Source organism: Novosphingobium sp. UBA6272, assembly GCF_002440635.1.
Classification (GTDB): domain Bacteria; phylum Pseudomonadota; class Alphaproteobacteria; order Sphingomonadales; family Sphingomonadaceae; genus Novosphingobium.
On the sequence record NZ_DJUW01000012.1, the window covers coordinates 1 to 55878 of the forward strand.

The following is a 55878-nucleotide window of genomic DNA, read 5'->3' on the forward strand; positions in this document are numbered from 1 at the left end:
CCGCAATGAGTCCTGAGCCTAGTTGTGTGCGTCAGAGCAGTTTTTGACCCACATTCGGCACCGCGAAATTTCCGCGATATGGACTTTGCTGAGCGCACGATTTTGTTGGCTGGATGGGGAAGCTTGGTTGCTCTGTCTGCCTATCATTTCGCGGTTGACCGCAACCTAGACCTTTGGCCAACCACTGTTGCTATCTTGGCGGCTACACAGCTCGTCAGTTTTTGGGGAACCAAAGCCCCGCTCCGCCCAACTAAAAGCAACTAGGTCAACCTCAATGCTGCAAATCCACCAGTTCCCCTGCCTGTCCGACAACTACGGCTACCTGATCCACGATCCGGTCAGCGAGGAGACCGCCTGCATCGATACCCCCGATGCCGACGCCTACCTGCGGGAGGCGGCGCGGCGGCACTGGCAGATCACCCAGATCTGGAACACCCACTGGCACCCCGACCACGCCGGCGGCAATGCCGCGATCAAGGCGGCGACCGGCTGCACGGTGATCGGCCCGGCCGAAGTGGAGAAACTCGGCAGCGCGCCTGACCGGGTGGTGAAGCATGGCGATGTGGTGATGCTGGGCGAATGGGACGCGGCGGTGATCGACGTCGGCGGGCACACCAACGGCCATATCGCCTATCACCTGCCCGATGCCGATGTGGCGTTCTGCGGCGACGCGCTGTTTGCGCTGGGCTGCGGGCGGATGTTCGAAGGCACGCCGGACCAGTTCTGGGCCAGCCTGTGCCGGCTCAAGGCCCTGCCCTCAGCGACCACGATGTACTGCGCGCACGAATATACCCAGTCCAACGCCCGCTTCGCGCTCCACGCCGATCCAGACAATCCCGAGCTGACCAAATACGCCGAGGCAATTGCCCGCGCCCGCGAAGCCGGTAAGCCGACCGTCCCCTTCGCCCTCGCCCGCGAACTCGCCACCAATCCGTTCCTGCGAGCCGACGACGCCGCGATGCAGGCACGCTGGGGCGGCGGGGACGCAGTGGCGACCTTTGCAGCGCTCAGGGCCGCGAAGGACACGTTCTGAGCCAATGAAGGCCCTCGTCGTTCAAACGCTTTCCCCCGATCTTTCGGGCGTGGAACTTGCCGACCTTCCCGTCCCCTCGCGCGGCCCCGGCGAGGTTCTGGTGCGGATCCGCGCCGCCTCGCTCAATTTTCCCGACCTGCTGATGACCCGCGGCGAGTATCAGCTGAAACCGGACCTGCCATTTACCGCCGGGCTCGAATTCGCTGGCGAAGTGGTGGAGGCCGATGCGGACAGCGGCTTTGCCCCCGGCGACGCGGTCTATGGCGGCAACAAGACCGGAGCCTTTGCCGAATATGCCGTGGTTCCGGCCCGCGCGGTGACGCGCATGCCGCACGGGGTCGGCTTTCCGGCAGCGGCCGCGCTCGGTGCCGCCTATGGCACGGCCTATACCGGCCTGGTCGAGATAGGGGGGCTCAAGGCCGGCCAATGGGTGCTGATCCATGGCGCCAGCGGCGGGGTCGGCCTTGCCGCGGTGGAACTGGCCAAGCGGCTGGGCGCCCACGTGATCGCCACCACCGGCACGCCGGACAAGGTCGACCGCCTGATGGCTGCGAGCCAGGCCGATGCAGTGATCCTGGCCGATGGACGCTTTCGCGAGCAGGTGGCGGAACTGACCGGCGGGGCGCTGTGCGATCTGGTCTACGATCCGGTCGGCGGCGACGTGTTCGATGAAAGCACCCGCTGCGTCGCCTTTGGCGGCAAGCTGCTCGTGATCGGCTTTGCCGGCGGCCGGATTGCCGAGATTTCGACCAACATCCCGCTGATCAAGGGCTTCTCGGTGGTCGGCGTGCGCGCCGGGGAATATGCCCGCCGCTTTCCCGATCGTGGCCGCGCGATCCGCGAAGCCGTCGCCACTCTCGCCGCCGAAGGCCGGCTCAACCCGCACATCGACCGGATCCTGCCGCTGGAGCGGTGGCGCGAAGCCTTTGATGCGATGGCGGGACGCGGGATTGTGGGGAAAGTGGTGCTGGAGCCTTAGGCACTCCCGGTTGGGAAGCCTCCCGAACGAAGAAGGGCGGCCCTTTTGGACCGCCCCTTCCCCCTCTCCAAGCTCTGTAATTCGTTCAGAGGCCGGCGATCGCCTCGTCAACCAGGCCCTTGTCGGCCTTGGCGTCGTGGTTCGCGGCGATCAGCGTGCCGGCGGCACCGGCAGCAGCAGCAGCAGCCTTGGCGCGCAGTTCGTCGATCGCGCCGCGCTCGGCAGCGGCGATCTTGTCTTCGGCCATCTTCTCGCGGCGCTTGATCAGCGCCTTGGTATCTTCGGCGCCCTTGGCGACGATCGCTTCCGCCTCATGCCGGGCATGCTCGATCATCTCGGCCGCTTCCTTTTCGGCTCCGGCGATCTTGTCGGCATATTCCTTGCGCAGCGCCTCGGCCTCGGCACGGAGCGCCTTGGCTTCGTCGAGCTGCTTGCGGATTTCGGCGATAGAGGCATCGAGGCCCGAGGTGATCATCCCCGGAACCTTCTTCCAGACCATCACCAGGATCAACGTGGTCATCGCCAGGGCGACCCACATGCCAGGGGTGATGAAACCGAAAGCGGCGGGTTCGGCGTGGGCCGCACCATGCGCGGCAGCTTCGGCGCCGTGTTCGGCGGCGACGGCCAGCAGGCTCAGATCAAGCATTGAGCGCCTCCTTGACGGCAGCCGAGGCCGCCTTGGCGTCAACCGAAGCACCGGTCAGCCGGGCGACGATATCGCCGGCGGCTTCTGATGCGACGGCTTCGATTTCCTTGAGCGCATCGCTGCGCGCCACTGCAATGCGGGCATCTGCCTCGCTCAGCCGGGCATCGATCTTGGCATTGGCCTTGGCCAGGCTGTTCTCGCTGGCGGCGGCCGCATCAGCCTTGGCCTTGGCGATCAACGCCTGCGCTTCGGAGCGCTGAGCATTGGACTGGACGCGCCAGGCCTCTTCCTGTTCGTCGGCGGCCTTGCGGGCGGCTTCTGCCGCGGCAAGGTCATCGGCGATCTGCTTGTCGCGGGCGTCAACCGTCGCCATCACCTTGGGCACCATGCCCCGGCCGATCACGAAGAAGATGAAGCCGAAGAACACCAGCATCCAGAAGATCTGGCTGGCGTAGGTCGCGGCGAGCTGGGAAATCTGAGGCATTGGTACGTCCGCATCTGCCCGGCCGGCGCCGCCCCGGGTGGGGCGGGCGCGCAGCCGGTCGGTCAGTCAATCGCAGGTCTTAGGCGACGAAGATCAGGATCATCGCGACGACGAACGAGAGCAGGCCCAGAAGTTCGGCGGCGGCGAAGCCGATGAACAGGCGGCCCTGCTGGCCGTCAGCCGCGCCCGGGTTGCGCAGCGCGCTTTCCAGGAACGAACCGAACACGTTACCCACGCCGATGGCGGCCATGCCAGCGCCGATGGCAGCGAGACCAGCACCAATCAGCTTTGCGCTTGCAGGTTCCATTTCAAAAACTCCTTTTTCTCGATAATTCGAATGGTTGGATAGGAAACTTAGTGAAGATTCTCGGCGTCGTTGAGATACAGCGACGTCAGGAGGGCAAAGACGTAGGCCTGGATGCCGGCAACCAGCAGTTCCAGCGCGCAGATCGCGATCATCAGGATGAAGCTGGGCAGGCCAACGACCGTACCCCACAACAGGCCCGAATTGGCGCTGGAGATCACGAACGAGGACAGCACTTCCAGCAGCACGTGCCCGGCCATCATCGCCACGAATAGTCGCAGCGCGAGGCTGAACGGGCGGACCAGGAACGAGATCAGTTCGATGAACGGGATCAGCCACAACAGCCACCACGGCGTACCGTGCGGCACGAACAGCGAGAAGAAGTGCAGGCCATGGCGCCAGAACCCGACGATCAGCACGATCGAAAACGACATGATCGCCAGCACACCGGTGACGGTGAAGTGACTGGTCGGGGTAAAGGGATGGACGCCGACCAGCATCAGGGGCAGCAACCCCAGGAGGTTGGCGAACAGGATGAACATGAAGACCGAGAAGATGTAGGGCACATACTTCTTGCCGGCCGGGCCAATGTTGGCGGCGAGCAGGTTGTCGATGAAGCCGGTAAAGCCTTCGACTGCCATCTGCCAGCGGCCGGGCACCAGCTGGCGCTTCATGCCGCCCATGACGAACAGCGCCAGTGCCACCGTGGTGATTGCCATCCACAGCGCGGAATTGGTGAAGGGGATTGAGTAGCCCGCGATCGACCAGTGATCGGTGCCGAACAACGGCTCGATCGAAAACTGGTGCATGGGATCGACTTTGCCCTGTTCGGCTGCCACGAAACCTGCCTCTTTCAAAATTCGGTCTGATGCCCCCTCGGCGGCGCCCCTAGTCGGGCCGCTGCGAAGCCATCCGGATGATGCTCCTGAAAGCGACGATGATCCCGAGGGCCATCACCACCAACAGACCCCAGGGCGAGGTTCCGGCAAATCGGTCAATGACCCAGCCGATGAACGCACCGCCGCCGATTCCCCCGATCAGTTCGGCCAGAACGCGGTTGCCCATGCGGTAATTCGCATCGGCCTCTGCGCCCGCAGCCGGCTTGTTGCGTTGTTCTTCACGCTCACGCGCGGCTGCCAGCCGCGCTTCGAGCGCATCGATCCGCGCATCATCGCCGATGGGTTCTCGGGCAGGTTTCTCGTCGCTCATGCCTGGCTCCTTTTCAGGGGAAACGGATAGCATGCGCACCGGTCGCCCGCCGAGGGCGCCGCCCCCTTAGCAGGCCCTTCCCCCAAGTCAACCGGGACGAAAAAGCCTCCCCGCAACATGTTGCGGGGAGGCCCGTGATTCGTTGCTTTTGCGCCTGCCTTACGGGCAGCGACTGTCGCGCAGCGGCGGAGCCGCGGTGCGGGTCTGCCACGAGCCGTCGGGTGCCTGGTACTTCTCGCCCACCGCCGTCTTCGAGATCAGCAGACAGCCCGTGGTGAAGGCGTACTGTTCGACCGTGGCATGCTGCTCGGCCGCCTTTTCGGCATAGATCGCACGGCGCTTGATATTGATATCGTCAGCAAGGCGGCGAACTTCCGGGCTGGGCGTCGACGGGTAACCCAGATAGCCGTCGACCTTTTCACCAACCTGGCCGGCCGAGCGGGCGGCAGCATAGGCCGGATCGCGCTGCTGCTGCGCCGAAGCCGCGCCCGAAAGCGTCAGCGCGCCGAGCGTCAGGGCACCAGCCATCGCCGTTAACGGCGAACGTCCGGAAGCAGTAAGGCCAAAAATCTTCAACATGACACGTCCTCAAAAAGCGCCGGAGTTTTCGTCAATCGTCTTGGCGGCATCTGCCGCCAGCCGGTAAACGACCTCCTGCTTGATGTTGATGTTGAGCTCGATCACGATCGGCTTGTCCGGCGCCTTGACCGAGACACAGCCGCCGAGCGCAATAGCGCCGCTCATCAACATTGCCAGCGCGGTTGCCCTGCGCCGGCTCGACCGCCGTTTCCCGGAATGGTTCCCCTGCATGACTGGCAGCATCGCAAGCCGGGCGCGGTTGGTCAATTCGTGACTGCTCATGGACTATTCCTGCTGTCTGAATCCTGAATATCTTCGGATTTTGGGGTCGGCGAAGGCGCCGGGGGCAGCCCATTGGGCTTCATCGGGGGCAAGTCCTTGGGGTCCGGGCTGATCGGCGTACCAGGCTTCCCCACTGGGCGCCCCTGCGCGTCGATCAGCCCAAGACTGCGTGGATCGCGGACATAGGCCGGATCGTAGAGCGACTTGAACGAGGCCACCAGCTGATAGAACGGGGCATTGATGTTGATGTTGAACTGGATCGGCAGCTGACCCAGCTGGCGGGTGATGAAATTCTTCTTCGCGCCTTCGCCCTGACGCACGCCCTCGATCCGCAGGTTGGTGACGATATCCCCGTCGATCTGCCCATCGATCCCAATCTCCATCCGCCGGTAATCAAGGCTGCGCAGCGTCTGGAAGGCGAAATTGCCCATCGCCGACAAGTCCTTGTAGGTCAGCTCTCCAACATAGGAGAGGTTGCCGCCGGGCGGGCGCGAGACCAGCAGGCCATTCTCGATCCGCCCGCCGTTCTCGTCGAATACCAGCGGCAGGGTGCCGTCGAAGAGGCCCGTCGCGCTGATATTGGCCAGTTCGAGCTGCGCCACGAACTTGGCGGCGTTGGCCCCTTCAAGCTTGAGCGTGAAACGCCGGGTTTCGCCCTTGTCGAGCCGGATCCGGGTTGGCAAGAGCTTGAGCTTGCCATCGATGAACGGCCATTCGGCGCCGTTGACCACCATCAGGTAGTCGCGCTCGATCTGGAACGAGAGCGTACCGTCGAATACCTCGATCCCCGGGTTGATCGAGGCCATCGTCACCCGTTGATCCGGTTTGGTGACCAGACCGAGCAAATCGGCGAATTCGACCGTGCCTTTCATCCCCTTGACCGGACCGAAGGCGGCCGCGAAATCGAGCCCGTCGGTGGTAAAGCGCCCGGTGCTGGTCACTCCATCCGGATTCCAGTCGATCCGGCCGTCACCCCAGACCTTGCCCTTGACCAGCGCAACCACCCCGCTGGCGAAGTAGGTCAGTTTGTCGGGCTGCAACTGCCCGTCGAAGACAATTCCCGGCAGTTTGAGATCGGCAAAGCCGCGCGCGGTGGTCAGGTTGTGCTCAAGCGTAGCCAGCACGATCTCGCGGTCGCTGGCCGGCTCGCGCATCATCGCTTCAGCGGTAATTCGGTTGTCGGCCAGATGCAGCCGGGCTTCGCGCGCTACCAGCGGTTCGAACTTGGCGGGTTGGCCCCGATCCGTAACCTTCATGGTCGACTGGCTGAGGTCCAGCACCGATTCCGCAAAACGCAGATCGCCCGCACCTTCGGAAATATCGAGCGGGACGGCGAACAGCTTGACCTCGGCCCCGCTGAACTTGCCGGTGACGACCCTGGCCATGGTGCCGTTGAATGCGGCGACTTTGATCGTGCTTGGCTTGTCGGCCGGACCCATCACGATATCGAGATTGCGTGCCGCCAGTGCACCGGGCCAAGCCGCGCCAATCGCGCCGCTGCGCAGACGGATCGGAGTGGTGCCAAGCGTGCCAGCGAGATCGAGCCCCGAGGTGCCGGCCGCGATCCGCAGCCCGCCCGGCCCGGTTCGGGCGATGGCGCCGCCGGCACCCGGGCACAGGGTCAGCCCTTGTCCACCGACCTTGAGGCTGCCCACGGTCAGCGTGTCGAACGCTACCGGCGTGCAGCGGCGCCAGACGGCCAAGCCGCTCCGCTCCGACCAGTTGCCTTCGATCGGCACACGCAGTCTGCGCACCTCGCCGCCGGGAAGCGGCCCTGAAACCAGCGCGCGACCGGCAAAACCGATCTGCCCGCCGGGAAGCTGGACCACGCGCAGTTCCGGGAGGGCGATCGAGCTGGTCCCGGCGCGATATTCGGCCAGGGCAAAGCGTGCCTCCATCCCGCCGCGACCAGCCCGCTGCGCCACGCCTTCCATCCTCGGCAGGCCCGCGCCGCCGGTCACGAACCAGCCCGAAAAGCGCGGTCCGCCCTTGATCCCCAGCGACAAGCCAAAGCGGCTGACGCCGACCAGCCGGGTCCCGCTGCCGCCAATCAGTTCCGCACTGGGCAAGGTCAATTGGGTGATCCCGCCAGTCTGGCGCAAACTGTAATCGGCCCGGAAGGTGGATCCGCGCTCCTCGCGAGCGATAGCCATACGGAACTGCCGGGCGAGCGGGGCCATCAGGGTCCCCTCCCCCGATTTCTCCAAACCCCCCAGCGTCGGACCCAGCACCGAACCGGTCCGCACCTCGCCGGCGCGGATCTTGCCCTCGCCATCGAACCGGCCAAGATCGTCGCGGCTGCGCAGGGTGCCTTCGATCGCCAGCGTTCCGGCCCCGGCCGATCCCAGATCAACCGAGCGGCCACCGAGGTTATAGCTGGCCACAACATCCCCGTCGGCAAAGGCAAAGTCGCCCTTGGCGGTCACTTCGCGCGCGCTGCTGTCCTGCCAGGCCAATTGGGATCCGGTCAGGCCATAGCGGCCCTTGGCGCGGCTGAAAGTGTCGGACAGTTCGCCATCCAGCTGGACCGCCGCGCCGCGCAGCGTGAGACCGGCGGTGGGGCAATTGAGCGCCTCAAGCCGCAGCGGACCGCTGAAGCTGGGTGCTCCGGCGGAGGTCGTGACCTTGCCGAACAGCGTCGCGCCGTTGGCCTTGCATCCCGATAGCGCCAGCTGCGGCGCAACTGCCGCGATCGTCCCGGCAAAACTGTTGCGGACATTGCCGCGTCCCTCGGCCTTGATCCCGATCACGCCAAGATCGCCGTCGATTCGGGCACGCGCATCGCCCAGCACCAGTTCGAGATCGGGCAGTCCGCTACGCTCGGCAGTGCTTTCCCCGAAAATTACCGAATCGAGCTTGCCGAAGCTGAGCTTGCCGGCACGATAGGTGCCATAGACCCGCACGCCGTCGACTTCGACCCGGCCCAGTACCGGAATGCCGAAGCGCGGCTCGAACACCACCACGGCACGGGCGATGGTCGCATCCGGCCGCTTGGGATCGCCGATCACCACGTTGGTCAGCACCTGCCGGCGCGGGCCGATCGATTCGATCTCGTACGTGCCCGGAATGCCCAGGTCTTCCAGCTGCCCGGCAATGATCGAATTGGCGATCCGCTCTCGCGCCAGCCAGACCACCAGCAGTGCCAGTATCAGCACCACGCCCAGCACCTGAAATCCACGCCGCAGTCTGCTGCGGCGCGAGAGCGGAGCTTCCGCTTCGAGTTCAGGGAGTTCGGCCTCTGGCTCCGGCATAGATGGCTACACTTGCGCGCTTGGCCTGTGAAAGGCAATGGACTGGCAGAGCACTTCCGTCGAAGGGATAGCCCGTTTGGCCGATGAAACGCCTGAAACGTCAAATGGCTCCGGACACCGGGCGCGGCTGCGCGCGCGGCTGTTGAACGGCGGCGATGGCGCGCTGGCCGATTACGAAATGCTCGAATACCTGTTGATGACTGCGATCCCGCGCAGGGACGTGAAACCGCTGGCGAAAAGTCTGCTGACCCGGTTCGGCGGGCTCGCCGCGGTGTTCAATGCCGATCCCACCGCACTGGCGAAACACCCCGGGATGGGTGAAACCAGCGCCGCTGCGATCAAGATCGTCGCGCTCGCCACCCGCCGCCTCGCCCGCACCGGAGTGCAGGACCAGCCGGTGCTGGCCAGCTGGCAGGCGCTGATCGATTATCTGACGGTCGACATGGCGCACCTCAACCACGAACGGGTCCGGGTGCTCTACCTCGATACCCGCAACCGGCTGGTCAGCGACGAATTGCTGTCCGAAGGCTCGCTTGACGAGGCGGCGATCCATCCGCGCGAGGTGGTCAAGAAGGCGCTCGATCTGGGCGCGGCGGCGCTGATCATGGTCCACAACCATCCCTCCGGCTCGCCGGAACCGAGCCGGGCCGACATCCAGATCACCAACAAGATCGCCGAAGCAGCCCGGCTGCTGGGGATCACGCTGCATGACCACGTGATCATCGGCAAGGAAGGCCACGTCAGCCTGCGCGCCAAGGGGCTGGTGTGAAGACGCGTGGCCTTCGACAGGCTCAGGCTGAGCGGTCTTTTGCCGTCGCGCGGCTTTTCCCATGCTCCGCTCGTGCTGAGCCTGTCGAAGCACCATCCACGCCCTCGCGTTTCAAGCCATGTGCGTAGCCGCGATCGCCTGGCGCGCGCATCCGCGCTGGCCGCTGGTCGCGATCGGCAACCGCGACGAGTTTCACGAAAGGCCGACCGCGCCGCTCGCTGAATGGGCCGATGGCCGGATCATCGCCGGGCGCGATCTGCAGGCCGGCGGGACCTGGCTGGGAGTGGCGCAAGGCCGCTTCGGCCTGGTCACCAACCTGCGGGTGCCGGGCTATCCCCGGCCTGAGCTCGCCTCGCGCGGGGCCTTGGTGACCGACTGGCTGCGCGGCAATGCGCCGGCCGAGATCGAAACGATGAACCCGTTCAACCTGTGGCTGGTTGACCAGGAACGGCTGCAGTTCGTCTCCAACCATCCCGTTCCTGAGCATATGGAGCTGGAGGCCGGCATTCACGGCCTGTCCAACGGCGCGCACGGCGACCGCTGGTTCAAGACCGCACGGCTGGAGGCAGCACTGGCGGAATGGTTCGCCACCGATGCAGCGCCGGAAGTCCTGTTCGACGCGCTGGCTGACCGAACCCCGCAATCGGCCGATCCGGAAGATGCGTTCTCATCGGTGTTCATCCGCAATCCGACTTACGGAACGCGTTGTTCGACCGTGGTGCTGGTCGATGCGCAAGGATATGGCCGGATCACCGAGCGCCGCTTCGATGCCTCGGGCGAACGGACCGAAGAAACCGCGCTGCAATTTGGCTGGCCAGTCTAAGTGTACTCCGCCGCCAGCAGGTGCGGCCGCTCCTTCGCCACCTTGATCACCAGTTCGCCGAACAGGCCGTTGACCCAGGCGAACCAGTGGCGGGTGAATTTCGCAGGATCGTCCTTGTCGAAAGCTTCGTGCATGAAGCCGGTGCCGGCGTGGCTATTGCGCAAGGTCTTCAGGCTCCAGGCTATCACCTCGTCGCTGTCACTCGATAGCGCGCGAACGATGATCGACATCGGCCAGACCTGTCCCTCGCCGATATGCGGCCCGCCGATCCCTTCTGCCGCACGGCCGCGGAAGAACCAAGGGTTGGCCTCGCTCCACACCGCGTCGGCGGTGGTCCGCCAAAAAGGATAGTCGGCCGGCAGGCAGCGCAGATAGGCAAGGCCCAGCAGCGAGGGAACGTTGGCATCGTCCATGAACAGGTGGTTGCCATAGCCGTCGGTCTCATAGGCCAGCACCTGCCGCCCATCGGGCAGTTGCATGACGCCATGCGCGAACACCGCCGCCTCAACCTCGGCGGCCAATGCCGTCGCTTCGGCAGCCAGCGCCTCGTCCTTCAGCACCGCGCGGGCCATTTCGGCCAGTTCGCGCAAGGTCGCGACCGCGAACAGGTTGCCGGGAATGTTGCAGGGAAAGGTGCAGGCGTCGTCTGAGGGGCGGAACGCGGAGTGGATCAGGCCGTGCTTTTTGGTCGGCACCCCCACCCCGGCCAGCGTCGTCTCGGTCGGCTGGGTGCTCTGGCGCTGGAACCGGTAGGGACCGGGGCCGGTGAAACGCTGCTGCTCCTTGAAGGTAGCGACAATCGTCTTGGCTGCCTGCACCCAGGTTGCATCAAACGGCTCCACATCGCCGCTGGCCTGCCAATAGTCGTGCGCGAGGCGCAGAACATAGCACAGCGAATCGACCTCCCACTTGCGCTCGGCCACGCCCGGTTTCATTTCGGTCCGGTCCGATTTCGACCAGTGCAGCCCCTCTTTTGAGGCCGGGTCGCGGGTGAAGGCATTGGCATAGGGATCGATCAGCACAGACCGCGCATGACGGCGGATCAGCCCGCGATAGAGTTGCTGCAAATTCTCGTCACCATGCACCAGATGGAGGTACGGTCGCAGCTGCGCCGCCGAATCGCGCAGCCACAGCGCGTCGATATCGCCGGTGATGACAAAGGCATCGGCCTTGCCACCGGCCTGGCCCATGAACACCGTGGTATCGAGCGTGTTGGGAAAACAGTTGCCGAACATCCAGCGCAGTTCGGGGTCCTTGATCAGCCCCGAAACCCGGTCAATCTCCTGCTCCACCGCTTTGCTGACAAATCGGCGCTGGGCCGGGGCGGGACGGTTGGATTGCATTTGTCGGACCTCCTGCGCACGCAGCCCGCGCGGCACAAGCAACGCCGCTGCTCCGGCAGCGAGGAAGGCACGGCGTTGAAATACGGGCGATTGCACTGGAGTCTTGGTGGCTTGTGCAGGGAGCGTTGTCCAGATTTGGTTCGTGCAAATAATCCCTCCCCATCCTCTTTCTCCATGCTAGCCTCCCTCCCAAAGGAGAGCGCCCATGTCCGTCCAGCAGCCCGATGGCATTCATCACATCGCGATCATGTCGGCCAACATGAAAGAGCAGCTGACCTTCTTCACCCAGGTCATGGGCTTCCCGCTGGTTGGACTGTTCGAGATGCACGGGGTGCCGGGCGGCAAGCATGCCTTCCTGCGGATGGATGAAGACAGCTTCTTCTCGGTGGTCGAACTGGCCGGGATCGGCGAAATTCCTTCCACCCTCGGGATCACCCATGCCGGCACCGGGGCGGGCAAGTGTGCTGCCGGGGTGACCCAGCACATTGCCTTCCGCGTGCCCGACGAAGCGGGGCTGATCGCGATGCGCGACCGGATCCGCAGCCACGGCGTCCCCGCGATCGGGCCGATTGGCCACGGCTTCTGCAAGTCGATCTACTTCGCCGGGCCCGAAGGGCTGACACTGGAAGTGAGCTTTGCGGTCAGCAAGGTCGATCCGGCGCGCTGGGTCGATCCAAAGATGCTGGATGATTGCGGCATTACCGACGACGAGGCGCAGGCCATGCTCAACCCTGCTCCCTGCACAACCACCAGCCCGGTCGCGCAGCCAGCCTTTGATCCGGCCAAGCCGCAGCTCGCCTATCCGCCCGAAACGCTCAAAGCGATCCTGGCCGCGCCCGATGCCGCGATCACGATGCAAGGATCCTATGACGAACCACCGGTCGCAGCCTGACGCAGCAATGACAGCAATCGCAGATCAGGGTTATGCACTACTGCCCGGTGCGGTTCCGCCCGAACTGGTCGAGGCAGCGCGCGCGGCGTTCGAGGCGGGCTACCTTCCCCCGGACCAGTGGCCCGTCCCGCGCGATCCCGAATGGCGGCTGGCCCAGGTCGATCTCGATCCGGCGGTCCAGGCAATCTGCCACTTGCCGGCCGTGCTGGAGCAGGTCGGCGCGCTGATCGAGGCGCCATTTTTCCTGATGCAGATCGACGGGCGCGATCCCCGGCCCGGCAACAGGTGCCAGCCGCTGCACCGCGACGCGCCGGGGGCGGAGCATCCCTTCGCCATCGCGATGGTCTTTCTCGATGATTACGGCCCGGACAACGGCGCGACGCAGCTTGTCCCCGCCACCCACCGCGGCAGCGATGACGGTGAAGCCATGGTGCTGGCGGGCCGGGCCGGGGACATCGCCGTGCTCGATGCCAACTTGCTCCACGGCGGCACCAGCAACACCAGCGGTGCCCCGCGGCGTTCGCTGCTGATCACCTGGGCCGATACCCGGCTGCGCGAGGAACTGGTCACAACCGAGAAACTGCGCGGCGTGCGGATGGATACCGGCGAAGTGTTCGTGCCGACAGCCTGAAATTGATCACTACTCGCGCCTGAAAAACGGACTCGGCCTTGTCCGATTTCGCTTGCCTTACAATCCGGCTTCGTCACTATCCGTTGGAATAACGGAGAAATTGAAGTGTCCGCGCTACTGGCCCCGGAGAACACGCCTTTCGCGGTTTCCTTGGCGATATTGGTCCTGCTGGTCCTCGTTCAGGTTATTGGACTCGGCCACATTGTCCCGGACCCCGATTTCGATTCGGACGTACCAGGTGGGCACGCCGACCTTGGCGGCGGACTTGCCAGCCTGTTCGGTTTTGGCCGGGTTCCTCTGATTGTCTGGCTTTCCTGCTTCCTCGCCTGCTTCGGCCTGCTCGGTCTTTCGCTGCAGGAACTGTTCGCCGGACTCTTCGGCGCGCCTTTCGCGGCTCCGGCCGCCAGCGGCGCGGCGCTGATGGCGGCGGTGCCGGCCAATGCCGTGATCACGCGGCTGCTGGGAGCAGTCTGGCCGAGTGATGAGACCACGGCAGTGCCGATCGACGCCTTGGTGGGCTGCCGGGGCAGCATTGCGGTTGGCCGGGCCAGCCGCGGCAATCCTGCCCGCGCCGTGGTTCGCGATATCCACGGGCAGATGCACAACGTGATGGTTGAGCCTCACCACGACAATGCCGCTTTCGGCGAAGGGGAAGAAGTGTTCCTTGTTCGCCGTGAGGGGGAAATTTTCTACGCGCTTGATGGCCAAGGGCCGATCAAGCTGACTGACTGACAGAGGACAATATGGAACTTGAACGCCTTGGTACGATCGGCATCTATGCGGGCACCGGCCTTGCCGTCCTGCTGATCATCGCCTTCACAATCACCCGGCTCTATCGCCGCGCAACCAAGGAAGTCGGCTTCGTCCGCACCGGGTTTGGCGGCGAAAAGGTCGTGATCAACGGCGGGGCACTGGTCCTGCCCGTGCTGCACGAAACCATGCCAGTCAACATGAACACGGTGCGGCTGGCGGTGGAGCGCAAGAACACCGACGCATTGATCACGCTCGACCGTCTGCGGATCGACGTGAAAGCCGAATTCTACGTCCGGGTCCGCCCGGATGCCAATGCCATCGCCATGGCCGCGCAGACGCTGGGTCAGCGGACGATGAATCCCGAACTGCTGAAGGACCTGGTCGAAGGGAAATTCGTCGACGCGTTGCGTTCGGTCGCGGCGGGAATGACGATGAACCAGCTCCACGAACAGCGCGCCGACTTCGTCCAGAAAGTGCAGCAGGTATCTTCGAACGACTTGGCGATGAACGGGCTGGAGCTCGAATCGGTCTCGTTGACCGGGCTCGACCAGACCAGCATCGAGCATTTCAACGCCAACAACGCCTTCGACGCCGAAGGCTTGACCAAGCTGACCGAGCAGATCGAACTGCGCCGCAAGGCCCGCAACGATATCGAGCAGGATACCCGGGTCCAGATCGAGCAGAAAAACCTCTCGGCCTCGCAGCAATCGTTCCAGATCGCCCGCGATAACGAGTTTGCCCGGCTGGAGCAGGAGCGCGAGATTGAAATGCGCCGGGCCGAGCAGGCAGCCGAAGTCGCCCGCGAGCAGGCCAAGCGCAACCAGGAGGCTGAGGCCGCGCGGATCGAAGCCAAGAAAATGGTCGACAGCCAGCAGATCGAGGCGGACCGTGCCGTTCAGGAAGCCAAGATCGCGCAGGAACAGGCAATCGAAATCGCCCGCCAGGAGCAGCAGATCGCGGTCCAGAACAAGAGCCGCGAGGAAAGCCAGGCCAAGGCCGAGGCTGACGAGGCTCGGGCCAAGTCGGCGGCTGCCGAAGAACAGGTCACCACTGCCCGCGAAACCGAGATCGCCGAGCGCCACAAGAGCATCGAACTGATCGAAGCGGCCAAAGCGGCCGAGCGCGACGCGATCAAGGTAAAGGTCGAAGCCCAGGCCGAAAAGGAGGCCGCCGCCAACCGCGCCGAGGCGGTGCGGATGGAGGCCGAAGGTGCGGCCGAAGCCGAAAAGCTGCGCGCCGAAGCAAACCGGGTCCGCTTCGAAGTCGAAGCCGCCGGGCAGCGCGCGATCAACGAGGCGGCCAACCTGCTCTCGTCCGACCAGATGTCGCTACAGACCAAGATGGCGCTGCTCAAGGTCCTGCCCGAACTGGTCCGCGAAAGCGCCCGCCCGCTTGAGGCGATCGATTCGATCAAGATCGTCCAGGTCGATGGTTTGACCCAGAACGGCGGGACGAAGGGCGCCGGCGGGGCTGCACCGGCGGGAAACGGCAATCTCGCCAGTGATGCGCTCTCGGCAGCACTAACCTACCGGGCGCAGGCCCCGATCATCGACGGCCTTATGAAAGAGCTGGGGCTTGATGGTGGTTCAATCGAAGGTCTGGTTCGCCAGGCCAACAGCGAACAGCCAGGTGCGGCTGCCGAGCCGACCAAGACGGTGCGCAAAGCGAAATCGACCGGGGCATCGTCTACGCCGGCAGAAGAAGAGGAGTGATCGGAACCGCCGGTGTCGTGATTACGATTGCGGCACCGGTGATCCTTGGCGGCAGATGCTTGCCTTTGCTCCACCCGCACCCTAGCGGCTGCGGCACACCCGCTTAGGAGTCGAAAGCATGGTCCCCCGTTATGCCCGCCCTGCCATGACCGCGATCTGGGAGCCCGAAGCGCGCTATCGCATCTGGTTTGAGATCGAGGCCCATGCCACCGAGAAGTTGGGCGAACTGGGCGTTGTGCCGCCGAGCGGGGCCAAAGCGCTGTGGGACTGGTGGGCGACAAACCCCAAGATCGATGTCGCGGCGATTGACGCGATCGAAGCAGTGACCAAGCACGACGTGATCGCCTTCCTCGATTGGGTGGCCCAGCGGGTCGGCCCGGAGGCGCGGTTCATGCACCAGGGCATGACCAGCAGCGACGTGCTCGATACCACGCTCTCGGTCCAGCTGGCCCAGGCCAGCGACCTGCTGCTCGAAGACCTCGACGCGCTGCTCGCCGCGATCAAGCGCCGCGCGCTGGAGCACAAGTATACCCCGACCATCGGCCGCAGCCACGGGATCCACGCCGAGCCGACCACTTTCGGCAAGAAACTGGCGGAAGCCTATGCTGAATTCAGCCGCTGCAAGACACGGCTGTTGGCAGCCCGCGCCGAAGTGGCGACCTGCGCAATTTCGGGCGCGGTCGGGACCTTCGCCAATATCGATCCTTCGGTCGAAGAATACGTCGCTGAAAAGCTCGGCCTGGCGGTCGAGCCGGTTTCGACTCAAGTGATCCCGCGCGATCGCCATGCGATGTTCTTCGCCACATTGGGCGTGATCGCGAGCAGCATCGAACGGCTCGCTATCGAAGTCCGCCACCTGCAGCGCACCGAAGTGCTGGAGGCGGAGGAATACTTCGCGCCCGGGCAGAAGGGCTCGTCGGCCATGCCGCACAAGCGCAACCCGGTGCTGACCGAAAACCTCACCGGTCTCGCCCGCGTGGTCCGTTCGGCCGTGACCCCGGCGCTGGAAAACGTCGCGCTGTGGCACGAGCGGGATATCAGCCACTCCTCGGTCGAGCGCTACATCGCCCCCGACGCGACGATCACGCTCGACTTCGCGCTCGCCCGGCTGACCGGGGTGATCGACAAGCTGCTGGTCTATCCCGAGCGGATGCAGAAGAACCTCGACAAGATGGGCGGCCTTGTCCACTCGCAGCGGGTGCTGCTGGCTTTGACCCAGGCCGGGCTGGAGCGCGACGCGAGCTACCGGCTGGTCCAGCGCAATGCCATGAAGGTCTGGGAAAGCGACGGCCAACTTAGCCTGCTCGAACTGCTCAAGGCCGATCCTGAAGTCAGCGCGGTGATGAGCGCGGCTGAACTCGAAGAGAAGTTCAACCTCGATTACCACTTCAAGGCGATCGACACGATTTTCGAACGGGTGTTCGGGGAGTAAGGCACCACTACGCCTTCCGGAATCGTCATCCTGAACTCGTTTCAGGACCCATCGGGCCGCAAGTCCAGAGCTTGGGAAAGTGGCGTGACGATAGCGTCTCAGCGTGTCACAACCCCAGGCGCCGTGACGAAGAATGGGCCCTGAAACAAGTGCAGGGTGACGGGAAAAGGGGACGATAGCACGTGAAGCGAGCTTTCAAATGGATCTGCGGCCTCTTCCTGGTCGCCCTCATCGCCCTGTTCGCCATCGGCTACACCCCCGACACTGGCCCCGCCGCGATGCGCGCCAAGTACGCCTCTCCCGCCTCGCAATTCGTCGATATTGGCGGCGGCGTGACCATGCATGTCCGCGATGAGGGCAAGCGCGATGGCCCGGTGCTGGTCCTGCTGCATGGCTCAAATGCCTCGCTCCACACGTGGGAGCCGTGGGTAGCGCGGCTAGGCGCCAAGTACCGGATCATCAGCCTCGACCAGATCGGCCACGGGCTGACCGGACCGAACCCGACCGGGCAGTATGATGCACCCGCCTTTGTCGGCACGCTCGATGCCTTGCTGAACAAGCTGGGCGTCAACCGCTTTGCCCTCGCCGGCAATTCGATGGGCGGCTACGTCGCCTGGGAATATGCCCTTGCCCACCCGGACAAGCTGACCCATCTGGTGCTGGTCGATGCCGCCGGCCCGCCGGATGATCCGAACAAGCAGCTGCCGATCGGTTTCCGGATTGCCCGCACGCCCGGCTTCAGCAAGCTGGCTCTGATCATCACCCCGCGCTCGGTGTTCGAGAAGTCGCTCCACGGTTCGGTCTCGAACCACGCGATCGTCACGCCTGCGGCAATCGACCGCTATTGGGAACTTAACCGCTATCCGGGCAATCGCGCCGCAACAGGTGCCCGCTTTGCCCAATACGGCACCCGCAACCGCAACGTCGAAGCGATTGGCTCGATCAAGGTGCCGACGCTGATCCTGTGGGGCGCCGAGGACAAACTGATCCCGGCCAACGGCGCGGACTGGTTTGCGCAGCGGATCGCGGGCTCAACCAAGATCGTCTATCCCGGCATTGGCCACCTGCCGATGGAAGAGGCGCCCGACCGTTCCGCCGCTGATCTTGATGCCTTTCTTTCGAAGCCCTTCCCTTCGCCCGCCAAGCCATCTAGCATCGCCACCATAAAGCCCTGATCGCAATGGAGGGTTCGCCATGCAATTGATCCGTACACTGCTGCTGCTGCTCGTCACCATCGCGCTGGTCGCCTTTATCGCGATAAACTGGCAGACCGTTCCACTGAACCTGTGGCCGCTGCAGGACGGCAACTATGTCCATCTCGAATGGCCGGTCGGCTTCATCGTAATCATCTCGATGGCGCTGGGCTTCCTGCCGATGTGGCTGCTGCACAAGGGCGCGCGCTGGCGGCTGACGCGGCGGATCAGCTTCCTCGAAAACTCGGTCAAGTCGGCCAGCCAGTCTGCACCCATCGCCACCTCCACCCAGCTTGAAGCTGCAACCCCGGAAGCACCGCCCCCCCTGCCATGAGCACCAACCCGATCTACCTCGCGCTCGATTTCCCCCGTCTTGATACGGCCATCGCGGTCGCGCAAAAGGCCAAGGCCCATATCGGCGGGGTCAAGCTGGGGCTGGAGTTCTTCTGTGCTCACGGCCATCACGGCGTGCTCGAAGTGCACAAGCTGGGCTTGCCGATCTTCCTCGATCTGAAGCTGCACGACATTCCCAATACGGTCGCCGGAGCGATGCAGGCGATCCATGTTCTCGAACCGGCCATCGTTACCGTGCACGCTGCGGGCGGACAGGCGATGATGGAGGATGCCAAGGCCGCGGCCGGCGAAAACTGCAAGGTCGTGGCGGTCACGCTGCTGACCAGCATGGATGAAGCTGACATGGCCGCGACCGGGATGACCGGGCAGCCGCACGACCAGGTGATGCGGCTCGCCGAACTGGCCCGCGCTGCCGGGCTCGATGGAATCGTCTGTTCCGGGCACGAGGTTGCCGCGGTCCACGCGAAGTGGCGCGACGGGTTCCTGGTGGTCCCCGGCCTGCGCCCGGCCGATGCCAAGCTGGGCGACCAGAAGCGCGCGGTTACCCCGCGCCAGGCCCGCGATGCCGGCGCATCCGTGCTGGTGATCGGTCGTCCGATCGCCCGCGCCGATGATCCGGCCGCAGCCGCGCGGGCCATCGAGGCAACGCTGTAGCATTCAGCCGAGGTCAAGCCGCGGGAAACTAGCAACGGGGCATTATCAGGAGCCAATTGCATGAAATCCTTGAAGTTCGCCCTCGCCCCGCTCGCCCTTGCTCTCGCTATGCCCGGAGTTGCCATGGCCCATTCCGACCAACCCGCCATTGCCGCCACTTCAACCCTGCTGACCATTTCAAGCGAGGGCAAATCGGCGCGCACCCCCGATCTCGCCACCTTCAACGCCGGTGTCGTGACACAGGGCAGCACCGCCAGCGAGGCGCTCGCCGCAAATGCTGCCGCCATGACCAAGGTGATCGCCACGCTGAAAAAGGCCGGGATTGCCGACAAGGACATCCAGACCAGCCAGATCAGTCTCAACCCGGTCTATGGTCAGCCGGTGGTCGATCCCAATGGCCAGATCGTTCAGGAACCGCGGATCGTCGGATATCAAGCCACCAACAGCGTCAACATTCGCAGCCGCGACATCAAGGGCTTCGGCAAGGTGCTCGATGCGCTGGTTTCCTCGGGCGCCAATCAGGTCAACGGCCCTTCGTTCGAAATGTCGGACCCCAGCGCAGCGATGGACGAAGCGCGCACCGCCGCGATGAAGGCTGCGCGGGCCCGCGCCGAACTTTATGCCAAGGCCGCCGGGCTGCGGGTGGTCCGGATCGTTTCGATCAGCGAAGGCGGCGGCTATGCTCCGCAGCAACCGGTTTACGCCATGGCCAAGATGGCCGATGCCTCGTCCAGTCCGATCGCGGCCGGTCAGGTTGAAGCGCAGATCAGCTTGACGGTGCAGTTCGAACTGGCACCCTGAGGCAAGGCAAGCTAGGCGGCGGGTCATGATGGCCCGCCCCGCAATCAAGATCTGCGGCATCACCACGATGCCGGCGCTCGACGCGGCGATTGCCGCGCGGGCGAGCCATGTCGGTTTCAACTTCTACCCGCCTTCCCCGCGCTATGCCGCACCCGCCCAGGCCGGTGAGCTGTCGCACCGCGCCGAGGGTCATGTCACGCGGGTCGGGGTTTTCGTCGATGCCGCCGATGCCCTGCTGGCCGAAGTGCTCGCTGCAGCCCCGCTCGATGCCTTGCAGTTCCACGGCAGCGAGAGCCCGGAGCGCGTGGCGCAGGCCCGCGCGCAATTCGGCCTGCCGGTGTGGAAGGTGCTGTCGGTTTCCGCGCGCGCTGATCTGGCCAAGGCTCAGGACTATGCCGGTGCCGCCGATTTACTGTTGCTCGATGCCAAGACCCCGAAGGGCACTTTGCCCGGCGGGATGGGGCTGAGCTTTGACTGGAACCTGCTGTCCGGCTGGAAGGCCCCTCTGCCCTGGGGGCTGGCCGGCGGGCTTTCCCCCCGAAATGTCGGAGACGCCGTGCGGCAGACCGGCGCGCCGCTGGTCGATACCGCTTCGGGCGTGGAGAGCGCACCCGGGATCAAGGACGCGGACCTGATCGCCGCCTTCTGCAAAGCGGCGCGCGGCACATAGAAAAGGGCGGCCCGTTTCCAGGCCGCCCTTCCCACTCAGTGTTTCCGATCGGTATAATCAGAACTTGATGCCGACGCCGGCCACCAGCGCATCGCCGCTGGCAACCACGTCGTTTTCGAAGAAGTGCCGGTATTCAGCCTTGACGTAGACCGGTCCGGAAATCTTCTGCTCCAGCCCGGCACCCAGGTGCCACTGGCCTTCGCACAGGTCGCAGGCTTCGGTGGTGTAGCCGCCCGCGCCATAGAGCTTGGTGCCGGTTCCGGCCTTCACGCCGAAGCGGCCGGTCGCGCCGAAGGCAACCTTGGTGCCGGCGGCATCGATCTTGTCGCCAGAAACTTCGACGCCGGCAAAAGTGGTCTCGCCCAGATCGAAGTCATGGCCAATCGCGGCGCCATAGGTTTCTTCGCTGGTGCCATTGGTCCAGATCACGCCGCCACGCGCCTCGACGCGGGTTTCGTTGGCCAGCGCCGGGCTGGCCAGGGCCAGCGAGGCGAGCAACGGGAGGACGATCTTGCGCATTACAAACTCCTTTGTGATTCAGCCCCGGTAAAGGGGTCGAGGAGCTAGGTAGGAACCGCCAGCTTGCTCGCGAATGAACTAGGCGTTCATAAATTACGCAACAACAACCTAATGTGGCTAATATACCACATATTGTATTTCAAACTGACAACATTGTTACCAGCGCCTTCACCATCGGACGCTGCGGCAAGGCTGGACTTCGCGGCCCCGCTCTGCCAAGCGCTGGTCGCGTGATGACAGCAAATCCGCCAGCAAACTCTTTTCGCAACCAGCCTGACGAGCGCGGGCATTTCGGCCAGTTCGGTGGGCGTTATGTCGCCGAAACGCTGATGCCGCTGATTCTCGACCTTGAGCGGGAGTACACCGCGGCCAAGGTCGATCCGGCGTTCCATGCCGAATTCGACGACCTGCTGGAACATTACGTGGGTCGCCCCAGCCCGCTCTATTTCGCCCCCCGGATCACCGAGGAGCTTCGTTCGCTGGCGGTTTCCCAAGGGAAACCTGAGTGCGGCGCCCAGGTCTGGTTCAAGCGCGACGAGCTCAACCACACCGGCGCGCACAAGATCAACAACTGCGTCGGGCAGATCCTGCTGGCGATGCGGATGGGCAAGACCCGGATCATTGCCGAAACCGGCGCGGGCCAGCACGGCGTTGCCACCGCCACCGTCTGCGCGCGCTTTGGCCTGCCCTGCGTGATCTTCATGGGCGCAACCGACGTGGCGCGGCAGGCCCCCAACGTATTCCGGATGAAGCTGCTCGGCGCCGAAGTCCGCCCGGTAACCGCCGGTGCCGCGACGCTGAAGGACGCGATGAACGAGGCGCTGCGCGACTGGGTCGCCAATGTCCACGACACCTTCTACATCATCGGCACCGCCGCCGGCCCGCACCCTTATCCCGAGTTGGTCCGCGATTTCCAGAGCGTGATCGGCAAGGAAGCCCGCGCCCAGATGCTCGCCCGCACCGGCCGCCTGCCCGACCTGCTAGTCGCGGCGATCGGCGGGGGTAGCAACGCGATCGGCCTGTTCCATCCGTTCCTCGATGATGCCAGCGTCAGGATGCTCGGCGTCGAAGCGGCCGGGCACGGGCTCGACAAGGAACACGCCGCCAGCCTCGCCGGCGGACGCCCCGGCATTCTCCACGGCAATAAGACCTACTTGCTGCAGGACTCCGACGGCCAGATCACCGAAGGCCACTCGATCAGCGCGGGCCTCGACTATCCCGGGATCGGCCCGGAACACGCCTGGCTGCGCGATGTCGGCCGGGTGGACTACACCTCGGTCACCGATACCGAAGCGCTCGAAGGCTTCCAGCTGCTGTGCCGCACCGAAGGCATCATCCCCGCGCTGGAACCCAGCCACGCGATCGCCGCCGTGGCCCGGATCGCCCCGACCATGCCCAAGGACAGCATCGTGCTCGTCAATCTCTGCGGACGCGGCGACAAGGACATCTTCTCGGTCGCGGAGCATTTGGGGGTGGAGCTGTGAAGATCGCTCGCGTGGCAAAGTCAGGTGGCGTTTTCGTGGCCATGGCTATGTTGCTGTCCTGGGCATCGGATTGGTTTCTAGGACGACCATTCAGGAGTCTGTTTGAATTCACACCATTGGTACTAGCCGCAGTTTTCGTTGGCCTCTTGGGCGGCGGATTAAGCAAAGACACCAACTGAATGGCCCGCTTCTCTTCCAATTTTTCCGCAGGCCACGTCGCGAGGGCTTTCGTCTCGGTCGCGGGACATCTGGGGGTCAAACTTTAATGGACCACAAGCGCGGGATTCAGGGCGTGCTCCTGACGCTCGCCGCGTGGGGCTGCTTTCAGGGTATGGAGTCCGTGCCGGCCAATTCGGCGCTGGAAACAGCCTTGCTCATCGGCGGCTATGCCTTGATCGCCCTGGCGCTTGCCGTGTTTTACCTAGCATTCCGGAATCGACCATCATGACCCGCCTCCCAACCGTCTTTGCCAAGGGCAAATGCAACATCGGTATCGATTTGGAATCAGAGGATCTAGGGGCTGATCAGTGAGCCTAACGGCTGCAGCCTCCGCCTTAGAAAATCACTGTTTTGGCTGCCGCCCGCCGCTTGAGCCAATCACCGATTTGATCGCTGGCTTTTTCGGCATCACGCTGGCGACGCTTGTGATTGCGGCCAGCATACGGGTGGGTTCGCGCCTTACGAGCGAAAGCGCCACATTGCACCATTCCTCATCAGCCTCAATGCTAACACGGGAGTTTCGACGGAAGCTAATATATTGGTTTTCCAGCATGTCTATCTTGGCCTTTGCGACCGTACTAGGCCTTTGTGTTACCTGGTTCGTCCGCTTTCCGAAGCTCTACATTGCTAGAGAAGTTTCGCACTTTCCGGACTACATGGCTTTTCTACTGGCCAGCAACCTTGAACTCTACGCCTTCGCCTTCGTGCCTGTCATAATCTGGCACTTGGCCGATTTCATCGCAACGAAGCCGCCCAAACGACGTGTTCTGGAGGTTCTGACCAGCTATGCCTTGTTATCCGGTATTCTTGTTTGCTTTGGTATGATCCTTATTGGCCTTGCAACCGATTGGTTCACGGTCGATCGACCTTGCGGCGGTATGTTTCTCCTGCTGATGCAATCTTGCGCAGGCCCACATCCTGTAATGGGTTTACCTATGCGCCTATTGCTTTTGCTATTCCCGATTCTCGCAATCCTGAAACTTGCGGTGTCCTTGCACTCTCGACTAGGGCGGCAGCGATGACCCGCCTCTCCTCTGCCTTCGTCAAGGGCCCCGCCCTTGTCACCTTCGTCACCGGAGGTGACGGGCCGACTGCCGATATCCTCGACGCCCTCGTCGCAGGCGGTGCGGATGTGATCGAGCTGGGGATGCCGTTCACCGATCCGATGGCCGATGGCCCGGCGATCCAGCAGGCCAACCTGCGCTCGCTCGGCGCAGGCACCACCACCGCCGATATCTTTGCCATGGCTGCTGCCTTTCGCGCGCGCCATCCCGAGGTGCCGCTGGTGCTGATGGGCTATGCCAATCCGATGATCACACGCGGGCCGGAATGGTTTGCGGACCAGTGCCGGCAGGCCGGGGTCGACGGGGTGATCTGCGTCGATATCCCGCCCGAGGAAGACCCCGAGCTCGGCCCTGCGCTGCGCGCCGCGGGGGTCAGTCTGATCCGGCTTGCCACCCCGACCACCGACGCCGCGCGGCTCCCAGCCGTGCTCGAGGGTTCGTCCGGGTTCCTCTACTATGTCTCGGTCGCCGGGATCACCGGAATGCAGCAGGCCGCGCAGACCAGCATCGAGGAAGCCGTCACCCGGCTGAAAGCCAGCGCCACCATCCCGGTAGCGGTCGGCTTTGGCGTGCGCACCCCCGAACAGGCGGCCGCGATCGCCAAGGTTGCAGATGGCGTGGTGGTCGGCTCGGCGCTGGTCGATCTGGTCGGCGAGCACGGGGCGAATGCCGCTGGTCCGGTGCTCGAGCTGACGCGGGCGCTCGCTAATGCGGTGCATTCGGCGCGTTAGGAATAGTTCACGCAAAGGCGCAGAGGAAGAAAAGAGGCGCAGAGAGGTTCTGCTGAGCCGCAGGCTCTTGAATCAATTCGACGATGCGTTTTGTGCAACGTCGAAACGAACAGCGGCTTCGCCGCGGGCGCTACCCCTCTGCGCCTCTCCTTCTTCCTCTGCGCCTCTGCGTGAACCCTTCGAACACTTCCCCACTCGCAAACGCCGGAACACTGCGCTAAAGCCCCCGCATGAGCTGGATTGACCGCGTTCGCAAAGCGCTTCCCTTCAAGGATAAGCGCGACACTCCCGACAATCTCTGGACGAGCTGCCCCTCGTGCAAGGAAATGCTCTTCACCAAGGAATATGAGGAAAACCAGTCGGTCTGCCCGCGCTGCGAGCATCACGGCCGGATCGGCGCGGATGCGCGCTTTGCACAGTTGCTGGATGAAGGCTTCACGGTGCTCGACACGCCGAAGGTCAAGGAAGACCCGCTGAAGTTCAAGGACCAGAAGAAGTATCCCGACCGGCTGAAGGCCGCCCGGCTCGCCAATCCGCATCCCGATGCCTTGACCAACGCGCTCGGCGCGATCGAGGGTCACAAATGCGTGCTGGGTGTGCAGGACTTCGCCTTCATGGGCGGATCGATGGGCATGGCGGTCGGCGCGGCCTTCGTCGCCGGGGCTGACCGGGCGCTCAAGGAAAAATGCGCCTATGTGATCTGCACCGCCGCCGGCGGCGCGCGGATGCAGGAAGGCATCCTCAGCCTGATGCAGATGCCCAAGACCACCGTGGCGATCCGCCGGCTCAATCAGGCCGGGCTGCCCTATGTGGTGGTGCTGACCGACCCGACCACCGGCGGGGTTACCGCCAGCTATGCGATGCTGGGCGATATCCAGATCGCCGAGCCGGGCTGCCTGATCGGCTTTGCCGGCCAGCGGGTGATCCAGGACACGATCCGCGAAAAGCTGCCCGAAGGGTTCCAGCGTGCGGAATACCTGCTCGAACACGGGATGATCGACATGGTGGTCCATCGCCGCGATCTAAAGGCGAAGCTGGCCAGCGTGCTGGACTATCTGAGCGCGGCCAAGGCGGCCTGAGCCGCGTGAAAGACTTCGCCGTTTCCGAAAACCCGCGCGTTCAGGCGCAGCTTGACCGGCTGGGCGCGCTGAGCCTGCCGAGCGGGCGGCTGGAGCTGGAGGTGATGCACGAACTGCTCGCCCGGCTCGGCAATCCGCAGCGAAACTTGCCGCCGGTGTTCCACGTCGCCGGAACCAACGGCAAGGGCAGCACCTGCGCCTATCTGCGCGCCATGCTTGAGGCCGAGGGGCTGACCGTCCACGCCGCGACCAAGCCGCACCTGGTCCGCTACAACGAACGAATCCGGATCGCGGGTAAGCTGATCGACGACGAATTGCTGGCCGACCTGCTGAACGAAGTGCTCGACCATGGCGAAGACCTTTCGCCCAGCTTCTTCGAAGTCACCGCGTCCGCCTATTTCCTGGGATTCCACCGCATTCCTGCCGACGCCTGCGTGATCGAGGTTGGCCTGGGAGGACGGCTCGATGCGACCAACGTGCTCGATGGCCAGGCCGCTTGCGGGATCGCCACGCTGGGGATCGATCACAAGGAATTCCTGCTCGTACCCGAACCGGGCCTGCCGACCGATCCGCTGTGCCGGATCGCTTTCGAAAAGGCCGGGATCGCTCGCCCCGGCGTGCCGCTGGTGACTCAGGCCTACCCGCCGGAAGTGACCAAGACGGTGATCGATCACGCCATGAAGGTCGGCGCGAAGACCGCGATCCGCGGGCTCGACTGGTTTGCCGAGATCGGCAGCGGGATCGCCTATCGCGACCGGTTCGGCACGCTGGATCTGCCGCTGCCGGCGCTGGTCGGCACGCACCAGGCCGACAATGCCGCGCTCGCCGTGGCGATGTTGCGCCACCAGACGCAAGTCACGGTCTCCCCCGCCGCCATGGCCGAGGGCATCCGCGCCGCGCGCTGGCCGGCCCGGCTGCAGCTGCTGGGTGAAGGCCCGCTGACCGCGCTGGTCCCGGACCGCCGGGTCTGGCTCGATGGCGGGCACAACGCCGATGCCGGCCTCGCGATCGCCCGGCACTTTGCCGATGCCGCGCCGCTGCACCTGATCACTGGCATGCTGGCGAACAAGGATCCGGCCGCGATCGTCGCTCCCCTGAAAGGCAAGCTACTGAGCCTGTCGGTCGTCCCCGCCCCTGGCCACGACGCCCACCGGCCCGAAGACATTGCCCCCCACGCCGACTTGCCGGTGCGGGCATTCAGCGATGTCGCGGCGGCCTTGCAGGCGCTGCCGGCGGAAGGCGATGTACTGATCGCCGGATCGCTTTACCTCGCGGGCGAAGTACTGCGGCTCAACCGGGAGTTTCCGGACTGACGGCGGACTTGCCCGGCGAAAACCAGGCGACGCCCGCCCCCGCCACCAATACGGCGAAGAAAGTCCAGGCTGTGCCGGTTTCCCAGCCAAGGGTTTGAGCCAGCAGCACGCCGACAAGGCCTACAACCGCAACTGCCGAGCCGAAGATCCGCATCAGTGGCAAGGGCGCGCGCAAGGCCTTTTCATCGACAGCCTTGGTCTGCCGAACCGAGGCAACGACGTAGCCCTTGCTCCACAGCAGCCACAGCAGGAACATGCCCGGAATGGCAGCCACAACGGTAACGCCCCAGAATCCGAACCAGCCGAGCCTTTCCGCCAGGATCCCGGCAGGCCCAGCCATGAAGGTCCGTCCGACCCCGGCAAAGGATGATAGCAGCGCGAACTGCGTAGCAGTGTAAGCGATGTTCGACAGGCCGGAGAGGTAGGTTGCAAACACGGTCAAGCCGATGCCGCTCGTCAGGTTTTCCGTCCCGATTGCAGCGACCAGCATCCAGTAATTGTTGCCGACCGAGGCCAGGATCATGAACATCAGATTGGAGAACATCATCATCAGGCCGGAAATCAGCAGCGCCCGGCCCATCCCGAGCCAGAGGATAAATGGAGCACCAAGGGCCGAACCGATGATCAGCGCCGCAAAACCCCACAGCTTGTTCGCCGAGACATAATCGAGATCGGCAAACTTCAGATCGACGATCATCGGGCTGAGCATCGTCTGCCCCATGGCATCGCCGATTTTGTAGATCAGCACAAAGCCCAGGATCAGAAAGGCACCATCGCGCGACAGAAACTCACGAAACGGATTGACCACGGCTTCGGTCAGCCATTCGCCGGGCTTCATGCCGCTGACATTGGCGAAACGATCTACAAAGGTTCCGGGTCCGATCCACAGTGCGCCCAGGATCGCCGGCACGATGGCAAATGCGGTCAATCCATAGGCAGTAGCCCAGCCAAGCCCCAACCCCTCAGCCGAAGCGAGGTAGATCGTGCCGGCACCTGCGATCAGATTGCCGGTGCGATAGCCGAACTGGTTGCTGGCCGTCCCGTGCGCCATGTTTTCATCGTCGAGAATCTCGATCCGATAGGCATCAATGACGATGTCCTGGGTTGCGGAAAGGAACGCCGTAATAAACGCCCACAGCGCGAAGCTGCCCATCGCGCCCGGCTGCGGATTGCTCGCGCCAAGTTGCCAGACCGAAATCAGCAGCAGTGCCTGGATCACAAACAGCCAGGCCCGGCGCTGTCCAAGCGCCTTGCTCAGCACCGGGATGTGCAATTTGTCGACCAGCGGGGCCCACAGGAACTTAAGGGTGTAGGGTATCCCAAGGGCGACCAGAAAGCCGATCGTGGCTTTGTCGATGCCGACCTTGGCAAGCCAGAACGTCATCGTCGCAATCAGCAAGGTCAGCGGAAAGCCGCTTGAAATACCCAGCAAAAACGCCACCAGCGGTGCCTTGGCCAAGTAGGGTTTGAATGACTTGCTGGTCGCAGCGAACACCACCAAAGCCGCAAGGACCCCGGCAAAGATCAAAAACCGGCTCAATTCAACAGACATCGGCACCCTCTTGTCCCAGCAAGCTTGCTCGCAGCTTAGCAGGTGGTAGCCGTGGCGGAAGGCCTGCCGCCTGTTGGCAAACAAAAAAGCCGTGAGCGGATCAATCCGCTCACGGCTTTTTGAACCATGCTCCGCGCAAATGCGCGGCTTTCGGCAGAATCAGATCTTGCGGATCGTCATCGGCCGCGCTGCACCCGAGGCATGCTCGAACACGCAGTTGGCCATCTCGCCCGAGTTCTGGCGGGTGAAGGCCAGGTATCCGGCGGGCGCCTTGCCGTGCCAGGTGAAGCGGCAATTGCGCAGACGGAACTTGGCCGGGCCGCCGATCATCACCGGCTTGCCGTCGAAGAATTCGAAATGCTCGTTCTCGATCATTTCGCCGCGGGCTAACTTGTCGGCCAGGCGCTTGCGATCGCCGTTTGCCACCGCCGCCGAAGCGACCGAGGGAACAACCGCCGCCGCAGCCGCTGCTGCCGCACTGCCGAATACGGTCCTGCGTGAAACTTTCATTGCCGTAGACTCCCCTGATGCGACCCATTGCCAACAAATATCGTGACGCCGCAGTAAAGCAAAAAAACGGCCGGCGAACAAAGCCCAAATTGCATTACGCACCGATTTTCGTGACGCGAACGAAATTTGGGCTATTCTGCGCGGCGATGAGTCACGCCGAAACCTTGCCCGGTACCGCGCCCACCCCCGGCCAGCTTGCCCTGGCCCAGGCGATTGCCGACGGCTGCACCCGGGTCAATCGCGGCATTTCCACCGTCCCTGCAGCGGTCTATACCGACCCTGCGCATTGGCAGCGCGAGCACGACGGGCTGTTTGCCCGGCTGCCGCAAGTACTCTGCCCTTCGGCCCTGATCCCGCAGCCCAATATGGCGGTGCCGCACGATGCCAGCGGTCGCCCACTGCTGATCACCCGCGATGGGGAGGGCAAGGCGCATGTCTTCCTCAACGTCTGCCGCCACCGCGGCACCCGGCTGGTTGAGGGGAGCGAAGTCCAGTGCTCCAAGCGGATGACTTGTCCCTACCACGCCTGGACCTTTGCCACCGACGGTCGCCTGCTCGCCCTGCCCCGGCCCGACGCCTTTCCGGGCCTCGGCAAGGCCGACTACGGTCTGGTCGAACTGGACAGCTGCGAGGCTGGCGGGCTGATCTGGTTCGCCCCGCAAGAGGGCGCGGATTTCTCGGCCATGCGCACGCTCGGCGCGGATTTCGATGCCTTCGCGATGGCGGACCTACACTTGTTCCGGCGTCAGACGCACGAGGTTGCTTCCAACTGGAAGCTGATCATGGACGCCTTTCTGGAAAGCTACCATGTTGCCCGGCTCCATGCCGCAACGATCGGGCCGTTTTTCAAGGACGGGGTGACCAGCGGCGATCAGATCGGCCCGCACCAGCGCAGTTTCGTCGCCCGCGCGGCTGAGCTCGAAGGAATCGATTTCACCGACATGGCCGCGCTGCGCCGGATCGGGACCTTTGCCTACCAGCTGTTTCCGGCGACGGTGCTGGTGATCAGCCCGGATTATATCAACATAATGACGCTGTGGCCGCAGGGGCATGACCGGACCCTGGTCGAGGACTTCATGCTGATCCCCGAAGAACCGCAGACCGACAAGGCGCGCAGCCACTGGGAACGGAGCTGGACCCTGCTCGATGGCGGGGTGTTCGCCGGGGAAGACTTCCGCGCGGCCGCGCTGGGCCAGCAAGGGCTTGCTACCGGCGCGGTCCCGCATCTAACGCTCGGCACGCTGGAAGGCGGGATCCTCCGCCTGCATGAGATCATCGCAGAGCAGCTCGCCCTGGCTGAGGGGTGACTAGCCGCGCCGTTCCGCCTATGGGCGGCGCATGACCGCACCAGAACCACCGCGTGAGGGCGAACGCATCGCCAAGTTGCTGGCCCGGGCCGGCGTGGCCAGCCGCCGCGAAGTGGAACGGATGATCGCTGACGGACGGGTCAAACTGAACGGCGAAGTGCTTACAACGCCTGCCACGGTGTTGAAGACCCTTCGCGGGGTCACCGTGGACGAAAAGCCGGTCAAGGCTGCCGAACCGACCCGGATCTTTATATTCCACAAGCCGGCTGGCCTGCTGACGGCGGAGCGCGAGTTCTCCGGGCGGCCAACGATCTATACCGCGCTGCGCAATGCCCTGCCGCAGGACGCCGGACGGGTGATGCCGGTCGGGCGGCTCGACTTCAACACCGAGGGTCTGCTGATCCTGACCAACGACGGCGAGCTCAAGCGCGCGATGGAGCTGCCCTCCACCGGCCTGCCCCGGACCTACCGCGCCCGCACCTTTGGCGATGTGACCCAGGCCCAGCTCGAGGAACTGATCGAGGGGGTGGAGATCGACGGGGTGCGCTATGGCAAGATCGACGCCAATCTTGAGCGCAGCACCGGCCGCAACCAGTGGATCGAGGTGACCATAACCGAAGGCAAGAACCGCGAAGTGCGGCGCGTGCTGGAACACCTCGGGCTAGAGGTCAGCCGCCTGCTGCGGACCCGCTATGGCCCGTTCGAACTGCTCGACCTGCCGCGCGGTCAGGCGACCGAAATCCGCCAGGTCGAAGTTGAACGCTTTCGCCGCGCGCTGGTCGGCGGGACCGGGACCGAGATCACGCTGAGTGCCCCGCAACAGGCCCGCGCCCGGATCGCACGGACCAGCCCGCGCAAAGCCGACGCACCGCGCAAGGCTGATACTGCGGCTCCATCCGCCCGCAAACCGGCCCCGCGCAAGCCCGATGGCCCGCGCAAGTTCGAGGGTGCACGCAAACCCGATGGCGCCCGCAAGTTCGAAGGCTCCCGCAAGGCGTCCAGCACCGCGTCCACTTCCCGCAAGCCCGCACCGCGCAAACCGGGTCCGAGAAAGCCGGGTCCACGCAAATGAGCCTGCGGATCATCGCCGGCGAGTGGCGCGCGCGAAAGCTGGTTGCACCGGCCGGGGAAACCACCCGCCCGACCGCCGACCGCACCCGCGAAACCCTGTTCTCGATGCTGGTCAGCCGGATCGGCGATTTTGAAGGACTGGCAGTGGCCGACCTGTTCGCCGGATCGGGCGCGCTGGGGCTGGAAGCGCTCTCACGCGGGGCCGCTTCGTGCATCTTCGTTGAGCAGGATGCGGCGGCGCTGCGCGCCTTGCGCAGCAACATCGCCAACCTCCGCGCCGCGCCGCAGTGCGACGTGCGGGCATCTTCGGTTCTGGCGCTGGGTCCGGCCAAGGCACCGCTCGATCTGGTCCTGCTCGATCCGCCCTACGGCACGGGCGCGGGCGCGGTTGCGCTCGACAAGTTGCAGCGGCTGGGTTGGATCGGTGCCGGAACCTGGATCAGCCTTGAAACCGCAGCCGACGAGGAACCCAAGATCAAGGGGCTCGAAGCTGCCGCCGACCGCAAGGTCGGCAAGGCGCGGATTACCCTGCTGCGGATGCCGGCTTAGCCGCCAGCACGCCGATCAGCGTCGCCAGCCCGGCCAGCGACAGCAGAAGCCCGGCATGACTGGCCTGTCCGGCCTCGGCCAGCATTTGCGCTCCGATCGGGGTCAGCGCACCGCCAACGATCCCGCCCGCGTTGAAGGCCAGCGAAATCCCGCTGTAACGTACCGTTACCGGAAACAGCGTCGGCAACCATGATCCCAGCGGGCCATAGACGAAGCCCATCACCACCAGTGCGGTCGACAGCGTGACAAAGATGGTGACCAGCGAACCCGAGGTCAGCCCGGCCCCGAAGACTGAGCCCAGCACCATGGTCATGACCGCTCCGGTCAGCATAACCTGGCGCGGACTGGTCTGGTCGGCGCGGATTACCGCGATCAGGATCCCCAGCGCGAAGAAACAGTTGGCACCCAGCTGGACCGCCAGAAAAGTCTCGCGCGTATAGCCGAGCGCCGTGGTCCCCTGGGCCAGAGCATAGGCGGTGGAGAGGTAGAAGATCGCGAAGCAGGCGATCGCGCCTGCCGTTCCCGCCAGCACAGCACCCAAATGGCGCGAGAGCAGCGTGGCGATCGGCACGGCCGGCGGCGGCTTGTGGCTCATCGCCTCGCGAAAGGCCGGCGTCTCTGCGATGCGCAGCCGCACCCACAGGCCCAGCCCGACCAGTACCGCGCTGGCGAGAAACGGGATGCGCCAGCCCCAGGCCTTGAAATCGGCATCGGACAGGACCAGCCCGAGCAGCAGGAACAGGCCGTTTGCGGCCAGGAAGCCGACCGGCGCGCCGAATTGCGGAGCGGAGCCGAACCGCGCTTCCCACCCTTTCGGGGCATATTCGACCGCCAGCAGCGAGGCCCCGCCCCATTCCCCGCCCAGCCCGAAACCTTGCCCGAACCGGAGCACGCACAGCAGCAGCGGCGCGACCCACCCGACCATCGCATAGGTAGGCAGGAAGGCGATCAGCAGGGTCGACAGGCCCATCAGCATCAGCGAGGCGACCAGCGTGGATTTGCGCCCGATCCGGTCACCGAAATGGCCGAACACGATCGCGCCGACCGGGCGAGCGAAGAAGGCCAGACCAAAGCTCATGAAGGCAAACATGGTTTGCGCGGCGGCGCTTTCCGCCGGAAAGAACAGCGGACCGAAGACCAGCGCGGCGGCGGTGGCGTAGATGTAGAAATCATAGAACTCCACCGCCGTGCCGGTAAGCGATGCGGTGAGGATGCGGGCGTGCTGGCGGATCGGATGCATAGTGGCACTGCCTTGCTGCCGGCCGTCCTGCTGTCAACCGCAAGCCTTGCGCGGCAATCATTCGTTCCCTAGTTGTTCACCGGTGCAACTCCCGTCCGAATCCCCCACCGACCCGCTGCTTGACGGCCTGAACCCGCCGCAGCGCGAAGCCGTGCTTGCCACCGAAGGTCCGGTGCTGATGCTGGCCGGTGCGGGGACCGGCAAAACCGCCGCGCTGACCGCACGGCTCGCCCATATCGTTCGCAGCCGGCTCGCCTGGCCGAGCGAGATCCTGTGCGTCACCTTCACCAATCGCGCCGCGCGCGAGATGAAGGAGCGGGTCGGACACTTGGTCGGCCCGGCGGTCGAAGGGATGCCGTGGCTCGGCACGTTCCACTCGATGGCAGCCAAGATGCTGCGCCGCCATGCCGAACTGGCCGGACTGCAATCGAACTATACGATCATCGACACCGACGATCAGCTGCGCGTGCTCAAGCAGTTGATCCAGGCCGAAGGGCTCGATGAAAAGCGCTGGCCGGCGCGCCAGCTCGCCGGATGCATCGATCGCTGGAAGAACAAGGGCCTTTCCCCGCAAGACCTCTCCGCCGCCGATAGCGAAGCCTATGCCAATGGCCAGGGACAGAAGTTCTACCGGCTCTATCAGGACCGTCTGAAAGCGCTCAACGTCTGCGATTTCGGCGATCTGCTGCTGCACATGCTCAAGATCCTGCAGACCAACCGCGAGATTCTGGAGCAGTATCAGCAGCGCTTCAAATATATCATGGTGGACGAATATCAGGACACCAACCAGGTGCAGTACCTGTGGCTGCGGCTGCTTGCCCAGGCGCGCAAGAACATCTGCGTGGTGGGCGATGACGACCAGTCGATCTATTCATGGCGCGGCGCAGAAGTGGCCAATATCCTGCGGTTTGAACAGGATTTTCCCGGCGCCAAGGTGATCAAGCTGGAGCAGAACTATCGCTCCACCCCGGACATTCTGGCCGCCGCTTCGGGCCTGATCGATGCCAACAGCCAGCGGCTCGGCAAGACACTGTGGACCGAGCGGAACGGCGGCGACAAGGTCCGCGTGGTCGGGGTGTGGGACGGGCCGGAGGAAGCCCGCCGGGTCGGCGAAGAGGCCGAAAGGCTGGAGCGCGAGGGAGCTTCGCTGGCCACGCTGGCAATTTTGGTCCGCGCCCAGTTCCAGACCCGCGAGTTCGAAGACCGCTTCATCGCGATCGGCTTGCCCTACAAGATCGTCGGCGGTTTCCGGTTCTATGAGCGCGCAGAAATCCGCGATGCGCTCGCCTATCTGCGGCTGATTGCCCAGCCAAGCGACGATCTCGCCTTCGAGCGGATCTATAATGCCCCCAAGCGGGGCCTTGGCGACAAGACGTTGGAAAAGCTCCACCGCCACGCCCGGGCGCGGGCGATTCCGCTCAGCCTCGCGGCGGTAGAGATCTGCGATACCGACGAACTGCCGGCCCGCGCGCGCAATACGCTGCTCGCCTTCATGCGCGATGTTGCAAGGTGGCGTGACGCGGCCAAGGTGCTGTCGCCGGCGGAACTTGCCCGTACCGTGCTTGACGAGAGCGGCTACACCGCCGCGCTCCAGGCCGAAAAGAGCGCCGAAAGCGCGGGCCGGCTGGAAAACCTGACCGAACTGGCGCGGGCGATGGAGGAATACGAGACGCTCGGCGATTTCCTCGAACATGTCAGCCTGGTGATGGACAACGACGCCAACGATGCGGCCGAAAAGCTCACGATCATGACGATCCACGCCGCCAAAGGGCTGGAGTTCGATCACCTGTTCCTGGTCGGGTGGGAGGAAGGCGTGTTCCCCAGCCAGCGCGCGATGGACGAAGGCGGGCTCGCCAGTCTGGAGGAGGAACGGCGCCTCGCCTATGTCGCGATTACCCGCGCACGGCGGCGCTGCACGATCCTTCATGCCGCCAACCGGCGGATTTACGGCCAATGGACCAGTTCGATCCCCAGCCGGTTCATCACCGAATTGCCCGAAGCGCACATCGAGCAGGAATCGACGCTATCGGGCGGCGCCTCGCTGTGGCGGGCGCAATGGTCTGAACATGGCGATCCCTTCGCTCATGTCGCCGCCGCCCAGCCCGCGCGCACCATGACCCGCGGACCCGGCTGGCAGCGTGCCGCCGCGCAAAGCTATGACCCCACCCCGCGCCGCCTGCCCGAAGCCACCCGCAGCGCCGCCAGCTTCGCCGCCAAGCCGCGCAGCGACGTGAGCCTGGGTGCACGGGTGTTCCACGAAAAGTTCGGCTACGGCACCGTCACCGCGCAGGAAGGCAACAAGCTCGAGATTGAGTTCGAAACCGCCGGGCCGAAGCGGGTGATCGACAGCTTTGTGAAGCTGGCGGAGTAATCCTCCCCGGAACGGGGAGGGGGACCATGCGAAGCATGGTGGAGGGGTACAGGCGGGTGTTCGCATCTTCTCCGGCCAAAGGGGACATAGACCGATGGTATCAGGGCCTCGTGACACATTGATCAAAGCGCGCAAGCTTCGGCGCGATATGAGCCTACCCGAAGTGCTGTTGTGGCAGGAATTACGGAAACGTCCGGCCGAACTGAAATTCAGACGTCAGCACCCGGCGGGCATTTACATCCTCGATTTCTATTGTGCTGCCGCGCGCCTGGCGATTGAGGTTGATGGCTGGGGCCACGACAGTGCGGACGTGCGCAAGAAGGACGCGGCGCGATCTAAGTATTTGCGGTCGCAGCAGGTTGCGACTTTGCGCGTGCCTGCAAAGGCAGTGCTTGAAAATCTGGAAGGCGCGTTGGCGCGGATTGTCGAGGTCTGTACCGGGCGGCTAGCCAAGGACTAAGATGCCGCGTTGGCCAGCGAAGCCGTGAACACTTGCCTGTACCCCTCCACCACCTTCGGTGGTCCCCCTCCCCGTTGCGGGGAGGATCAGAGCGCCGAAACGCCCAGGAAGCTGGGGACCGGGCCGTTCCACACGCCGTCATCGCCGTCATCGGCCGCTTGCCGCTTGGGTTCGGCCTTGGGCGGTTTGGTGCCGTCGCGCTTGGGCCGTTCAGCGCGCGGGGCGCGCTCAGCCCGGGGCTCACGTTCCTCGCGAGGCGGACGCGGTTCGCGTTCTTCGCGGGCGGCGCGCGGGGCGCGGGCAGCGCGGGGTTCGCGCTCTTCGCGAGGCTGGCGGGCGGGCTTGTCGGCAGTATCGGCCTTGGTGCCCTGCCGCACTTCGAACACGGTCAGCTTGCCGCCGGTCAGCTTCTCGACATTCTCGATCGCTTCGGCGTCTTCGGGTGCGATCAGGGTAAAGGCGCGGCCGGTGGCTCCGGCGCGGCCGGTCCGGCCGACGCGGTGAACGTAGTCGTCCGGGTGCCACGGCGTGTCGAAGTTGAACACGTGGCTGACGCCTTTGACGTCGAGCCCGCGCGCGGCCACGTCAGAGCAGCACAGGATGTTGATGGTGCCATCCTTGAACCGGTCGAGTTCGGCAATCCGGGCCGACTGGTCCATGTCGCCATGGATTTCGCCCGCCGAAAAGCCACTCTTCTTGAGGCTGGTCGCGAGATCGCGCACGGTCGTCTTGCGGTTGCAGAAGATCATCGCGGTCTTGACGTCGTCGGTCCGCAGCAGTTCGCGCAGCACCTCCTTCTTGGCCCGCGACGAGGCGACCGGGACCTTGAACTGGACGATCTGGGTGTTGGTCGACGCCGGACGGGCAACTTCGATGTATTTCGGATTGGTCAGGAACTTGTCAGCCAGCTTCTTGATTGGCGGCGGCATGGTCGCGCTGAACAGCAGCGTCTGGCGCTGGGCCGGAAGCTTGGAACAGATCGTCTCGATATCGGGAATGAAGCCCATGTCGAGCATCCGGTCGGCCTCGTCGATCACCAGCAGGTCGCAGCCGGTGAGCAGGATCTTGCCGCGTTCGAACAGGTCCATCAGCCGGCCCGGAGTGGCGATCAGCACGTCGACCCCGTCTTTCAGCGCCTTGACCTGATCACCCATCTGTACGCCGCCGATCAGCAGCGCCATCTTGAGATCGTGGTTGACGCCATAGAGCGCGAACTCGTCCGCGACCTGGGCAGCCAGCTCGCGGGTCGGTTCCAGAATCAGGCTGCGCGGCATCAGCGCGCGGCGGCGGCCGTGGGCCAGAATGTCGATCATCGGCAGCACGAAGCTGGCGGTCTTGCCAGTCCCGGTCTGGGCGACGCCGATGATGTCCTTCATCATCAGCACGCTGGGGATAGCCTGGGCCTGGATCGCGGTGGGCGTGTCATAGCCTTTGGCGGTGACCGCTGCGAGCAATTCGTCGGATAGGCCGATGTCGGCAAATTTCATGGGCAAGGTCAACTGTTAGAAGGAAAGGGCGCGCCGGACCGAATGAAGCAGGCTTCACCCGGCGTTCGGCCACGCCGGCGCCCTAGGGCCAATGGACCGCAAAAGTCAAGGAAATGCGCGGCGGACAATCCACCGCCGGGCGGGTCAGTCCAGTTGCACCAGCTGGCGGAAGCCGGAGACCTGGCAGCCCATCCCGCTGCGCGATTGCAGGCGGTCGCGCCCGACGCAGATCTGCGCGTCGGAATTGCGGGCGACGATAAAGCCCGAATAGAATTCGCGGCCCTGGCAGCCCTTCTCCAGCTTGGCGGTAACCATCCGCCGATCCCGCAGGATCAGCAGCAGCCGCGAGTTGTCGATCGGCTGCACCCCGGCGATCGAATCGATCCCCAGGCAATTGCCCCACTTGCGCTCGGCAAAGCGCGGGCCGAGGCCACTATCCATCTCGTTGTCGAACATCGCCGCGTCCATCGGCATCGGTGCGGGGCGCGGACTGACCCGGATCGTCACGCGCTGCTGGATAGATACTTGCTCTGCCGCCATCGGCTGGAACGGCTGGGTTTCAACCGAGCGGTCGCGCGGTGCTTCGACCACGCCCAGCGCAGGCAGAAGCAGCACCAGCGGTGCAAGAAGTTGCGCGATCGGTTGCATTGCCCCTGCTGAATAGCGCCCAAGATTGAACCACCGCTTAACCCCAAGCCGGGGGGACTCGCAAGGTGCCCATGCGCTGTGCCATAGGCGCATGGCAATGGATTTCGCCGATGATCCCTTTCTGGCCGAGGTCGCCGCGCTGCTTGGCCCGCGCGGGCTGACCCGCGATCCTGATCTGATGGCACCCTGGCTGACCGATTGGCGCGGGCGTTATACCGGCGCGGCGCGGGCCATGGCTTCCCCTGGCAGCACCGCGGAGCTGGCCGCTCTGGCCAAACTCTGTGCGCGCCTTGGCGTACCGATCGTGCCGCAAGGCGGGAACAGCGGGATGTCGGGCGGTGCCACCCCTGATGCAGGCGGCGGCGCGCTGCTGGTTTCGCTGCGGCGGATGAACGCGATCCGCGCAGTCGATCCGCAGGCCGGCACCGCGCTGTGCGAAGCCGGTGTGGTCCTGCAGAGCCTGCACGATGCAGCAGAGGCGCAGGGCCTGCGCTTCCCCCTGACCCTCGGCGGCAAGGGATCGGCCACCATCGGCGGGCTGATCGCAACCAATGCCGGCGGCACTCAGGTTCTGCGTCACGGATCGATGCGCGCGCAGGTGCTGGGGATCGAGGCGGTGCTGGCCGATGGCTCGGTCTATTCGGCGCTGACCCCGCTGAAGAAAGACAACCGCGGGTTCGATCTGAAGCAGCTGTTCATCGGCAGCGAGGGAACGCTGGGGATCGTCACCGCGGCGACGCTGCGACTGGTCCCGGCCATCCCTGCCCGCAGCGTGATTTGGGCCGGGCTGGGTTCGGCTCAGCAGGCGCGGCAATTGCTGGTCCATTTCGAAGCGGCAGCGGGCCAGGCGCTTGAGGGGTTCGAGGTCTTGCCGCAGTCATGCCTGGATGCAGTGCTGGCCTATCTGCCCGATGCCCGCGCGCCGCTGGGCGGGCGGCACGAATGGCACGCACTGATCGAGCTGGTCGGCAGCGATGCGGCAAGCCTGAGCGAGGCGGCAATGGCCAGCGCGCTTGATGCCGGCTTGCTCGACGATGCGGTGGTGGCCAGCTCGGAAAGCCAGGCCGAAGCCCTGTGGACCCTGCGCGAATCGATCTCTCCGGCCGAGCGCGCCAAGGGCCCGGCGGTGCAGCACGATATCGCGGTACCGGTCGCCCGCATGGCCGATTTTCTGGATCAGGCCGTGCCGGCGATCGAGAGCCGCTGGCCTGGCACCCGGGCTTTTGGCTTCGGTCATCTTGGCGATGGCAATGTCCATTTCCACGTTCAGGCTCCGGCCGGCGCCGACCGCGACGCCTGGGAAGCGGGCGACGGCAAGGCGATCAGCCGCGCCGTCCATGATCTGGTTGCCGCCTGGCAGGGCACGATTTCCGCCGAACACGGGATCGGCCAGCTCAAGGTTGATGAGCTGGAACGGCTCGGCGATCCGGTCGCGCTCAACCTGCTGCGCCGTGTCAAAGCCGCACTTGATCCCGATGGCCTGCTGAACCCCGGCAAGCTGCTTGCGCCAAAGCCATCTACCGCTTAAAGGCGCGCTTTCGTGCCGGACTTGGGGTCTCCCGGGCCGGGTGCAAGCACTATCTTCTGGAGAGACTATCATGGCCAGCGCGCCGCAAGCCGCCCTTCCGCTGTTCTACAAGGACCTGATGCCGCTCAACAGCCGCGACCATGCGAACTGGCGCAGCCGCAGCACCGAAAACGCCACCTGGATGGTCGGCCAGCATGCAATCCCGCTGACTGCGGAAGAATTTGTGCACGCCTCGCGCAACTATCCGATCGTCTTTTCGAATGCCGAAAGCCCGGTTCCGCTGGCGCTGATGGGCCTCAACGAAGGGGTCAACACCTTCTTCGACGAAGAAGGCAAGCTGACCACCCCGGCCTATCTCCCGGCCTATGCCCGCCGCTATCCGTTCATGCTGGCCAAGCTGACCCCGGATACCGAAGAGCTTTCGCTGTGCTTCGACCCGACGACCGATCTGATCGGCGAATTTGCCGATGGCAACGCGCTGTTCGACGGTGACCAACCGAGCGAAGCTTGCAAGGCGACCCTCGATTTCTGCCGCAACTTCGAAGAAGCCGGCTTCCGCACCCAGGCTTTCGTCGAAGAGCTGACCAAGCATGGCCTGCTGATGGACGGCGAAGTTTCGATCCAGCAGCAGGGCAACGAACAGCCCTTCATCTATCGCGGATTCAAGATGGTTGATCAGGAAAAGCTGCGCGATCTGCGTGGCGATGTGCTGCGGACGATGAACCAGAACGGCATGCTTGGCCTGATCTTCGCCCACTTGTTCAGCCTTGAACTGATGAGCGAAGTATTTGGCCGCCAAGTTCAGCAGGGCAAGGGCCCGGTTCCGGTTCCCGCCACCTGATCACACCCAGTTGCGGTACTAACCCGCGATTGAGTGGCTTTATTCGTATGCATTTGTCCGCCCCTTGCATCGGGGGGCGGACAAGTCTATCTTAACTACTGTCTTGTCGGGCTTCCCTCATGGCTCGGTAAGGCTAGGTGCGCGCAAGTGCACCTCCTCCCTGAACCTTGGCCACCTCGTGCTGCTTGCACGAGGTGGTTTTTTATTGGGTCGCTATTCTGCGGCGTTGGCCCAGTTTGCGGCCCTGCCCAATTCCGCGACTTCTGCCGAAAGCCGCCGGACCAGACCGCATAGCAGCCGGACCATTTCGGCAAATCCGTCGCCCGGTTCGGCCAGACGCGAATCGAGATAGCTCGAACGGTCGATTTCCAGCTGTAACGCATGGACGCCCTCACCCGGCGCGGCATGACGTTCCAGCACATAGCCCCCGGCATAGGGCCGGTTGTGCGCCGCGTCGCGCCGCATCTCCGCGAAATAGCCAAAGCAGCTGCCAACCAGCGCCCCGTGGCAGGATGTTCCGAACCGGTCGCCCAATACGAATTCGGGAGCCGGCGGCCCGCCGCGATAGCCGAGCGGTGGCATCGAATGGAGATCAAGCAGCAGCGCCGCGCCCCAGCGTTCGCGCAGCTCGCCCAGGGCTGCGCCCAGGCATTCGTGATAAGGCGCGTGGATTGTCGCGATCCGGGCCAAGAGTTCCTCGGTCTCGTGCCGCCGCTTCCACAGCTCGCCCAGCCCCGGGATCCGGCGCGGGATCAGGCCAAGCCCGCTGCGCGCCCGCATCCCGGGAGTAAAGCTGCCGACAGTATCGGGGCGGCCGCGCGCAAACATGTCCCAATCGACGTCTCGGGTATCGCGGTTGAGGTCGATCATCGCTCGTGGGGCATGGGCCACCAGCAGCGCAGCCCCGGTCTGACGCGCCACCTCTACCGCCAGTCGGTCGACATAGCGATCTTCCAGCTTGAGCGCGGCGAACCCCGGATTGCGCATCCGTTCCAGCAGGCTGCCGGGATAGGCCCGCCCGGCGTGCGGCACCGCGATCAGGAGAGGCAAGGCGGACGGAGCCGGAAAGGTCAGGGAAAAGGCCGCGCTGCCCTCGCTGCCGGGAATCGTGCCGCCTTGGCTAAGGGGCGAATCGGTCGGTCGGGCCTGATCGGGGTCCATCGGCCAAGGCTGGCCTGCTTGGCGCGCTGTGTCAAAGTCGGGCAGTGCGGAAATCGACGGGGATTGTTAACCGGCTTGGTGTATGAAGATCGGGCCTACGCGATCTGCCGTCGCGGGGAACTGATTCTGGTACAGACAAGGCCAACCGATGATCCGCATTCTCCTCGCTGAAGATGAAGAAGCCATGCGCACTTACCTGGCGCGGGCACTGCAGAACGCGGGCTACGATGTGGTCGCGGTCGATCGCGGCACCGCCGCTCTGCCGCTGCTTGTGCAGGAAGAGTTTGACCTACTGCTGTCCGACATCGTCATGCCGGAAATGGACGGGATCGAGCTGGCCCAGCGCTGCGCCGAAGTCAGTCCCAAGACCAAGGTGATGTTCATCACCGGATTCGCCGCGGTCACGCTCAAGGCCAGCCGCGAGGCTCCGCAGGCCAAGGTCCTGTCAAAACCGTTCCATCTCAAGGACTTGGTTCTTGAAGTCGAACGAATTTTCGGACAGCAGGCCCAAGCTTCGATCTAACGGCTTGCCAAGGCTGGGGAGCCTCGCTAATGGCGCTCCCCTGCCCGGGGCGACGGCCTCGGGCAGACCTGAATGGTGCGGGCGTATAGCTCAGTGGTAGAGCACTATGTTGACATCGTAGGGGTCGCAAGTTCAATCCTTGCTACGCCCACCATTCACTAAAAAGGCCCCGGTTTTCCGGGGCCTTTTTCGTTTCAATTGAGGTACTCGCCATTTTCACGAAGTGCAAATGGGGAGGACCTAGAAGCTTTACTTCCCTTGCCAGTTCGGCTTGCGCTTTTCGGCAAAGGCGGCGGCACCTTCGCGGGCGTCCTGGCTGGTGAAGACCGGGGCGATGTAGGCCGCCTGCTTCTGCCACATTTCCTCGTCGCTCCAGCTGTGCGAATCGCGGATGATTGCCTTCGAGGCGATCAGCGCGAGCGGGCCGTTGGCGGCGACTGCGCGGGCCAGTTCCTTGGCGGCGTCAAGCGACGGTCCCTCGACCACCCGGTTGACGAAACCAAGTTCATAAGCCCGCTGGGCGTCAATGAAGTCACCGGTCAGCGCCAGTTCCATCGCGATCCGCGGCGGAATCTGGCGGGGCAGCTTGATCAGCCCGCCAGCTGCGGCAGCAAGGCCGCGCTTGGCTTCGGGAATGCCGAACTTCGAGGCCGCGTTGGCAACGATCAGGTCGCAGCTCAGCGCCAGCTCCATGCCCCCGGCGAGGGCATAGCCGTCAACCGCAGCGATCACCGGCTTCGACGGGGTCCATTCGGTAAGGCCACCAAATCCGCGGCCTTCGATGCTGGGACGTTCGCCCCGCAGGAAACCCTTGAGGTCCATGCCCGAGCAGAAGGTGCCTCCCGCTCCAGTCAGGATCGCGCAGCGCAGATCGGGGTCGGCTTCGAGCCGGTCCATCGCCGCCGAGATGCCTTCGGCCTGAGCCTTGTTCATCGCGTTCTTGGCTTCGGGCCGGTTCATCGTGACGATCAGGACACCGTCTTCGACCTGGGTGAGAACTTCAGCAGCTTCGCTCATCTTGGGGACTCCTCTCGACTGTCGTTTAATCGCACGATTAAAGCGACCTGCCAGCCGCGTCCAGCCCTTACTTGCGCGGGCCTGCGGCTCTGCTAAGGGGGTCGCAAATCCAACTCCCCTGGGAAAGCATTGAGGCAATGGCGAAGATCAAGGTGAAGAACCCCGTCGTCGAAATGGACGGCGATGAGATGACCCGCATCATCTGGCAATGGATCCGCGAACGGCTGATCCTCCCTTACCTGGATATCGATCTCAAATACTACGACCTTTCGGTTGAAAAGCGCGACGAAACCAATGACCGGATCACCGTCGACGCCGCCAACGCGACCAAGGAATTCGGTGTTGCGGTCAAGTGCGCAACGATCACTCCGGACGAAGCCCGGGTTGAGGAATTCAAGCTCAAGAAAATGTGGAAGTCGCCCAACGGCACGATCCGCAACATTCTGGGCGGCGTGGTGTTCCGCGAGCCGATCGTGATGCAAAACGTCCCCCGCCTGATCCCCGGCTGGACCGATCCAATCGTGGTCGGCCGCCACGCCTTTGGCGATCAGTACAAGGCGACCGACACCCTGATCCCCGGCCCCGGCACGTTGCGCTTGGTGTTCGACGGCGACGATGGCCAGACGATCGACCTTGAGGTATTCAAGTTTCCCAGCGCCGGCGTCGCCATGGCGATGTACAACCTCGACGATTCGATCCGCGATTTCGCCCGCGCCAGCTTCAACTATGGCCTCGGCCTGGGCTGGCCGGTGTACCTCAGCACCAAGAACACCATTCTCAAGGCCTATGACGGCCGCTTCAAGGACCTGTTCCAGGAAGTGTTCGAAACCGAAGGCTTTGCCGAGAAGTTCAAGGCCGCCAATATCGTCTACGAACACCGCCTGATCGACGATATGGTCGCCTCGGCCCTCAAGTGGTCGGGCAAGTTCGTCTGGGCCTGCAAGAATTATGACGGCGACGTCCAGTCGGACCAGGTCGCGCAAGGGTTCGGCTCGCTCGGGCTGATGACCTCAGTGCTGATGACGCCGGACGGCAAGACGATCGAGGCCGAAGCCGCCCACGGCACGGTCACCCGTCACTACCGTATGCACCAGCAGGGCAAGGCGACCAGCACCAACCCGATCGCCTCCATCTTCGCCTGGACCCGCGGGCTGATCTATCGCGGCCGGTTCGACGGCACCCCCGATGTGGTGCGCTTCGCCGAGACGCTGGAAAAGGTCTGCATCGACACCGTCGAAGGCGGCAAGATGACCAAGGACCTGGCGATCCTGATCGGACCGGAGCAGCCCTGGCTGACCACGGAAGGCTTCTTCGAGGCGATCGTCGAGAACCTCGAAACCGAGATGAAGAACTGGGCTTGAGCCCTAGCTGGCGACAAATCCTGATCGGGCTTGCGGCGCTCGTCGCCACAAGCCCGTTCGTCGCCCCCGAAGTACTCGCCTTCCCCTACCACGAAGACTTCGGGTCCGATCGCGTCTGGTCGGAGGTACCGATCCCGCGCGACGTGATGGCTTCGATCCTGCACGATGCCAATGCCCGTGTCGCCCGCAGCCCCCTGGCGGCTCGCAACGAAGGCCGGCGCATTTTCCTGACCGATGGCGGTTGGCGCTGGCGCGTGCTGGCGCTCAACAATCACGGCAGCTTCGCATTGACCCGTGCGGCCCGCGAAGACCTGATCTTCAATCGCAGCGATGTGCTGGCTGGTACGGTTGAGAATGGCAGCGAACTTGGCGGGTTCCGCACTATGGCTGGCGTGGTCGCGCACGAAAAGTGCCACGGGATGGAACGGCGGCATTTTGGTCTGACAGTTGTCGTGACCGCACCGACCTGGTTACTGGAAGGCTATTGCGATTACGTCGCCCAGGAATCGAGCCTCAGCGATGCCGATGTCGCCCGGCTCAAAGCCGAAGGGAAGAGTCATCCTGCCCTGGCCTATTACGAAGGACGCCGCCGGGTCGCAGCCATCCTCGCGGCGAATGGCGGCAATGTCGATGCGCTCTTTGCGGACTATTAAGGTGCCAAGGGTGACCGCACTATTTCTCGTCTGAACCCAAGACCAATCATCCGGCCCGGAATCCGCCGCAGCAGCGGGAACCGGCCGAGCAGGCGAACCGGCCAGGGCGGGCGGTTGAAGCTGGAACCGGGGCTCAAAACCGCGCCGATGATCCGATCCTGCGCAACCTGCTGCGCGCGCTGGGTCAGCCGTGTTGGCAGCCCGCGCCGGGCCTCGACCTTGCCCAGCATGTGATCGACATTCGCTGACCTACGCAGCGCCACCGCCAGCACATTCGCTGCCGCGACCGCATCTTGAATCGCCAGGTTGATCCCAATGCCACCCACCGGCGACATGGCGTGTGCGGCATCGCCGATAGCGAGCAGCCCGGGCCGGTGCCAGCAGTCAAGCCGGTCGATCTTGACCGTCAGTAGGTGCATCTGGTCCATATCGGTCAACACAGTATCGAGCGGACCCAAGATCGGCGCGACAGCTTCGATCCGGGCCCGTAGGGCCGCAATCCCCCCGGCCTGCAACTGCGCGCCCATGCCCTTGCGAAAGACATAGCCGCACTGCCAGTAGTCTCCGCGATCGATCAGAACCAGCAGTGTTCCCGGAGCGACGATCCCGCGCAAGGCATCGCCGCCATCCTCGGCTTTCGGCACCCGAAACCAGAACACATCGATCGCAGAGCCGATCTCGGTGACCGCCAGCCAGCCATCGCGCCTTACAATCGAGCCCCGCCCGTCGGCCGCAATCACCAGCTTTCGGGCCTTGATCGTGCGGCCATCGCCCAGTTCAACTCCGGTGATTCGCTGGCCATCATCGAGCAGCCGGGTCACGCCAGCGTTCAGCTCCAGACGGAACCGCGGAAAGGCCGTCGCCTCATCGCGCAGAAAATCGAGAAAATCCCACTGCGGCATAATCGCGATGAAGGGCGCGGCAACTTTCAGATGGCTCAGATCGCCGATCACGACTTCCTGTCCGGCAATCGTCCCGCGCGCTTCGTGAAGCCGGGTATGCGGGCGCTGCAGAAACCGTTCCAGCATTCCCAGCTGGTCGAGCACTTCCATGGTTGAAGGGTGGACCGTATCTCCGCGAAAATCGCGCAGGAAATCGCCGTGCTTTTCCAGCACCAGTGTCGAAATTCCGGCCCGCGCAAACAACAGACCGGCCAGCATCCCGGCTGGCCCGCCGCCGACAATGACAATATCCGCAGCGTCGATGTCGCTCATGGGATGACAACTGCGCCCGATTTGGCCTAGCTGCAAGTCATGGCCAGCCCTTCAGAATTCGTCCCCACCTCCTCGCTTGGCGATGCCATCGTGATCCTCGGCGCGGCCGGGATCGTCATTCCGTTGTTCGCGCGGTTCCGGATCACCCCGGTGGTCGGCTTTATTCTGGCTGGCATTCTGGTTGGCCCGTTCGGACTGGGCGGATTGGCTGCGCAGCACCCGTGGCTGTCTTATGTCACGATCAGCGATCCCGGGGGGCTCGCGCCATTCGCCGAGTTCGGGATCATCCTGCTGCTGTTCTCGATCGGGCTGGAGCTGTCATTCCAGCGGCTGTGGCAGATGCGCAAGACGATCTTCCGGGTCGGGCCGATGGAGCTGTTCGGCGGCGGCGCGCTGATTGCGCTGGTGCTGCTGTTCCTGGGCAATTCGCTGCCGACCGCGCTGGCGCTGGGGCTGGCGCTCGCGCTCTCGTCAACGGCGCTGGTGCTGCGGATCGCCGATACCGGCACCCCGGTTGGGCGGGCCGCATTGGGCACCCTGCTGTTCGAGGATATCGCGCTAGTGCCGATCATCTTCCTGCTCGGCGCGATGGGCCGGGGCGGAGAGAGCGCCGATTTCGGAGAGTTCATGCGCACGCTGGGGCTCGGTACCCTGGTAATCGTCGCCTTGCTGGGGATCGGGCGGTTCGCCCTGCCCCGACTGTTCGCCCAGGCCGCCCGGACAAAGAGCCCTGAGCTGTTTCTCGCCGCCAGCCTGCTGGTGGTGATCGTCGCGGCCTTGGTGACCGGCGCGGTCGGCCTGTCGCCGATCGTCGGGGCGCTGGTGGCCGGGCTGCTGATCGCCGAGACCGACTACCATACCGAGGTCGAGACGATCATCGAGCCGTTCAAGGGCCTGGCCCTGGGGATCTTCCTGCTGACCGTGGGGATGAGCCTGGACCTTGGCATGATGTGGGACCGGCTGTGGGAGATCCTGGTCGCCTTCACGCTGATCCTGCTGGCCAAGGCGCTGGTCACGGGTGCGATGCTGCGGCTGCACGGCTATCGCACCGCCACCGCGACCGAGGCGGGGATCCTGCTCGCCAGTCCATCGGAAACCACCCTGATCGTACTGGCCAGCGCCGTCGCGGTGAACCTGATCAGCCGCGATGCTGCACAGTTCTGGCAGATCGTGACCGCACTGGGGCTGACCGTTACCCCGCTGCTCGCCGTTTTCGGGCGCTGGGCCGCGCGGCGGGTCGACCGGGCCGGTGCGCTCAGCACCCCGACCGGGCAGGACGAGTTGCAACGCACCCTGATCATCGGTGGCGGACGGGTCGGCAAGCTGGTGGCGGACATGCTGACCACGCACGACAAGCACTATCTGATCATCGACGCCAATGCCGATCAGGTCCGCGAAAACCGCGCCATCGGGCTGCGGACCGAATTCGGCGATGCCGCGCGCAACGATGCGCTTCACCGGTTTGGCGCAGAACAGGCCAATGCGGTGATCCTGACCATGGACGATCCGGTCGCGGTCAAGCGGATGGTTCGCCAGCTGCGCAACGCCTTCCCCGCCCTGCCGATCATCGCCCGCGCCCGCGACGCCAGCCATGCAGCAGCGCTGTACCGGGCGGGCGCAAGCCACGCGGTTCCCGAAACGCTGGAAGCCTCACTGCAGCTGTCGGAGGCGGTTCTGGTCGATATCGGCGTGCCGATGGGTCCGGTAATTGCCAGCATCCACGAGAAGCGCGACGAGTTCCGCGCGCAGATCATGGAAGAAGGCGAGCTGGACGAGAAGCCCAAGCTGAAAAGCACTACCTTGCGCGAGCGAGGGGCTTAGTCCACATCCTCGTCGGTCGCGAAAAATGAGCGCCCGGGATAGACCCAGAGGATGCCTTCAGCACCGGAATCATCGCAGTCCAAATGGGCTTCGTAGATGCGCAATGAACCTGGAATTGCATCCCGTTCCCATCGTTTGATTAGCGCCAACGCGCATGCTTGGTTACGCGCGGCGACCTCGTATCTTGCGAAGAAGCCCTTGTTTGCGAATGCACCGCTTGGCCCAGTCCTGCCCTCTACTAATACCCAGCCCCGCTTGATCGCCAGTCTGCCTCGAAGGGCGTTGAGATAGCCAACAGTTCTGATCGCTCCGCGATTGCTCCGGCGCAGAAGAATGGCCACATCGACCCAGCGCTCGGCGAGATCAGTCCATCCTGCGCGAGCAAAGGCAAAGCAGAGCCAGCCAAGCGCCCAGCCGATTGCCTCGGCGAGACGACCAAAAAACGTTGACTCGAAGACTCGATAGGTAACGTTGTCTTGGTCAGGCGCACTCACCCCGCCAGAACCGCCTTCACTGCCGCAATCGCCTCTGCCGCCTTGTCTCCGTCGGGGCCGCCGCCCTGGGCCATGTCGGGACGACCGCCGCCGCCCTTGCCGCCCAGCGCTTCGACGCCGGCGCGGACCAGATCGACCGCGCTGACCTTTCCGGTCAGGTCGTCAGTCACCGCCGCAGCGATGCTGGCCTTGCCCTCATTGACCGCGACAATCGCCGCCACCCCTGAGCCAAGGCGAGACTTGGCCGAATCGAGCAGCCCGCGCAGATCCTTGGGATCGAGCCCTTCGAGCACCTGGCCCGAGAACTTCACCCCGCCGACTTCCTCATCGGCGGCTTCGGCCTTGGCCGAACCGCCACCCAGTGCCAGCGCCTTCTTGGCTTCGGCCAGTTCGCGCTCCAGCTTGCGGCGTTCGTCCAGCAGCGCGGCGACGCGGGCCTCGACATCGTCGGGCGTGGTCTTGAGCAGGCTGGCGGCGCTTTTCAGCGCATCCTCGCGGGCAATCAGCCATTGCCGCGCGCCCTCACCGGTCAGCGCCTCGATCCGCCGCACGCCGGAGCTGACCGCGCTTTCCGAAACGATCCGGAACACCCCGATATCGCCCAGCGCGCGCACGTGGGTGCCGCCGCACAGTTCGGTCGAATAGGTCCGCTCAGGCGTCCTGCCCATCGACAGCACCCGCACTTCATCGCCATACTTTTCGCCGAACAGCGCCATGGCCCCGGCCGCGATCGCGTCCTCGGGGCTCATCAGCCGGGTTACGACCGGCTCGTTCCCGCGAATCTGGGCGTTCACTTCAGCCTCGATCACTGTGATGTCCTCGGCCGACAGCGCGGCCGGGTGCGAAAAGTCGAACCGCAACCGATCCGGCGCAACCAGCGAGCCCTTCTGGGTAACGTGATCGCCCAGTCGGCGGCGCAGCGCCTCGTGCAGCAGGTGCGTGGCGGAGTGGTTGGCGCGGGTCGCATCGCGGCGGGCAACGTCGATATCGAGCTTGACCATGTCGCCCAGCTTGATCGTCCCAGTCTCAACCCGCGCGTGATGCGCATGAAGTCGGCCCAGCGGCTTGCCGGTGTCAGTCACCGTCAGAGCCAGGCCATCGGCGCCGCTGATCGTCCCGGCATCGCCCATCTGGCCGCCGCTCTCGCCATAGAACGGGGTCTGGTTGACGATCACGCTGATCGTATCGCCGGCTGACGCGCTGTCCACTTCCTTGCCGTCCTTGACCAGCGCGACGACCTGCGCCTCCCCAGTGGTGGCGGTGTAGCCAGTGAACTCGGTTGCCCCGGCGCGTTCGGCGATGTCGAACCAGACTTCCTCATCGGCGGCCTGTCCGCTGCCTTTCCAGGCGGCGCGGGCGGCGGCCTTTTGCTGGGCCATCGCGGCGTCATAGCCGGTGCGGTCGATCCCGATCCCGCGCGAACGCAGCGCGTCTTCGGTTAGATCGTACGGAAAGCCGAAAGTGTCATAGAGTTTGAAGGCAACATCGCCGGGCAGCTCAGCGCCCTCACCCATGCTGCCGGTCGCTTCGTCGAGCAGCTTGAGCCCGTTGGCGAGCGTACGGCGGAACTGCACTTCCTCGCGCTGCAGGGTTTCCTCGATCAGCGGCTGGGCCCGGCCAAGTTCGGGATAGGCCGCGCCCATTTCGGCGACCAGCGCAGGCACCAGCCGGTGCATCAGAGGGTCCTTCGCGCCCAGCAGGTGAGCATGGCGCATCGCCCGGCGCATGATCCGGCGCAGCACATAGCCGCGCCCTTCGTTGCTGGGCAGCACGCCATCGGCAAGCAGGAAGCTGGTCGAGCGCAGGTGATCGGCGATCACCCTGTGACTAGCCTTGGTTTCCCCTTCCGCCTTCACCCCGGTCAGAGCTTCGCTTGCCGCGATCAGTGCCTTGAAAGTGTCGGTATCGTAATTGTCGGTGACGCCCTGCATTACCGCCGCAATCCGCTCCAGCCCCATGCCGGTGTCGATGCTCGGCTTGGGTAACTCACCAACGATTTCGTCCGCAGCCTGTTCGAACTGCATGAACACAAGGTTCCACACTTCGACAAACCGGTCGCCGTCCTCGTCCGGGCTACCCGGGGGACCACCGAAGATGTGATCGCCGTGGTCGTAGAAGATCTCGCTGCACGGTCCGCAGGGACCGTCTGACCCCATCGCCCAGAAATTGTCCTTGGTTGGAATGCGGATGATCCGCTCTGCCGGCAGGCCCGCGATCTTCTGCCACAGAGCAAAGGCCTCGTCGTCGGTGTGATAGACAGTCACAGTCAGGCGGCTGGGATTGAGGCCCCATTCCTTGGTCAGCAGGGTCCAGGCATGGGTGATCGCCTGTTCCTTGAAATAGTCGCCAAAGCTGAAGTTGCCCAGCATCTCGAAAAAGGTGTGGTGCCGCGCGGTATAGCCGACATTGTCGAGATCGTTATGCTTGCCCCCGGCCCGCACGCATTTCTGGCTGCTGGTGGCGCGCGGCACGGCGCGGGTTTCCAGCCCCGTGAAGACGTTCTTGAACGGCACCATTCCCGCGTTCGTGAACATCAGGGTCGGATCGTTATAGGGCACCAGCGGCGCAGACTGCACCACTTCGTGCCCGTGCGAGCCGAAGTATTCGAGGAAGGAGCGGCGGATATCGTTCGTCGAGGTCATGCCGCCGCCGATAAGGCACGGCTGGCCCAGCGGCAAGGCTGGTTTTACGGGAAGGATCAGGCCTTGGCCGTGACGATCCAGGCCGCTGCCCCCAGTGCGACGAGGTTGCCACTGCGATGCTGCTCCAGCCAGTCGCGGATCCAGCCCAGCGCCCGCTCGCGCGCATCGCCATCCAGCGCGCGCAGCGCCGGGGCGGCGGGGCCAATCCGGGTGAAGAGGTTGACTGCATCCGCCACCGGGTCTTCCCCCACCCCGGCGACATAGGCGAAGTCGGTTTCGGCCATGGCTATGTCCTGCCACCCCGCATCGCCGAGCACGCTGCGGACATGGGCTTCATCGGCAAAGGCGAACGGGCCGGGCGCAGTCGGATCTGCATTGCCCGGAAGTTCAAGCAGGCTGGCCAGTTCGCTGGCCCAGGCATTGAGCTTTGGGGAACGGAAGCACGAGAACACCAGTTCGGCCCCAGGGCTCGCAATCTGGCGCAGGTGTGCAAAAGCGGCGCGCGGCGCGTCGAAGAACATCACTCCGTGGCGAGAGATCAGCTTGTCCGGACGGAACGGTCCCGGCCGCCAAGATCCGGCATCGGCCAGCTCGAAGCGGACGTTGGTATGCCCGGCTGCACGCTGGCGGGCGGCTTCGACCAGGTCGCTGGATACGTCGACGCCGACCACTTCGGCGCTGTGGTTGCCGCGCGCCACGGCCAGCGACAGTTCGCCGGCACCGCAGCCGATATCGAGCACGCCCTGCCCCTCGCAGCCGCCGATCCGGGCCAGGAGCCGCTCGGTCAGGCCGGCAAAGGCCCGGTCGGTCAATCGATAGTTCTCGGCCCAGGTGCGGCCGACGGCGTCCTGCCAGTCTGATCCGGTCGTCATGCGCCCAAGGCTAGGCCGCGTATTGTTACGGCACAAGCGGCAATCGCCGCGCAAAAATCACTTGCGACTCACCGCCAACAGGCAGAGCATTTGCCCATTCCCTGCGCCCCGGGCGCGAACGGAGATAGCGCCCGGCGCGCCTCAACCACGAAGGAGGCGACGATGGTGGGCACCCAAAATGGAGCGAGTGACGGCAGAACAGCAACCCGTGCGGTCGCGCTGGTGGGGCCGGCCGGCACGGGCAAGACCAGCCTGGCGGAGGCACTGCTGTTCGCCAGTGGCACAATCAACCGCCAGGGCTCTGTCGAAGCCGGATCGAGCATCGGCGATGCCAGTCCCGAAGCCCGGGCCCGCGGCGGCTCCACCGAAGTAAACCTCTACCATTTCGACTATCTGGGCGACCGGTTCGCGCTGATCGACGTGCCCGGTGGCCCCGGCTTCGCCGCCGATGGTCTGGCTGCGCTGCAATCGGCCGACATGGCGCTGGTGGTGATCGATCCCGCGTCTGAACGCGCGTCACTGGCCGAGCCGATGCTGCGTCAGCTCGACGAACTGGGTGTGCCGCATGCCGTGTTCGTCAACAAGATCGAACATGCCCGTGCCGGCGGGGTGCGCAACCTGATCGCCGAACTGCAACCGATGAGCCGTGAACCGCTGGCCTTGCGCCAGATCCCGATCCGCGAGGGCGAGAGCGTGACCGGCTATGTCGATCTCGCGCTGGAACGGGCCTATCGCTATCGCCCCGGCAAGGAGAGCGAGCGGGTCGAGATTCCCGGCGAACTGCTGGAGCGCGAGCGGGAAGAGCGCACCCATCTGCTCGAAACGCTGGCAGATTTCGACGATAACCTGCTGGAAGCGCTTCTAATGGACGAGCAGCCGGACCAGGCTATCGTGATGACCGACCTTGCAGTCGATGTGGCCGAAAACAAGGTGGTGCCGGTCGTACTGGGTTCGGCGCTGAGCGATGGCGGGGTCCACCGCCTGCTCAAGCTGCTGCGCCACGAAGCGCCCTACCCCGCCGCCGCCGCGCGCCGACTGGGCGTGCAGCAAGGCGGCGCACTGCACGTGTTCAAGATTGCCAACGGCGGGGCGATGGGCCGACTCGCACTCGGCCGGGTGCTGGGCAGCGGCCTTGGCGAAGGTGACGAGCTGATCGTGGGCGCGGCCCCTGAACGGACCGGCTCACTATTCTTCGTCCAGGGCGACAAGACCGCCAAGCAGCAAGCCGCGCGCGAAGGCGATGTGGTAGCTGTGGCCAAGGTCGATGCCGCGCGCAGCGGGATGATCTTGGGCCGCAAAGGTGCGGCCGTGGCCGAGGCCGGGCTGGTGGCCTATCCACCGCGCAACGCCGCAATCGCGATCACCACCCGCGACCGCAAGGATGACGTTAAGCTTTCCACCGCGCTGCACCGCCTGTGTGAGGAAGACCCGGCACTGGAATGGCATCAGGACGATGCCAGCCACGAAACCGTGTTGCGCGGGATCAACGACGATCATCTGGGCGTCGTGATCGGGCGGCTGCAACGGCGCTATGGCGTCGCGGTCGATACCCGCCCGCCGCGGATCGCCTATCGCGAATCGATCCGCAAACCCGCCGGCGCGCGGGGACGGCACAAGAAGCAGTCGGGTGGACATGGCCAATACGGCGATTGCGTGATCGAGATCCGACCGCTCGGTCGCGGCGAAGGCTTCGTATTCGAAGACAAAATCACCGGCGGGGCGATTCCCCGGCAATATATCCCGGCGGTCGAAGCCGGGATCAAGGATGCGATGGAGCGCGGACCGCTGGGCTTTCCGGTGGTCGATGTCGCGGTGACGCTGCTCGATGGATCGTTCCATTCGGTCGACAGCTCCGAACTCGCATTCAGGATCGCCGGGCGGATGGCCATGGCTGAAGCGCTCGAGAAGGCTGCGGCCTACCTGCTTGAGCCGGTGGTTAAGGTAGCGGTCGATACCCCGGCGGGAACCGGATCGAAGGCCGGATCGGTGCTGTCGGCCCGGCGCGGCCAGATCCTGGGCCTGTCACCGCATCCCGACTGGGCCCGGTGGGAACGGGTCGAGGCCCTGCTGCCCGAAAGCGGGCTGCACGGGCTCGACGCGGAACTGCGCTCACTCAGCCAGGGACTGGCAAGCTTTACGGCAACGTTCGATCATCTAGCCGAACTGGGCGGAAAGCATGCCGACGAGGTGGTGAAGGCGCGCGCCGGGGAGATCCGGTAGAGCGGGTTGCGACTGATCGGGAACATCCATCAGTCAGCGCCGACTGTCCTGAGCTTGTCGAAGCACCGGCCTTCTCTTCGCGCGTCACGCGATTGCGAGGGAAGATAAGAGCAGTCCTCCGACTGCCACAGGGCGGGCAGTTCTCGGGCGCAGTGGGTCGGCATTTTCGCGCGGCGTTCAGTCGATCACACGCACCAAGCGCTGCCAGGGCACTCCGGCCGTCATGGTGCAGCGCGACGCTGAGAGTGCAACGTTGACCGTGCCGCCCGGCTGGCCGAAACGGAACGGGATGTAAAGCTTGGTCCAGCGCCCGCTGCCATCGGCAAAGGCCTGCCTGGCCAGCGGCTTGATATCGCCATTGGTGAGCGAAAAGCTGAGCGATTCGCCGGGCACGAAGCCGCTGCCGCGCAGTTCGAGGAACTTGCCGTTGCCGACGATCTGCAGCTCGCAGCCAGCTTCGCGGGCAAATGCCAGAAGCGGCCAGCCGGACTGGATCGAAGCCATGGCGCTGCCTCCGGAACAGGTCAGGGCAGCCAGCACAAGGAGCATACGCAGGCGGTTCATCAGGCAGTCTCCAGCATTGATGCGTCCAAGCTAGCGCAAGTCTGCCCTTTCTGTCCGGATGTGATCCGCCCTGCCCCATGCCGGGACAGCCATAACAGAACCGGCGCGGGAGCCTTGGGGGAAGGCTCGCCGCGCCGGCCTGTGGTTTGGAGGACACCCCGCGGGATACGGGGAACGGGGGTGCCCTCCGTTCAGTCCCGGAACCGGCAGGCGGGCGGCCTGCCGGACCGGAAGCTCTCAGGGATCAGATATCCTCGTCCCCGTCGGGACCGGCCATCATCTCCCCGGCAAGACCATCGGTTTGGCCGCGAATCGCAGCCTCCAGCCGGTCACAGATCTCGGGATTTTCCTTGAGGTAGGTCTTGGCGTTTTCACGGCCCTGACCAATGCGGATCGAATCGTAGGAGAACCAGGCGCCCGATTTCTCGACGATCCCGGCCTTGACACCGAGGTCGAGGATCTCGCCGATCTTGGAGATGCCCTGGCCATACATGATGTCGAACTCGACCTGTTTGAACGGCGGGGCGACCTTGTTCTTGACGACCTTCACCCGGGTGGTGTTGCCGACG

54 protein-coding genes, 1 tRNA gene and 1 pseudogene (1 of these 56 only partly in view) are annotated in these 55878 nt (G+C 64.5%); 33 read left to right on the forward strand and 23 right to left on the reverse strand.

What is annotated here, in order from left to right; translation table 11 throughout:
- Positions 1-274: 274 nt before the first annotated feature.
- Both gloB and B2V17_RS05850 read left to right on the forward strand, forming a co-directional pair.
- Positions 275-1033, forward strand: a complete 759-nt coding sequence (gene gloB, locus B2V17_RS05845) for a hydroxyacylglutathione hydrolase (protein WP_292996158.1) — start codon at positions 275-277, stop codon at positions 1031-1033.
- Between the two features lie 4 nt (positions 1034-1037).
- Positions 1038-2012, forward strand: coding sequence for an NADPH:quinone oxidoreductase family protein (locus B2V17_RS05850; protein WP_292996160.1), 975 nt, complete (start codon positions 1038-1040; stop codon positions 2010-2012).
- Between the two features lie 85 nt (positions 2013-2097).
- Here B2V17_RS05850 and B2V17_RS05855 read toward each other — a convergent pair whose 3' ends face one another.
- The 8 genes from B2V17_RS05855 to B2V17_RS05890 form a co-directional block, all read right to left on the reverse strand.
- Positions 2098-2658, reverse strand: a complete 561-nt coding sequence (locus B2V17_RS05855) for a hypothetical protein (RefSeq protein ID WP_292996162.1) — start codon at positions 2656-2658, stop codon at positions 2098-2100.
- Positions 2651-3142, reverse strand: a complete 492-nt coding sequence (locus B2V17_RS05860) for an ATPase (protein WP_292996164.1) — start codon at positions 3140-3142, stop codon at positions 2651-2653. The genes B2V17_RS05855 and B2V17_RS05860 overlap by 8 nt, the downstream gene beginning before the upstream one ends.
- Before the next feature lie 79 nt (positions 3143-3221).
- Complete coding sequence (locus B2V17_RS05865) at positions 3222-3449, reverse strand: F0F1 ATP synthase subunit C (protein ID WP_054122335.1); 228 nt, start codon at positions 3447-3449, stop codon at positions 3222-3224.
- Between the two features lie 47 nt (positions 3450-3496).
- Positions 3497-4255 carry a F0F1 ATP synthase subunit A gene (locus B2V17_RS05870; protein ID WP_292996270.1) on the reverse strand — a complete coding sequence of 253 codons (759 nt, stop codon included), beginning with the start codon at positions 4253-4255 and terminating at the stop codon, positions 3497-3499.
- Positions 4256-4334: 79 nt separating this feature from the next.
- Positions 4335-4655, reverse strand: a complete 321-nt coding sequence (locus B2V17_RS05875; RefSeq protein ID WP_292996166.1) for an AtpZ/AtpI family protein — start codon at positions 4653-4655, stop codon at positions 4335-4337.
- A gap of 159 nt (positions 4656-4814) precedes the next feature.
- Complete coding sequence (locus B2V17_RS05880) at positions 4815-5234, reverse strand: YdbL family protein (RefSeq protein ID WP_292996168.1); 420 nt, start codon at positions 5232-5234, stop codon at positions 4815-4817.
- Positions 5235-5243: 9 nt separating this feature from the next.
- Entirely contained in the window at positions 5244-5501 is a 258-nt protein-coding gene (locus tag B2V17_RS05885) for a YnbE family lipoprotein (RefSeq protein ID WP_292996170.1), read from the reverse strand.
- 11 nt (positions 5502-5512) lie between these two features.
- Complete coding sequence (locus tag B2V17_RS05890; RefSeq protein WP_292996172.1) at positions 5513-8767, reverse strand: YdbH domain-containing protein; 3255 nt, start codon at positions 8765-8767, stop codon at positions 5513-5515.
- A 76-nt stretch (positions 8768-8843) separates the two neighbouring features.
- Here B2V17_RS05890 and radC point away from each other — a divergent pair, with 76 nt between their 5' ends.
- Together radC and B2V17_RS05900 are read left to right on the forward strand one after the other, a co-directional pair.
- Positions 8844-9536 carry a RadC family protein gene (radC, locus tag B2V17_RS05895; protein WP_292996174.1) on the forward strand — a complete coding sequence of 231 codons (693 nt, stop codon included), beginning with the start codon at positions 8844-8846 and terminating at the stop codon, positions 9534-9536.
- A 118-nt stretch (positions 9537-9654) separates the two neighbouring features.
- On the forward strand, positions 9655-10359 hold the full coding sequence (locus B2V17_RS05900) for an NRDE family protein (RefSeq protein WP_292996176.1): 705 nt from the start codon (positions 9655-9657) through the stop codon (positions 10357-10359).
- Here the strand turns inward: B2V17_RS05900 and B2V17_RS05905 are convergent.
- Positions 10356-11702: a glycoside hydrolase family 125 protein gene (locus B2V17_RS05905; RefSeq protein WP_292996178.1), complete on the reverse strand. Its 1347-nt coding sequence runs from the start codon at positions 11700-11702 to the stop codon at positions 10356-10358. The two genes, B2V17_RS05900 and B2V17_RS05905, sit on opposite strands and share 4 nt — an antisense overlap.
- Positions 11703-11907: 205 nt before the next feature.
- On the opposite strand from B2V17_RS05905, the gene B2V17_RS05910 reads away from it, so the two are divergent.
- The 10 genes from B2V17_RS05910 to B2V17_RS05955 all read left to right on the forward strand — a co-directional run bounded on the left by B2V17_RS05910 (position 11908) and on the right by B2V17_RS05955 (position 20794).
- The gene (locus B2V17_RS05910) at positions 11908-12594 is read left to right on the forward strand and encodes a VOC family protein (RefSeq protein ID WP_292996180.1); all 687 of its coding nucleotides are present in this window, start codon (positions 11908-11910) and stop codon (positions 12592-12594) included.
- A 7-nt stretch (positions 12595-12601) separates the two neighbouring features.
- A complete protein-coding gene (locus B2V17_RS05915) occupies positions 12602-13225 on the forward strand; it encodes a phytanoyl-CoA dioxygenase family protein (RefSeq protein WP_292996182.1) in 624 nt (207 codons plus the stop codon).
- Between the two features lie 105 nt (positions 13226-13330).
- Positions 13331-13957, forward strand: coding sequence for an OB-fold-containig protein (locus B2V17_RS05920; protein ID WP_292996184.1), 627 nt, complete (start codon positions 13331-13333; stop codon positions 13955-13957).
- An 11-nt stretch (positions 13958-13968) separates the two neighbouring features.
- Entirely contained in the window at positions 13969-15690 is a 1722-nt protein-coding gene (locus B2V17_RS05925) for a flotillin family protein (protein ID WP_292996186.1), read from the forward strand.
- 118 nt (positions 15691-15808) lie between these two features.
- Positions 15809-17122 (forward strand): adenylosuccinate lyase, encoded by a 1314-nt coding sequence (gene purB / locus B2V17_RS05930; RefSeq protein WP_292996188.1) that lies wholly within the window; start codon positions 15809-15811, stop codon positions 17120-17122.
- A 182-nt stretch (positions 17123-17304) separates the two neighbouring features.
- The gene (locus B2V17_RS05935; RefSeq protein WP_292996190.1) at positions 17305-18297 is read left to right on the forward strand and encodes an alpha/beta fold hydrolase; all 993 of its coding nucleotides are present in this window, start codon (positions 17305-17307) and stop codon (positions 18295-18297) included.
- 19 nt (positions 18298-18316) lie between these two features.
- Entirely contained in the window at positions 18317-18649 is a 333-nt protein-coding gene (locus B2V17_RS05940; RefSeq protein ID WP_292996192.1) for a LapA family protein, read from the forward strand.
- The gene (gene pyrF / locus B2V17_RS05945; RefSeq protein WP_292996194.1) at positions 18646-19323 is read left to right on the forward strand and encodes an orotidine-5'-phosphate decarboxylase; all 678 of its coding nucleotides are present in this window, start codon (positions 18646-18648) and stop codon (positions 19321-19323) included. Before B2V17_RS05940 ends, pyrF begins: the two co-directional genes overlap by 4 nt.
- 60 nt (positions 19324-19383) lie before the next feature.
- The gene (locus B2V17_RS05950) at positions 19384-20124 is read left to right on the forward strand and encodes an SIMPL domain-containing protein (RefSeq protein ID WP_292996196.1); all 741 of its coding nucleotides are present in this window, start codon (positions 19384-19386) and stop codon (positions 20122-20124) included.
- A gap of 28 nt (positions 20125-20152) precedes the next feature.
- Positions 20153-20794 (forward strand): phosphoribosylanthranilate isomerase, encoded by a 642-nt coding sequence (locus B2V17_RS05955; protein ID WP_292996271.1) that lies wholly within the window; start codon positions 20153-20155, stop codon positions 20792-20794.
- 57 nt (positions 20795-20851) lie between these two features.
- On the opposite strand, the gene B2V17_RS05960 is transcribed toward B2V17_RS05955, so the two are convergent.
- Positions 20852-21313 (reverse strand): hypothetical protein, encoded by a 462-nt coding sequence (locus B2V17_RS05960; RefSeq protein WP_292996198.1) that lies wholly within the window; start codon positions 21311-21313, stop codon positions 20852-20854.
- Positions 21314-21546: 233 nt separating this feature from the next.
- Here B2V17_RS05960 and trpB point away from each other — a divergent pair, with 233 nt between their 5' ends.
- The 6 genes from trpB to B2V17_RS05990 all read left to right on the forward strand — a co-directional run bounded on the left by trpB (position 21547) and on the right by B2V17_RS05990 (position 27203).
- Positions 21547-22797, forward strand: coding sequence for a tryptophan synthase subunit beta (trpB, locus tag B2V17_RS05965; RefSeq protein ID WP_292996200.1), 1251 nt, complete (start codon positions 21547-21549; stop codon positions 22795-22797).
- A 265-nt stretch (positions 22798-23062) separates the two neighbouring features.
- Positions 23063-23245 carry a hypothetical protein gene (locus B2V17_RS05970; RefSeq protein WP_292996202.1) on the forward strand — a complete coding sequence of 61 codons (183 nt, stop codon included), beginning with the start codon at positions 23063-23065 and terminating at the stop codon, positions 23243-23245.
- A gap of 79 nt (positions 23246-23324) precedes the next feature.
- Positions 23325-24038: a hypothetical protein gene (locus B2V17_RS05975; RefSeq protein WP_292996204.1), complete on the forward strand. Its 714-nt coding sequence runs from the start codon at positions 23325-23327 to the stop codon at positions 24036-24038.
- Entirely contained in the window at positions 24035-24811 is a 777-nt protein-coding gene (gene trpA, locus B2V17_RS05980; protein ID WP_292996206.1) for a tryptophan synthase subunit alpha, read from the forward strand. The genes B2V17_RS05975 and trpA overlap by 4 nt, the downstream gene beginning before the upstream one ends.
- Before the next feature lie 230 nt (positions 24812-25041).
- Entirely contained in the window at positions 25042-25890 is an 849-nt protein-coding gene (accD, locus tag B2V17_RS05985) for an acetyl-CoA carboxylase, carboxyltransferase subunit beta (protein ID WP_292996208.1), read from the forward strand.
- A 5-nt stretch (positions 25891-25895) separates the two neighbouring features.
- Positions 25896-27203, forward strand: a complete 1308-nt coding sequence (locus B2V17_RS05990; RefSeq protein WP_292996210.1) for a bifunctional folylpolyglutamate synthase/dihydrofolate synthase — start codon at positions 25896-25898, stop codon at positions 27201-27203.
- Here B2V17_RS05990 and B2V17_RS05995 read toward each other — a convergent pair.
- Together B2V17_RS05995 and B2V17_RS06000 are read right to left on the reverse strand one after the other, a co-directional pair.
- Positions 27181-28755, reverse strand: coding sequence for an AmpG family muropeptide MFS transporter (locus tag B2V17_RS05995; protein ID WP_292996212.1), 1575 nt, complete (start codon positions 28753-28755; stop codon positions 27181-27183). The two genes, B2V17_RS05990 and B2V17_RS05995, sit on opposite strands and share 23 nt — an antisense overlap.
- A gap of 159 nt (positions 28756-28914) precedes the next feature.
- Positions 28915-29265: a hypothetical protein gene (locus tag B2V17_RS06000; RefSeq protein WP_292996214.1), complete on the reverse strand. Its 351-nt coding sequence runs from the start codon at positions 29263-29265 to the stop codon at positions 28915-28917.
- Between the two features lie 146 nt (positions 29266-29411).
- Here B2V17_RS06000 and B2V17_RS06005 point away from each other — a divergent pair, with 146 nt between their 5' ends.
- The 3 genes and pseudogenes from B2V17_RS06005 (at position 29412) to rsmD (ending at position 32192) form a co-directional block, all read left to right on the forward strand.
- Entirely contained in the window at positions 29412-30572 is a 1161-nt protein-coding gene (locus tag B2V17_RS06005) for an aromatic ring-hydroxylating oxygenase subunit alpha (RefSeq protein WP_292996216.1), read from the forward strand.
- Between the two features lie 31 nt (positions 30573-30603).
- Positions 30604-31350: pseudogene (locus B2V17_RS06010) on the forward strand (pseudouridine synthase); the annotation flags it as partial.
- A 290-nt stretch (positions 31351-31640) separates the two neighbouring features.
- Entirely contained in the window at positions 31641-32192 is a 552-nt protein-coding gene (rsmD, locus tag B2V17_RS06015) for a 16S rRNA (guanine(966)-N(2))-methyltransferase RsmD (RefSeq protein WP_292996220.1), read from the forward strand.
- Here rsmD and B2V17_RS06020 read toward each other — a convergent pair.
- A complete protein-coding gene (locus B2V17_RS06020) occupies positions 32167-33432 on the reverse strand; it encodes an MFS transporter (RefSeq protein ID WP_292996222.1) in 1266 nt (421 codons plus the stop codon). The genes rsmD and B2V17_RS06020 overlap by 26 nt on opposite strands.
- A gap of 82 nt (positions 33433-33514) precedes the next feature.
- On the opposite strand from B2V17_RS06020, the gene B2V17_RS06025 reads away from it, so the two are divergent.
- Both B2V17_RS06025 and B2V17_RS06030 read left to right on the forward strand, forming a co-directional pair.
- Positions 33515-35803 carry an ATP-dependent helicase gene (locus B2V17_RS06025; RefSeq protein ID WP_292996224.1) on the forward strand — a complete coding sequence of 763 codons (2289 nt, stop codon included), beginning with the start codon at positions 33515-33517 and terminating at the stop codon, positions 35801-35803.
- A 118-nt stretch (positions 35804-35921) separates the two neighbouring features.
- A complete protein-coding gene (locus B2V17_RS06030) occupies positions 35922-36263 on the forward strand; it encodes an endonuclease domain-containing protein (protein WP_292996226.1) in 342 nt (113 codons plus the stop codon).
- Between the two features lie 86 nt (positions 36264-36349).
- Here B2V17_RS06030 and B2V17_RS06035 read toward each other — a convergent pair whose 3' ends face one another.
- Together B2V17_RS06035 and B2V17_RS06040 are read right to left on the reverse strand one after the other, a co-directional pair.
- Positions 36350-37750, reverse strand: coding sequence for a DEAD/DEAH box helicase (locus B2V17_RS06035; RefSeq protein ID WP_292996228.1), 1401 nt, complete (start codon positions 37748-37750; stop codon positions 36350-36352).
- Positions 37751-37894: 144 nt separating this feature from the next.
- Positions 37895-38398: a hypothetical protein gene (locus B2V17_RS06040; RefSeq protein WP_292996230.1), complete on the reverse strand. Its 504-nt coding sequence runs from the start codon at positions 38396-38398 to the stop codon at positions 37895-37897.
- Positions 38399-38495: 97 nt separating this feature from the next.
- Here B2V17_RS06040 and B2V17_RS06045 point away from each other — a divergent pair, with 97 nt between their 5' ends.
- Together B2V17_RS06045 and B2V17_RS06050 are read left to right on the forward strand one after the other, a co-directional pair.
- Positions 38496-39926, forward strand: coding sequence for an FAD-binding oxidoreductase (locus tag B2V17_RS06045; protein ID WP_292996232.1), 1431 nt, complete (start codon positions 38496-38498; stop codon positions 39924-39926).
- Positions 39927-39996: 70 nt separating this feature from the next.
- On the forward strand, positions 39997-40767 hold the full coding sequence (locus tag B2V17_RS06050; RefSeq protein ID WP_292996234.1) for a SapC family protein: 771 nt from the start codon (positions 39997-39999) through the stop codon (positions 40765-40767).
- A gap of 213 nt (positions 40768-40980) precedes the next feature.
- On the opposite strand, the gene B2V17_RS06055 is transcribed toward B2V17_RS06050, so the two are convergent.
- On the reverse strand, positions 40981-41928 hold the full coding sequence (locus tag B2V17_RS06055; protein WP_292996236.1) for an N-formylglutamate amidohydrolase: 948 nt from the start codon (positions 41926-41928) through the stop codon (positions 40981-40983).
- Positions 41929-42076: 148 nt separating this feature from the next.
- Between B2V17_RS06055 and cpdR the strand changes: the two genes are divergently transcribed.
- Both cpdR and B2V17_RS06065 read left to right on the forward strand, forming a co-directional pair.
- Positions 42077-42451, forward strand: coding sequence for a cell cycle two-component system response regulator CpdR (gene cpdR / locus B2V17_RS06060; RefSeq protein ID WP_292996238.1), 375 nt, complete (start codon positions 42077-42079; stop codon positions 42449-42451).
- Between the two features lie 79 nt (positions 42452-42530).
- Positions 42531-42605 (forward strand) — tRNA-Val (locus B2V17_RS06065).
- A gap of 95 nt (positions 42606-42700) precedes the next feature.
- Here the strand turns inward: B2V17_RS06065 and B2V17_RS06070 are convergent.
- The gene (locus B2V17_RS06070) at positions 42701-43468 is read right to left on the reverse strand and encodes a crotonase/enoyl-CoA hydratase family protein (protein WP_292996240.1); all 768 of its coding nucleotides are present in this window, start codon (positions 43466-43468) and stop codon (positions 42701-42703) included.
- Between the two features lie 137 nt (positions 43469-43605).
- Here B2V17_RS06070 and B2V17_RS06075 point away from each other — a divergent pair, with 137 nt between their 5' ends.
- Both B2V17_RS06075 and B2V17_RS06080 read left to right on the forward strand, forming a co-directional pair.
- The gene (locus B2V17_RS06075) at positions 43606-44829 is read left to right on the forward strand and encodes an NADP-dependent isocitrate dehydrogenase (RefSeq protein WP_292996242.1); all 1224 of its coding nucleotides are present in this window, start codon (positions 43606-43608) and stop codon (positions 44827-44829) included.
- Positions 44826-45482 carry a hypothetical protein gene (locus B2V17_RS06080; protein WP_292996244.1) on the forward strand — a complete coding sequence of 219 codons (657 nt, stop codon included), beginning with the start codon at positions 44826-44828 and terminating at the stop codon, positions 45480-45482. Before B2V17_RS06075 ends, B2V17_RS06080 begins: the two co-directional genes overlap by 4 nt.
- On the opposite strand, the gene B2V17_RS06085 is transcribed toward B2V17_RS06080, so the two are convergent.
- Positions 45479-46696 carry an FAD-dependent oxidoreductase gene (locus tag B2V17_RS06085; RefSeq protein WP_292996246.1) on the reverse strand — a complete coding sequence of 406 codons (1218 nt, stop codon included), beginning with the start codon at positions 46694-46696 and terminating at the stop codon, positions 45479-45481. The genes B2V17_RS06080 and B2V17_RS06085 overlap by 4 nt on opposite strands.
- Before the next feature lie 39 nt (positions 46697-46735).
- Between B2V17_RS06085 and B2V17_RS06090 the strand changes: the two genes are divergently transcribed.
- Entirely contained in the window at positions 46736-48517 is a 1782-nt protein-coding gene (locus B2V17_RS06090; RefSeq protein WP_292996248.1) for a cation:proton antiporter, read from the forward strand.
- On the opposite strand, the gene B2V17_RS06095 is transcribed toward B2V17_RS06090, so the two are convergent.
- Genes B2V17_RS06095 through B2V17_RS06105 form a run of 3 tightly spaced genes read right to left on the reverse strand, consistent with a single transcriptional unit; the run spans position 48514 to position 52525 of the window.
- Positions 48514-49011 carry a hypothetical protein gene (locus B2V17_RS06095; protein ID WP_292996250.1) on the reverse strand — a complete coding sequence of 166 codons (498 nt, stop codon included), beginning with the start codon at positions 49009-49011 and terminating at the stop codon, positions 48514-48516. The two genes, B2V17_RS06090 and B2V17_RS06095, sit on opposite strands and share 4 nt — an antisense overlap.
- On the reverse strand, positions 49008-51653 hold the full coding sequence (gene alaS, locus B2V17_RS06100) for an alanine--tRNA ligase (protein ID WP_292996252.1): 2646 nt from the start codon (positions 51651-51653) through the stop codon (positions 49008-49010). The genes B2V17_RS06095 and alaS overlap by 4 nt, the downstream gene beginning before the upstream one ends.
- 56 nt (positions 51654-51709) lie before the next feature.
- Positions 51710-52525 (reverse strand): class I SAM-dependent methyltransferase, encoded by an 816-nt coding sequence (locus B2V17_RS06105; protein WP_292996253.1) that lies wholly within the window; start codon positions 52523-52525, stop codon positions 51710-51712.
- 162 nt (positions 52526-52687) lie between these two features.
- On the opposite strand from B2V17_RS06105, the gene B2V17_RS06110 reads away from it, so the two are divergent.
- Positions 52688-54745 (forward strand): elongation factor G, encoded by a 2058-nt coding sequence (locus B2V17_RS06110; RefSeq protein ID WP_292996255.1) that lies wholly within the window; start codon positions 52688-52690, stop codon positions 54743-54745.
- 177 nt (positions 54746-54922) lie between these two features.
- Here B2V17_RS06110 and B2V17_RS06115 read toward each other — a convergent pair whose 3' ends face one another.
- Positions 54923-55309, reverse strand: coding sequence for a hypothetical protein (locus tag B2V17_RS06115; protein ID WP_292996256.1), 387 nt, complete (start codon positions 55307-55309; stop codon positions 54923-54925).
- Positions 55310-55553: 244 nt separating this feature from the next.
- Positions 55554-55878, reverse strand: the end of a protein-coding gene (gene recA, locus B2V17_RS06120; RefSeq protein ID WP_292996258.1) for a recombinase RecA. It continues 743 nt past the right edge of the window; 325 of the gene's 1068 nt are visible here — the last part of the coding sequence; the start codon falls outside the window, past its right edge; its stop codon occupies positions 55554-55556.

What these genes read in the sequence shown, in the direction of transcription:
- gloB (WP_292996158.1), top strand. Translation starts at nt 275, where the DNA reads ATGCTGCAAATCCACCAGTTCCCCTGCCTGTCCGACAACTACGGCTAC.
- B2V17_RS05850 (WP_292996160.1), top strand. Translation starts at nt 1,038, where the DNA reads ATGAAGGCCCTCGTCGTTCAAACGCTTTCCCCCGATCTTTCGGGCGTG.
- B2V17_RS05855 (WP_292996162.1), bottom strand. Translation starts at nt 2,658, where the DNA reads ATGCTTGATCTGAGCCTGCTGGCCGTCGCCGCCGAACACGGCGCCGAA.
- B2V17_RS05860 (WP_292996164.1), bottom strand. Translation starts at nt 3,142, where the DNA reads ATGCCTCAGATTTCCCAGCTCGCCGCGACCTACGCCAGCCAGATCTTC.
- B2V17_RS05865 (WP_054122335.1), bottom strand. Translation starts at nt 3,449, where the DNA reads ATGGAACCTGCAAGCGCAAAGCTGATTGGTGCTGGTCTCGCTGCCATC.
- B2V17_RS05870 (WP_292996270.1), bottom strand. Translation starts at nt 4,255, where the DNA reads ATGCACCAGTTTTCGATCGAGCCGTTGTTCGGCACCGATCACTGGTCG.
- B2V17_RS05875 (WP_292996166.1), bottom strand. Translation starts at nt 4,655, where the DNA reads ATGAGCGACGAGAAACCTGCCCGAGAACCCATCGGCGATGATGCGCGG.
- B2V17_RS05880 (WP_292996168.1), bottom strand. Translation starts at nt 5,234, where the DNA reads ATGTTGAAGATTTTTGGCCTTACTGCTTCCGGACGTTCGCCGTTAACG.
- B2V17_RS05890 (WP_292996172.1), bottom strand. Translation starts at nt 8,767, where the DNA reads ATGCCGGAGCCAGAGGCCGAACTCCCTGAACTCGAAGCGGAAGCTCCG.
- B2V17_RS05900 (WP_292996176.1), top strand. Translation starts at nt 9,655, where the DNA reads ATGTGCGTAGCCGCGATCGCCTGGCGCGCGCATCCGCGCTGGCCGCTG.
- B2V17_RS05905 (WP_292996178.1), bottom strand. Translation starts at nt 11,702, where the DNA reads ATGCAATCCAACCGTCCCGCCCCGGCCCAGCGCCGATTTGTCAGCAAA.
- B2V17_RS05910 (WP_292996180.1), top strand. Translation starts at nt 11,908, where the DNA reads ATGTCCGTCCAGCAGCCCGATGGCATTCATCACATCGCGATCATGTCG.
- B2V17_RS05915 (WP_292996182.1), top strand. Translation starts at nt 12,602, where the DNA reads ATGACAGCAATCGCAGATCAGGGTTATGCACTACTGCCCGGTGCGGTT.
- B2V17_RS05925 (WP_292996186.1), top strand. Translation starts at nt 13,969, where the DNA reads ATGGAACTTGAACGCCTTGGTACGATCGGCATCTATGCGGGCACCGGC.
- purB (WP_292996188.1), top strand. Translation starts at nt 15,809, where the DNA reads ATGGTCCCCCGTTATGCCCGCCCTGCCATGACCGCGATCTGGGAGCCC.
- B2V17_RS05940 (WP_292996192.1), top strand. Translation starts at nt 18,317, where the DNA reads ATGCAATTGATCCGTACACTGCTGCTGCTGCTCGTCACCATCGCGCTG.
- pyrF (WP_292996194.1), top strand. Translation starts at nt 18,646, where the DNA reads ATGAGCACCAACCCGATCTACCTCGCGCTCGATTTCCCCCGTCTTGAT.
- B2V17_RS05950 (WP_292996196.1), top strand. Translation starts at nt 19,384, where the DNA reads ATGAAATCCTTGAAGTTCGCCCTCGCCCCGCTCGCCCTTGCTCTCGCT.
- B2V17_RS05955 (WP_292996271.1), top strand. Translation starts at nt 20,153, where the DNA reads ATGGCCCGCCCCGCAATCAAGATCTGCGGCATCACCACGATGCCGGCG.
- B2V17_RS05960 (WP_292996198.1), bottom strand. Translation starts at nt 21,313, where the DNA reads ATGCGCAAGATCGTCCTCCCGTTGCTCGCCTCGCTGGCCCTGGCCAGC.
- trpB (WP_292996200.1), top strand. Translation starts at nt 21,547, where the DNA reads ATGACAGCAAATCCGCCAGCAAACTCTTTTCGCAACCAGCCTGACGAG.
- B2V17_RS05970 (WP_292996202.1), top strand. Translation starts at nt 23,063, where the DNA reads ATGGACCACAAGCGCGGGATTCAGGGCGTGCTCCTGACGCTCGCCGCG.
- trpA (WP_292996206.1), top strand. Translation starts at nt 24,035, where the DNA reads ATGACCCGCCTCTCCTCTGCCTTCGTCAAGGGCCCCGCCCTTGTCACC.
- accD (WP_292996208.1), top strand. Translation starts at nt 25,042, where the DNA reads ATGAGCTGGATTGACCGCGTTCGCAAAGCGCTTCCCTTCAAGGATAAG.
- B2V17_RS05995 (WP_292996212.1), bottom strand. Translation starts at nt 28,755, where the DNA reads ATGTCTGTTGAATTGAGCCGGTTTTTGATCTTTGCCGGGGTCCTTGCG.
- B2V17_RS06000 (WP_292996214.1), bottom strand. Translation starts at nt 29,265, where the DNA reads ATGAAAGTTTCACGCAGGACCGTATTCGGCAGTGCGGCAGCAGCGGCT.
- B2V17_RS06005 (WP_292996216.1), top strand. Translation starts at nt 29,412, where the DNA reads ATGAGTCACGCCGAAACCTTGCCCGGTACCGCGCCCACCCCCGGCCAG.
- rsmD (WP_292996220.1), top strand. Translation starts at nt 31,641, where the DNA reads ATGAGCCTGCGGATCATCGCCGGCGAGTGGCGCGCGCGAAAGCTGGTT.
- B2V17_RS06020 (WP_292996222.1), bottom strand. Translation starts at nt 33,432, where the DNA reads ATGCATCCGATCCGCCAGCACGCCCGCATCCTCACCGCATCGCTTACC.
- B2V17_RS06035 (WP_292996228.1), bottom strand. Translation starts at nt 37,750, where the DNA reads ATGAAATTTGCCGACATCGGCCTATCCGACGAATTGCTCGCAGCGGTC.
- B2V17_RS06040 (WP_292996230.1), bottom strand. Translation starts at nt 38,398, where the DNA reads ATGCAACCGATCGCGCAACTTCTTGCACCGCTGGTGCTGCTTCTGCCT.
- B2V17_RS06045 (WP_292996232.1), top strand. Translation starts at nt 38,496, where the DNA reads ATGGATTTCGCCGATGATCCCTTTCTGGCCGAGGTCGCCGCGCTGCTT.
- B2V17_RS06050 (WP_292996234.1), top strand. Translation starts at nt 39,997, where the DNA reads ATGGCCAGCGCGCCGCAAGCCGCCCTTCCGCTGTTCTACAAGGACCTG.
- B2V17_RS06055 (WP_292996236.1), bottom strand. Translation starts at nt 41,928, where the DNA reads ATGGACCCCGATCAGGCCCGACCGACCGATTCGCCCCTTAGCCAAGGC.
- cpdR (WP_292996238.1), top strand. Translation starts at nt 42,077, where the DNA reads ATGATCCGCATTCTCCTCGCTGAAGATGAAGAAGCCATGCGCACTTAC.
- B2V17_RS06070 (WP_292996240.1), bottom strand. Translation starts at nt 43,468, where the DNA reads ATGAGCGAAGCTGCTGAAGTTCTCACCCAGGTCGAAGACGGTGTCCTG.
- B2V17_RS06075 (WP_292996242.1), top strand. Translation starts at nt 43,606, where the DNA reads ATGGCGAAGATCAAGGTGAAGAACCCCGTCGTCGAAATGGACGGCGAT.
- B2V17_RS06085 (WP_292996246.1), bottom strand. Translation starts at nt 46,696, where the DNA reads ATGAGCGACATCGACGCTGCGGATATTGTCATTGTCGGCGGCGGGCCA.
- B2V17_RS06090 (WP_292996248.1), top strand. Translation starts at nt 46,736, where the DNA reads ATGGCCAGCCCTTCAGAATTCGTCCCCACCTCCTCGCTTGGCGATGCC.
- alaS (WP_292996252.1), bottom strand. Translation starts at nt 51,653, where the DNA reads ATGACCTCGACGAACGATATCCGCCGCTCCTTCCTCGAATACTTCGGC.
- B2V17_RS06105 (WP_292996253.1), bottom strand. Translation starts at nt 52,525, where the DNA reads ATGACGACCGGATCAGACTGGCAGGACGCCGTCGGCCGCACCTGGGCC.
- B2V17_RS06110 (WP_292996255.1), top strand. Translation starts at nt 52,688, where the DNA reads ATGGTGGGCACCCAAAATGGAGCGAGTGACGGCAGAACAGCAACCCGT.
- B2V17_RS06115 (WP_292996256.1), bottom strand. Translation starts at nt 55,309, where the DNA reads ATGAACCGCCTGCGTATGCTCCTTGTGCTGGCTGCCCTGACCTGTTCC.